Annotated in this window: 57 protein-coding genes (2 of these 57 cut by a window edge); 38 read left to right on the forward strand and 19 right to left on the reverse strand. The window is 58.0% G+C overall.

Annotated elements, in window-relative coordinates:
* Positions 1-737: the start of a two-component sensor histidine kinase BarA gene (gene barA, locus N037_RS10705; protein ID WP_032640769.1), read on the reverse strand. It extends 2,023 nt beyond the left edge of the window; the window shows 737 of its 2,760 coding nt (coding positions 1-737); the start codon lies at positions 735-737; its stop codon lies off the left edge, out of view.
* A 57-nt stretch (positions 738-794) separates the two neighbouring features.
* On the opposite strand from barA, the gene rlmD reads away from it, so the two are divergent.
* The 5 genes from rlmD to eno all read left to right on the forward strand — a co-directional run bounded on the left by rlmD (position 795) and on the right by eno (position 8,477).
* Positions 795-2,093, forward strand: coding sequence for a 23S rRNA (uracil(1939)-C(5))-methyltransferase RlmD (rlmD, locus tag N037_RS10710; protein ID WP_032640771.1), 1,299 nt, complete (start codon positions 795-797; stop codon positions 2,091-2,093).
* A 51-nt stretch (positions 2,094-2,144) separates the two neighbouring features.
* On the forward strand, positions 2,145-4,376 hold the full coding sequence (gene relA, locus N037_RS10715) for a GTP diphosphokinase (protein WP_032640774.1): 2,232 nt from the start codon (positions 2,145-2,147) through the stop codon (positions 4,374-4,376).
* Between the two features lie 67 nt (positions 4,377-4,443).
* Positions 4,444-5,235, forward strand: coding sequence for a nucleoside triphosphate pyrophosphohydrolase (mazG, locus tag N037_RS10720; RefSeq protein ID WP_023333241.1), 792 nt, complete (start codon positions 4,444-4,446; stop codon positions 5,233-5,235).
* Between the two features lie 223 nt (positions 5,236-5,458).
* Positions 5,459-7,096: a glutamine hydrolyzing CTP synthase gene (gene pyrG / locus N037_RS10725; RefSeq protein ID WP_023309013.1), complete on the forward strand. Its 1,638-nt coding sequence runs from the start codon at positions 5,459-5,461 to the stop codon at positions 7,094-7,096.
* A gap of 82 nt (positions 7,097-7,178) precedes the next feature.
* Entirely contained in the window at positions 7,179-8,477 is a 1,299-nt protein-coding gene (gene eno, locus N037_RS10730) for a phosphopyruvate hydratase (protein ID WP_023309012.1), read from the forward strand.
* A gap of 52 nt (positions 8,478-8,529) precedes the next feature.
* Here eno and N037_RS10735 read toward each other — a convergent pair whose 3' ends face one another.
* Entirely contained in the window at positions 8,530-9,639 is a 1,110-nt protein-coding gene (locus N037_RS10735; RefSeq protein WP_023333240.1) for an SDR family oxidoreductase, read from the reverse strand.
* A 348-nt stretch (positions 9,640-9,987) separates the two neighbouring features.
* Positions 9,988-10,812: a MurR/RpiR family transcriptional regulator gene (locus N037_RS10740; protein ID WP_032640776.1), complete on the reverse strand. Its 825-nt coding sequence runs from the start codon at positions 10,810-10,812 to the stop codon at positions 9,988-9,990.
* 165 nt (positions 10,813-10,977) lie between these two features.
* Between N037_RS10740 and N037_RS10745 the strand changes: the two genes are divergently transcribed.
* From N037_RS10745 to queE, 3 genes are read left to right on the forward strand one after another with little or no spacing between them, the layout of a single operon-like run.
* A complete protein-coding gene (locus N037_RS10745) occupies positions 10,978-12,537 on the forward strand; it encodes a PTS transporter subunit EIIC (protein ID WP_032640778.1) in 1,560 nt (519 codons plus the stop codon).
* Positions 12,537-13,244, forward strand: coding sequence for an N-acetylmannosamine-6-phosphate 2-epimerase (locus N037_RS10750; protein WP_032640780.1), 708 nt, complete (start codon positions 12,537-12,539; stop codon positions 13,242-13,244). The genes N037_RS10745 and N037_RS10750 overlap by 1 nt, the downstream gene beginning before the upstream one ends.
* A 54-nt stretch (positions 13,245-13,298) precedes the next feature.
* Entirely contained in the window at positions 13,299-13,970 is a 672-nt protein-coding gene (gene queE, locus N037_RS10755) for a 7-carboxy-7-deazaguanine synthase QueE (RefSeq protein WP_023333236.1), read from the forward strand.
* Positions 13,971-14,058: 88 nt separating this feature from the next.
* Here the strand turns inward: queE and queD are convergent, their stop codons facing one another.
* Positions 14,059-14,421 (reverse strand): 6-carboxytetrahydropterin synthase QueD, encoded by a 363-nt coding sequence (gene queD, locus N037_RS10760; RefSeq protein ID WP_010434567.1) that lies wholly within the window; start codon positions 14,419-14,421, stop codon positions 14,059-14,061.
* 306 nt (positions 14,422-14,727) lie between these two features.
* Between queD and cysJ the strand changes: the two genes are divergently transcribed.
* The 3 genes from cysJ (at position 14,728) to cysH (ending at position 19,079) form a co-directional block, all read left to right on the forward strand.
* Positions 14,728-16,533 (forward strand): NADPH-dependent assimilatory sulfite reductase flavoprotein subunit, encoded by a 1,806-nt coding sequence (gene cysJ / locus N037_RS10765; RefSeq protein ID WP_032640782.1) that lies wholly within the window; start codon positions 14,728-14,730, stop codon positions 16,531-16,533.
* Positions 16,533-18,245: an assimilatory sulfite reductase (NADPH) hemoprotein subunit gene (gene cysI / locus N037_RS10770; RefSeq protein WP_032640784.1), complete on the forward strand. Its 1,713-nt coding sequence runs from the start codon at positions 16,533-16,535 to the stop codon at positions 18,243-18,245. Before cysJ ends, cysI begins: the two co-directional genes overlap by 1 nt.
* A gap of 99 nt (positions 18,246-18,344) precedes the next feature.
* A complete protein-coding gene (cysH, locus tag N037_RS10775) occupies positions 18,345-19,079 on the forward strand; it encodes a phosphoadenosine phosphosulfate reductase (RefSeq protein WP_032640786.1) in 735 nt (244 codons plus the stop codon).
* Positions 19,080-19,176: 97 nt separating this feature from the next.
* Here cysH and N037_RS10780 read toward each other — a convergent pair whose 3' ends face one another.
* Positions 19,177-20,220, reverse strand: coding sequence for an aminopeptidase (locus N037_RS10780; protein WP_023333232.1), 1,044 nt, complete (start codon positions 20,218-20,220; stop codon positions 19,177-19,179).
* 237 nt (positions 20,221-20,457) lie between these two features.
* On the opposite strand from N037_RS10780, the gene cysG reads away from it, so the two are divergent.
* The 11 genes from cysG to N037_RS10835 all read left to right on the forward strand — a co-directional run bounded on the left by cysG (position 20,458) and on the right by N037_RS10835 (position 29,253).
* On the forward strand, positions 20,458-21,816 hold the full coding sequence (gene cysG, locus N037_RS10785; RefSeq protein ID WP_032640788.1) for a siroheme synthase CysG: 1,359 nt from the start codon (positions 20,458-20,460) through the stop codon (positions 21,814-21,816).
* A 9-nt stretch (positions 21,817-21,825) separates the two neighbouring features.
* Positions 21,826-22,734 carry a sulfate adenylyltransferase subunit CysD gene (gene cysD / locus N037_RS10790; RefSeq protein WP_006811770.1) on the forward strand — a complete coding sequence of 303 codons (909 nt, stop codon included), beginning with the start codon at positions 21,826-21,828 and terminating at the stop codon, positions 22,732-22,734.
* Between the two features lie 9 nt (positions 22,735-22,743).
* Positions 22,744-24,168, forward strand: a complete 1,425-nt coding sequence (cysN, locus tag N037_RS10795) for a sulfate adenylyltransferase subunit CysN (RefSeq protein ID WP_023333230.1) — start codon at positions 22,744-22,746, stop codon at positions 24,166-24,168.
* Positions 24,168-24,773, forward strand: coding sequence for an adenylyl-sulfate kinase (gene cysC, locus N037_RS10800; RefSeq protein WP_023333229.1), 606 nt, complete (start codon positions 24,168-24,170; stop codon positions 24,771-24,773). The genes cysN and cysC overlap by 1 nt, the downstream gene beginning before the upstream one ends.
* Positions 24,774-24,831: 58 nt before the next feature.
* On the forward strand, positions 24,832-25,158 hold the full coding sequence (locus N037_RS10805; protein WP_023333228.1) for a DUF3561 family protein: 327 nt from the start codon (positions 24,832-24,834) through the stop codon (positions 25,156-25,158).
* 166 nt (positions 25,159-25,324) lie between these two features.
* On the forward strand, positions 25,325-25,636 hold the full coding sequence (gene ftsB / locus N037_RS10810; protein ID WP_008499609.1) for a cell division protein FtsB: 312 nt from the start codon (positions 25,325-25,327) through the stop codon (positions 25,634-25,636).
* 19 nt (positions 25,637-25,655) lie between these two features.
* Entirely contained in the window at positions 25,656-26,366 is a 711-nt protein-coding gene (gene ispD / locus N037_RS10815) for a 2-C-methyl-D-erythritol 4-phosphate cytidylyltransferase (RefSeq protein WP_032640790.1), read from the forward strand.
* Entirely contained in the window at positions 26,366-26,845 is a 480-nt protein-coding gene (gene ispF, locus N037_RS10820; protein ID WP_029741541.1) for a 2-C-methyl-D-erythritol 2,4-cyclodiphosphate synthase, read from the forward strand. The genes ispD and ispF overlap by 1 nt, the downstream gene beginning before the upstream one ends.
* Positions 26,842-27,891, forward strand: coding sequence for a tRNA pseudouridine(13) synthase TruD (gene truD / locus N037_RS10825; protein WP_032640792.1), 1,050 nt, complete (start codon positions 26,842-26,844; stop codon positions 27,889-27,891). Before ispF ends, truD begins: the two co-directional genes overlap by 4 nt.
* The gene (gene surE, locus N037_RS10830; protein ID WP_032640794.1) at positions 27,872-28,633 is read left to right on the forward strand and encodes a 5'/3'-nucleotidase SurE; all 762 of its coding nucleotides are present in this window, start codon (positions 27,872-27,874) and stop codon (positions 28,631-28,633) included. Before truD ends, surE begins: the two co-directional genes overlap by 20 nt.
* Positions 28,627-29,253, forward strand: a complete 627-nt coding sequence (locus N037_RS10835) for a protein-L-isoaspartate(D-aspartate) O-methyltransferase (protein ID WP_023333224.1) — start codon at positions 28,627-28,629, stop codon at positions 29,251-29,253. Before surE ends, N037_RS10835 begins: the two co-directional genes overlap by 7 nt.
* A gap of 94 nt (positions 29,254-29,347) precedes the next feature.
* Here N037_RS10835 and N037_RS25410 read toward each other — a convergent pair whose 3' ends face one another.
* Positions 29,348-29,479: a peptidase gene (locus tag N037_RS25410; RefSeq protein ID WP_369751013.1), complete on the reverse strand. Its 132-nt coding sequence runs from the start codon at positions 29,477-29,479 to the stop codon at positions 29,348-29,350.
* Here N037_RS25410 and nlpD point away from each other — a divergent pair.
* Entirely contained in the window at positions 29,421-30,494 is a 1,074-nt protein-coding gene (gene nlpD, locus N037_RS10840) for a murein hydrolase activator NlpD (RefSeq protein ID WP_420255177.1), read from the forward strand. The two genes, N037_RS25410 and nlpD, sit on opposite strands and share 59 nt — an antisense overlap.
* Positions 30,495-30,553: 59 nt before the next feature.
* Positions 30,554-31,546: an RNA polymerase sigma factor RpoS gene (gene rpoS, locus N037_RS10845; RefSeq protein WP_008499600.1), complete on the forward strand. Its 993-nt coding sequence runs from the start codon at positions 30,554-30,556 to the stop codon at positions 31,544-31,546.
* A 53-nt stretch (positions 31,547-31,599) separates the two neighbouring features.
* Here the strand turns inward: rpoS and N037_RS10850 are convergent, their stop codons facing one another.
* Both N037_RS10850 and N037_RS10855 read right to left on the reverse strand, forming a co-directional pair.
* Positions 31,600-31,977 (reverse strand): DUF4440 domain-containing protein, encoded by a 378-nt coding sequence (locus N037_RS10850; RefSeq protein WP_032640798.1) that lies wholly within the window; start codon positions 31,975-31,977, stop codon positions 31,600-31,602.
* A complete protein-coding gene (locus N037_RS10855) occupies positions 31,974-33,176 on the reverse strand; it encodes an MFS transporter (RefSeq protein ID WP_032640800.1) in 1,203 nt (400 codons plus the stop codon). The genes N037_RS10850 and N037_RS10855 overlap by 4 nt, the downstream gene beginning before the upstream one ends.
* Before the next feature lie 108 nt (positions 33,177-33,284).
* Here N037_RS10855 and N037_RS10860 point away from each other — a divergent pair, with 108 nt between their 5' ends.
* Complete coding sequence (locus tag N037_RS10860; RefSeq protein ID WP_032640802.1) at positions 33,285-34,172, forward strand: LysR family transcriptional regulator; 888 nt, start codon at positions 33,285-33,287, stop codon at positions 34,170-34,172.
* Here N037_RS10860 and N037_RS10865 read toward each other — a convergent pair.
* Positions 34,169-34,576 carry a MarR family winged helix-turn-helix transcriptional regulator gene (locus N037_RS10865; protein WP_023308984.1) on the reverse strand — a complete coding sequence of 136 codons (408 nt, stop codon included), beginning with the start codon at positions 34,574-34,576 and terminating at the stop codon, positions 34,169-34,171. The genes N037_RS10860 and N037_RS10865 overlap by 4 nt on opposite strands.
* 170 nt (positions 34,577-34,746) lie before the next feature.
* Between N037_RS10865 and N037_RS10870 the strand changes: the two genes are divergently transcribed.
* The 3 genes from N037_RS10870 to N037_RS10880 are packed head-to-tail and all read left to right on the forward strand — an operon-like array spanning position 34,747 to position 36,998.
* Positions 34,747-35,349: a non-oxidative hydroxyarylic acid decarboxylases subunit B gene (locus tag N037_RS10870; protein WP_032640804.1), complete on the forward strand. Its 603-nt coding sequence runs from the start codon at positions 34,747-34,749 to the stop codon at positions 35,347-35,349.
* Positions 35,339-36,766 carry a non-oxidative hydroxyarylic acid decarboxylases subunit C gene (locus N037_RS10875; protein ID WP_032640806.1) on the forward strand — a complete coding sequence of 476 codons (1,428 nt, stop codon included), beginning with the start codon at positions 35,339-35,341 and terminating at the stop codon, positions 36,764-36,766. The genes N037_RS10870 and N037_RS10875 overlap by 11 nt, the downstream gene beginning before the upstream one ends.
* A gap of 10 nt (positions 36,767-36,776) precedes the next feature.
* Positions 36,777-36,998: a non-oxidative hydroxyarylic acid decarboxylases subunit D gene (locus tag N037_RS10880; protein WP_023333219.1), complete on the forward strand. Its 222-nt coding sequence runs from the start codon at positions 36,777-36,779 to the stop codon at positions 36,996-36,998.
* A gap of 141 nt (positions 36,999-37,139) precedes the next feature.
* On the opposite strand, the gene mutS is transcribed toward N037_RS10880, so the two are convergent.
* On the reverse strand, positions 37,140-39,701 hold the full coding sequence (gene mutS, locus N037_RS10885; RefSeq protein ID WP_032640808.1) for a DNA mismatch repair protein MutS: 2,562 nt from the start codon (positions 39,699-39,701) through the stop codon (positions 37,140-37,142).
* Positions 39,702-39,814: 113 nt separating this feature from the next.
* A complete protein-coding gene (locus N037_RS10890; RefSeq protein ID WP_023333217.1) occupies positions 39,815-40,045 on the reverse strand; it encodes a SymE family type I addiction module toxin in 231 nt (76 codons plus the stop codon).
* A gap of 175 nt (positions 40,046-40,220) precedes the next feature.
* Between N037_RS10890 and N037_RS10895 the strand changes: the two genes are divergently transcribed.
* The gene (locus N037_RS10895) at positions 40,221-40,613 is read left to right on the forward strand and encodes a nitrous oxide-stimulated promoter family protein (RefSeq protein ID WP_050511238.1); all 393 of its coding nucleotides are present in this window, start codon (positions 40,221-40,223) and stop codon (positions 40,611-40,613) included.
* Here the strand turns inward: N037_RS10895 and flhA are convergent.
* From flhA to hypA, 6 genes are read right to left on the reverse strand one after another with little or no spacing between them, the layout of a single operon-like run.
* Positions 40,610-42,682, reverse strand: a complete 2,073-nt coding sequence (gene flhA, locus N037_RS10900; protein ID WP_032640812.1) for a formate hydrogenlyase transcriptional activator FlhA — start codon at positions 42,680-42,682, stop codon at positions 40,610-40,612. The genes N037_RS10895 and flhA overlap by 4 nt on opposite strands.
* Before the next feature lie 55 nt (positions 42,683-42,737).
* Positions 42,738-43,748: a hydrogenase expression/formation protein HypE gene (gene hypE / locus N037_RS10905; RefSeq protein WP_032640814.1), complete on the reverse strand. Its 1,011-nt coding sequence runs from the start codon at positions 43,746-43,748 to the stop codon at positions 42,738-42,740.
* Positions 43,745-44,866 (reverse strand): hydrogenase formation protein HypD, encoded by a 1,122-nt coding sequence (gene hypD / locus N037_RS10910; RefSeq protein ID WP_032640817.1) that lies wholly within the window; start codon positions 44,864-44,866, stop codon positions 43,745-43,747. The genes hypE and hypD overlap by 4 nt, the downstream gene beginning before the upstream one ends.
* A gap of 2 nt (positions 44,867-44,868) precedes the next feature.
* Positions 44,869-45,141, reverse strand: a complete 273-nt coding sequence (locus tag N037_RS10915) for a HypC/HybG/HupF family hydrogenase formation chaperone (protein ID WP_023333212.1) — start codon at positions 45,139-45,141, stop codon at positions 44,869-44,871.
* On the reverse strand, positions 45,132-45,995 hold the full coding sequence (gene hypB / locus N037_RS10920) for a hydrogenase nickel incorporation protein HypB (protein WP_032640819.1): 864 nt from the start codon (positions 45,993-45,995) through the stop codon (positions 45,132-45,134). The genes N037_RS10915 and hypB overlap by 10 nt, the downstream gene beginning before the upstream one ends.
* Positions 45,996-45,998: 3 nt before the next feature.
* Positions 45,999-46,349, reverse strand: coding sequence for a hydrogenase maturation nickel metallochaperone HypA (hypA, locus tag N037_RS10925; RefSeq protein ID WP_032640821.1), 351 nt, complete (start codon positions 46,347-46,349; stop codon positions 45,999-46,001).
* Between the two features lie 211 nt (positions 46,350-46,560).
* Here hypA and hycA point away from each other — a divergent pair, with 211 nt between their 5' ends.
* From hycA to hycI, 9 genes are all read left to right on the forward strand, one after another.
* Positions 46,561-47,025: a formate hydrogenlyase regulator HycA gene (gene hycA, locus N037_RS10930; RefSeq protein WP_032640823.1), complete on the forward strand. Its 465-nt coding sequence runs from the start codon at positions 46,561-46,563 to the stop codon at positions 47,023-47,025.
* A 70-nt stretch (positions 47,026-47,095) separates the two neighbouring features.
* Entirely contained in the window at positions 47,096-47,704 is a 609-nt protein-coding gene (locus N037_RS10935) for a 4Fe-4S dicluster domain-containing protein (RefSeq protein WP_023308971.1), read from the forward strand.
* On the forward strand, positions 47,701-49,515 hold the full coding sequence (gene hycC / locus N037_RS10940) for a formate hydrogenlyase subunit 3 (RefSeq protein ID WP_032640827.1): 1,815 nt from the start codon (positions 47,701-47,703) through the stop codon (positions 49,513-49,515). Before N037_RS10935 ends, hycC begins: the two co-directional genes overlap by 4 nt.
* Position 49,516: 1 nt before the next feature.
* On the forward strand, positions 49,517-50,440 hold the full coding sequence (locus N037_RS10945; RefSeq protein ID WP_032640829.1) for a respiratory chain complex I subunit 1 family protein: 924 nt from the start codon (positions 49,517-49,519) through the stop codon (positions 50,438-50,440).
* A 15-nt stretch (positions 50,441-50,455) separates the two neighbouring features.
* Positions 50,456-52,165, forward strand: a complete 1,710-nt coding sequence (gene hycE / locus N037_RS10950; RefSeq protein WP_014885003.1) for a formate hydrogenlyase subunit HycE — start codon at positions 50,456-50,458, stop codon at positions 52,163-52,165.
* Positions 52,166-52,174: 9 nt separating this feature from the next.
* On the forward strand, positions 52,175-52,717 hold the full coding sequence (locus tag N037_RS10955; RefSeq protein ID WP_032640831.1) for a formate hydrogenlyase complex iron-sulfur subunit: 543 nt from the start codon (positions 52,175-52,177) through the stop codon (positions 52,715-52,717).
* Complete coding sequence (locus N037_RS10960; RefSeq protein ID WP_032640833.1) at positions 52,717-53,484, forward strand: NADH-quinone oxidoreductase subunit B family protein; 768 nt, start codon at positions 52,717-52,719, stop codon at positions 53,482-53,484. Before N037_RS10955 ends, N037_RS10960 begins: the two co-directional genes overlap by 1 nt.
* Positions 53,481-53,891 (forward strand): formate hydrogenlyase maturation HycH family protein, encoded by a 411-nt coding sequence (locus tag N037_RS10965; protein ID WP_032640835.1) that lies wholly within the window; start codon positions 53,481-53,483, stop codon positions 53,889-53,891. The genes N037_RS10960 and N037_RS10965 overlap by 4 nt, the downstream gene beginning before the upstream one ends.
* Positions 53,884-54,339: a hydrogenase maturation peptidase HycI gene (gene hycI, locus N037_RS10970; RefSeq protein WP_032640837.1), complete on the forward strand. Its 456-nt coding sequence runs from the start codon at positions 53,884-53,886 to the stop codon at positions 54,337-54,339. The genes N037_RS10965 and hycI overlap by 8 nt, the downstream gene beginning before the upstream one ends.
* 81 nt (positions 54,340-54,420) lie before the next feature.
* Here the strand turns inward: hycI and N037_RS10975 are convergent, their stop codons facing one another.
* Together N037_RS10975 and ascF are read right to left on the reverse strand one after the other, a co-directional pair.
* Positions 54,421-55,845, reverse strand: coding sequence for a 6-phospho-beta-glucosidase (locus N037_RS10975; RefSeq protein ID WP_032640840.1), 1,425 nt, complete (start codon positions 55,843-55,845; stop codon positions 54,421-54,423).
* Positions 55,846-55,863: 18 nt separating this feature from the next.
* Positions 55,864-55,883: the end of a PTS cellobiose/arbutin/salicin transporter subunit IIBC gene (ascF, locus tag N037_RS10980; protein WP_032640842.1), read on the reverse strand. It continues 1,432 nt past the right edge of the window; 20 of the gene's 1,452 nt are visible here — the last part of the coding sequence; its start codon lies off the right edge, out of view; it ends in the stop codon at positions 55,864-55,866.

Raw genomic sequence — 55,883 nt, forward strand, 5'->3', positions numbered from 1 at the left:
GACATGGCCATCGAGTTGATGCCGTTCTTCAGCATGTCCAGCTCGCCCAGCATAAACCCTTCCACCCGGCTGTCGAGCTGCCCCCGGCGGATGCGGTCAACCGTGTTAACCATGTTGCGGATGGGGCCCGTCACGTCGCGCATCAGGCGCCAGCCGAAGATCAGCGCAATGCCAATGCAGAACAGCATCATCACGCCAGAGATGAAGATTTCTTTATACTGCTGTAGCCGGACCGACTTGAGATCCAGCTCCAGCGCCACGTATCCCAGCATATTGTTGCTGGATTTGGCGTCGGATTGCGCAGACTCATCGGGTGAATAGCTTTCCGATACGATCGGCGTGCGCAGGATCATGATATCGCCGCGCCGCAATACGGTGAGGTGGCGCGGGAACGGCGTACCGTCCGGGATCTTCAGGGCCGCCGGATCGAGATGAAAATTCGAGGTGACAAACAGGCGGTTATGTTCGTCGTAAACGGAAATGGCGCGTACGATGTCCGAGTGGCGGCGGTGGAGTACGCTGATTAACTGACCAATGGATTCGCGGTTTTGCAGGTTCATGCCGTACTCGCTGGAAACGGCAAGCGGTTCGATAATGCTGGCACCTGCATCCTCCAGCTGCCGCTGCAAATCGTTATAGCGGTGCACCACAAAGAAGATACTCAGCAGCAAACCGATGAGAACGGTGGGGGCGAGGATCAAAATCATCATGCGCGCGCGCAGGCTGTAGTTGGTCATGGCGTTCCGTTATGGGACAATTAAGATAATTATGTTTATGTGAGAAAAATCTCGGCGATGGCGCAATTCTACTCTGCAAAGCGACGCGTGACGACGCGTGAAATCATAACCGTTGAAGCCACGGACCTCGATCCGTTTGGTCAGGGAGTGGCACGTCACAATGGTAAGGCTCTGTTTATAACAGGTTTACTGCCAACAGAACGAGCAGAAATTACGCTGACGGAAGATAAACGCCAGTTCGCGCGCGGACAGGTTAAGCGTCGCCTCAACGATAGCCCGGAGCGCGTGAAGCCCCGCTGCCCACATTTTGGCGTTTGCGGGGGCTGCCAGCAACAGCATGCGAGCACAGAATTACAGCAAAAAAGCAAAAGCCGCGCGCTGGCGCGTCAGCTTAAGCACGACGTTAACGAAATTCTCGCCGATGAGCCCTGGGGCTACCGCCGGCGCGCCCGGCTGAGCCTCAGCTATCAGCCAAAAACGGCGCAGCTGGAGATGGGGTTTCGCAAGGCCGGTTCCAGCGACATTGTCGATGTGCAGCAGTGCCCCATTTTGGTGCCCCATCTTGAGGCATTGCTTCCGGAAGTGCGCACCTGTCTCTCCGGGCTGGACGGCGTTCGCTATCTCGGGCATGTCGAACTGGTCATGGCAAACAATGGACCGCTGATGGTCCTGCGCCATACCGCGCCGCTGTCGAAAAAAGATCGCGAAAAACTGGAACGCTTTTCGCATTCCCACGACCTGGCGCTTTTTCTTGCACCACAAAGCGAGATACTTGAGCAGGTTACCGGTGAGGCGCCCTGGTATGCGTCAAACGGGCTACGCTTAACGTTCAGCCCGCGGGATTTCATTCAGGTGAATGATGGCGTAAACCAGCAGATGGTTGAGAAAGCGCTGGCGTGGCTGGACGTTCAGAAAAGCGATCGGGTGCTCGATCTGTTCTGCGGAATGGGCAACTTCACGCTGCCGCTGGCGCGAAAAGCGGCCAGCGTCGTCGGCGTGGAAGGCGTTGAGGCGCTGGTGGCGAAAGGGCAGGAGAATGCTCAGCAGAACGGCTTGCAAAATGTGACATTCTTTCATCAAAATCTTGAGGAAGATGTCACCCAACAGCCGTGGGCAAAACAGGGCTTTGATAAAATTTTGCTCGACCCGGCGCGTGCCGGTGCCCCGGGCGTGATGGCACATATTATTAAACTCGCGCCGAAGCGTGTGGTCTATGTTTCCTGTAACCCGGCAACGCTTGCCCGGGACAGTGAGGCATTAATCAGCGCGGGTTACCAGATTCAGCGTCTGGCAATGCTGGACATGTTCCCGCACACTGGTCATCTGGAATCGATGGTGTTGTTCGAGCACATCTAATTTGTTTGGCTTGTCGACTTCGACAGGCCCTGGTCCCTAAAGGAGAGGACAATGGTTGCGGTAAGAAGTGCACATCTCAATAAAGCTGGGGAATTTGACCCACAAAAATGGATCGCAAGTCTGGGAATTTCCAGCCAGCAGTCGTGTGAACGCTTAACCGAAACCTGGGCCTATTGTCTGCGCACCACGCAGGGGCATCCCGACGCCGATCTTCTCCTGTGGCGCGGCGTGGAGATGGTTGAAATCTTATCCATGCTGAACATGGATATTGAAACGCTGCAGGCCGCACTTCTGTTTCCCCTCGCGGATGCGGACGTGGTCAGCGAGGACGTACTGCGCGACAGCGTCGGGACATCCGTCGTCGCGCTGATCCACGGCGTACGCGATATGGCGGCCATCCGCCAGCTCAAAGCCGCGCATACCGATTCCGTCTCCTCTGAACAGGTCGATAACGTTCGCCGGATGCTGCTGGCCATGGTGGATGATTTTCGCTGTGTGGTCATCAAGCTTGCCGAGCGTATTGCCCACCTGCGTGAAGTGAAGGACGCGCCGGAAGACGAGCGCGTACTCGCCGCCAAAGAGTGTACAAATATCTACGCGCCGCTGGCGAACCGCTTAGGGATCGGTCAGCTGAAATGGGAGCTGGAAGATTACTGCTTCCGCTATCTGCACCCGGCGGAATATAAACGTATTGCCAAACTCCTGCATGAGCGTCGTATCGACCGCGAGCACTATATCGAGGAATTTGTCGGCGGCCTGCGCCAGGCGATGAAAGAAGAGAACGTGCGCGCCGAAGTCTACGGTCGGCCTAAGCATATCTACAGCATCTGGCGCAAAATGCAGAAGAAACACCTCGCCTTTGACGAGCTGTTTGACGTGCGCGCCGTGCGTATCGTGGCAGAGCGTCTGCAGGACTGCTACGCCGCGCTGGGGATAGTACACACTCACTTCCGTCACCTGCCCGATGAGTTTGATGACTATGTCGCCAACCCCAAACCGAACGGCTATCAGTCTATCCATACCGTGGTGCTTGGCCCCGGCGGCAAAACGGTCGAGATTCAGATCCGCACCAGGCAGATGCATGAAGACGCCGAGCTGGGCGTGGCCGCGCACTGGAAATACAAAGAAGGCACGTCCGGCGGAGCGCGTTCTGGCCACGAAGACCGCATTGCCTGGCTGCGCAAGCTGATTGCGTGGCAGGAAGAGATGGCCGACTCCGGCGAGATGCTCGACGAAGTGCGCAGCCAGGTCTTTGACGATCGCGTCTATGTCTTTACCCCGAAAGGGGACGTTGTCGACCTGCCTGCGGGCTCCACGCCGCTCGACTTTGCCTACCACATCCACAGCGATGTGGGACACCGCTGCATCGGGGCGAAAATCGGCGGACGTATCGTACCGTTCACCTATCAGCTGCAGATGGGTGACCAGATTGAAATCATTACCCAGAAGCAGCCCAACCCGAGCCGCGACTGGCTTAACCCTAACCTGGGTTACGTCACCACTAGCCGCGGGCGCTCGAAAATTCACGCCTGGTTCCGTAAACAGGACCGTGATAAGAACATCCTTGCCGGTCGCCAGATCCTTGACGACGAGCTGGAGCATATCGGGATAAGCCTGAAAGAGGCGGAGAAATTCCTGCTGCCGCGCTACAACTTCAACGAGCTCGACGAGCTGTTAGCGGCCATTGGCGGCGGTGATATCCGTCTGAATCAGATGGTGAACTTCCTGCAGGCGCAGTTCAATAAGCCAAGCGCGGCAGAGCAGGACGCGGCGGCGCTGAAGCAGCTGCAGCAGAAAACCTACGCCCCACAGCAGCGTAGCAAAGACAACGGCCGCGTGGTGGTCGAGGGCGTGGGTAATCTGATGCACCACATTGCCCGCTGCTGCCAGCCTATTCCAGGCGACGATATCGTCGGCTTTATCACCCAGGGACGCGGGATTTCGATCCACCGTTCCGACTGCGACCAGCTTGCCGAGCTGCAGTCGCATGCGCCGGAGCGCATCGTGGAAGCGGTCTGGGGTGAGAGCTATTCCGCTGGCTACTCGCTGGTGGTGCGCGTCACCGCCAACGACCGCAGCGGCCTGCTGCGCGACATCACGACCATTCTCGCCAATGAGAAGGTCAACGTGCTGGGCGTTGCCAGCCGCAGCGATACCCGCGAGCAGCTTGCCACCATCGATATGACTATCGAAATCTACAACCTGCAGGTGCTGGGCCGCGTGCTCGGCAAGCTGAACCAGGTGCCGGATGTGATTGACGCGCGTCGTCTGCACGGCGGTTAAACACACTCTTCTGTAGGCCGGGTAAGGCATCGCCGCCACCCGGCTTGTTTTTTTAATGGAAAACACTATGACTCAAATCGACCGCCTGCTCGGCATCATGAAACGCCTGCGCGACCCGGAAAACGGCTGTCCGTGGGACAAAGAGCAGACTTTCGCCACCATCGCCCCGTACACCCTTGAAGAGACCTATGAAGTGCTGGACGCCATTTCCCGCGAAGATTTTGACGACCTGCGCGGCGAGCTGGGCGATCTGCTGTTCCAGGTGGTGTTCTACGCGCAAATGGCGCAGGAAGAAGGGCGCTTTAACTTTGACGATATCTGCGCTGCTATAAGCGACAAGCTGGAGCGCCGTCATCCCCATATCTTTGGCGATGCCACCGCAGGGAACAGCGCCGAGGTGTTGGCTCGCTGGGAGCAGATCAAAAGCGCTGAGCGGGCGGAAAAATCCCAGCATTCTGCGCTGGATGATATTCCGCTGAGCCTGCCCGCGCTGATGCGCGCGCATAAAATCCAGAAACGCTGCTCCGCCGTGGGGTTTGACTGGACCTCTCTCGGCCCTGTGCTGGATAAAGTGCACGAAGAGATTGACGAAGTCATGCACGAAGCGCAGCAGGCGGTGGTGGATGAAGCAAAGCTTGAGGAGGAGATGGGCGACCTGCTGTTCGCAACCGTCAACCTTTCTCGCCATCTGGGTGTAAAAGCGGAAACCGCCCTGCAAAAAGCCAACCTAAAATTCGAACGACGCTTTCGCGAAGTTGAGCGGATTGTCGCCTCGCGAGGCCTGGAAATGAGCGGAATTGACCTCGAGGCAATGGAAGAAGTCTGGCAGGAAGTAAAGCGCCAGGAATCTGATCTCTAACGAGATTTTGCGATCAAGCGCAATTTGTGTGATTTTTTAAATGACAAGCGCTTGATTTGCGTCAAAAACATTTACCCAAAAGGGGCTATTTTCTCACTCCTTATGTTTGTCATGGCCTGGAATGGAGACGGAGAATGAAAGTTTGTGGCGCTCGCCGTGTTCGGGTATACTACTTTCCCGTCCTGGTTATTCCATCGTTTCACCCTAACTTCTCAGGTTCAGCATGACAACGAACTATATTTTTGTGACCGGCGGGGTCGTATCCTCTCTGGGTAAAGGCATTGCCGCAGCCTCCCTCGCAGCCATTCTTGAAGCCCGTGGCCTCAATGTGACCATGATGAAACTGGATCCGTACATCAACGTCGATCCGGGCACCATGAGCCCAATCCAACACGGGGAAGTGTTCGTTACTGAAGACGGCGCTGAAACCGATCTGGATCTTGGCCACTACGAGCGTTTCATCCGCACCAAAATGACCCGTCGTAACAACTTCACGACTGGCCGCATCTACTCCGACGTTCTGCGTAAAGAGCGCCGTGGTGACTATCTGGGTGCAACCGTTCAGGTTATCCCGCACATCACTAACGCAATCAAAGAACGCATTGTTGCGGGTGGCGAAGGTCACGACGTGGTGCTGGTTGAAATCGGCGGTACCGTGGGTGATATCGAATCCCTGCCATTCCTGGAAGCGATTCGTCAGCTGGCGGTCGATATTGGCCGTGAACACGCGCTGTTCATGCACCTGACCCTGGTGCCATACATGGCCGCCGCAGGTGAAGTGAAAACCAAGCCGACTCAGCACTCTGTGAAAGAGCTGCTCTCCATTGGTATTCAGCCAGATATCCTGGTTTGCCGCTCCGATCGTGCGGTTCCGGCGAACGAACGTGCGAAAATTGCATTGTTCTGTAACGTGCCTGAAAAAGCCGTTATTTCAATGAAAGATGTCGATTCCATTTATAAAATCCCGGGCCTGTTGAAATCGCAGGGCCTGGACGATTATATTTGTAAACGATTCAGCTTGAACTGTCCGGAAGCTAACCTGTCTGAATGGGAACAGGTTATTTATGAAGAAGCCAACCCGGCAGGCGAAGTGACTATCGGTATGGTCGGCAAGTACATTGAACTGCCGGATGCCTATAAGTCAGTGATCGAAGCGCTGAAACACGGTGGTCTGAAGAACCGTGTCTCCGTGAACATCAAGCTGATTGATTCGCAGGATGTTGAAACGCGTGGCGTTGAAATCCTGAAAGATCTGGATGCTATCCTTATTCCTGGCGGCTTCGGCTACCGTGGTGTAGAAGGCAAGATCGCCACCGCGCGCTATGCGCGTGAAAACAATATTCCATACCTCGGCATCTGTCTGGGTATGCAGGTTGCGCTGATCGAATTTGCGCGCAACGTAGCGGGAATGGAAAACGCGAACTCTACGGAATTTGTGCCAGACTGTAAGTACCCTGTTGTGGCGCTTATCACTGAATGGCGTGACGAAGAAGGTAACGTCGAAGTCCGTACCGAGAAGAGCGATCTGGGTGGCACCATGCGTCTTGGCGCACAGGCCTGCCAGCTGTCTGACGATAGCGTGGTTCGCAAGCTGTATGGCGAGCCGGTCATCACCGAGCGCCATCGTCACCGCTATGAAGTCAACAACATGTTGTTGAAACCTATTGAAGCCGCGGGCCTGCGTGTTGCGGGCCGCTCCGGGGATGATCAGTTAGTCGAGATCATTGAAGTGCCAAACCATCCTTGGTTTGTCGCCTGCCAGTTCCACCCGGAATTTACTTCAACGCCACGTGACGGGCATCCGCTGTTTGCAGGCTTCGTGAAGGCCGCCAGCGACTACCAGAAGCGTCAGGCGAAGTAAAAAAAGTTAGAACGGCAACGCGTACCATTGGTACGCGTTGTTTGTCTGGAGTTTTAGTTTAACTTGTACTGAGGAAAATCTAATGTCCAAAATCGTTAAAGTCATCGGTCGTGAAATCATCGACTCCCGTGGTAACCCGACCGTTGAAGCCGAAGTTCACCTGGAAGGTGGTTTCGTTGGTATGGCTGCTGCTCCATCAGGTGCTTCTACTGGTTCTCGCGAAGCGCTGGAACTGCGCGATGGCGACAAATCCCGCTTCCTGGGCAAAGGCGTACTGAAAGCGGTTGGCGCTGTAAACGGTCCGATTGCTCAGGCAATCCTTGGCAAAGACGCCAAAGACCAGGCTGGCATCGACAAGATCATGATCGATCTGGACGGTACTGAAAACAAATCTAACTTCGGTGCGAACGCAATCCTGGCTGTTTCCCTGGCGAACGCCAAAGCGGCTGCTGCTGCGAAAGGTATGCCACTGTTCGAGCACATCGCTGAACTGAACGGCACCCCAGGCAAATACTCCATGCCTGTACCAATGATGAACATCATCAACGGTGGTGAGCACGCAGACAACAACGTTGATATTCAGGAATTCATGATTCAGCCAGTTGGCGCGAAATCCCTGAAAGAAGCGGTACGTATGGGTTCTGAAGTGTTCCACAACCTGGCTAAAGTTCTGAAAGCTAAAGGTATGAACACGGCTGTTGGTGACGAAGGTGGCTATGCGCCAAACCTGGGTTCTAACGCAGAAGCACTGGCTGTTATCGCAGAAGCAGTAAAAGCGGCTGGCTACGAGCTGGGCAAAGACATCACCCTGGCGATGGACTGTGCAGCATCTGAATTTTACAAAGACGGTAAATACGTTCTGGCTGGCGAAGGCAACAAAGCGTTCACCTCCGAAGAGTTCACTCACTTCCTGGAAGACCTGACCAAACAGTACCCAATCGTGTCTATCGAAGACGGTCTGGACGAGTCTGACTGGGCTGGCTTTGCATACCAGACTAAAGTACTGGGCGACAAAATCCAGCTGGTTGGTGACGACCTGTTCGTAACCAACACCAAGATCCTGAAAGAAGGCATCGAGAAAGGCATCGTTAACTCCATCCTGATCAAATTCAACCAGATCGGTTCTCTGACCGAAACTCTGGCTGCGATCAAAATGGCGAAAGACGCTGGCTACACCGCTGTTATCTCTCACCGTTCTGGCGAAACTGAAGACGCTACCATTGCCGACCTGGCTGTGGGTACCGCTGCAGGCCAGATCAAAACCGGTTCTATGAGCCGTTCTGACCGTGTTGCTAAATACAACCAGCTGATTCGTATCGAAGAAGCGCTGGGCGAAAAAGCACCATACAACGGTCTGAAAGAGATCAAAGGCCAGGCATAATTGCTTAAGCCTTAAATGAAAATGCCAGTCGAATGACTGGCATTTTTTTTGGCTATTTAAAATCGACCGCCATTTGCTCCGGAATGGTCAGCCCCTGGGTGGTCTGCACGCAGCGGGCGATGTAATCCGTAAACCGGGGCGGCTTCGGCATCCCCATACTCAGCAGCTTATCGTTGCTGAAGCGCACGTTAAGCGTGGCAAATGCACCGTATAAACGCATGGCTTTCAGCATCAGACGTTCGTTGCACGGGCCAAAAATATGTTTTAACTCGCGGCGCATTCTGACCAGCGTTTCGTAGCTGACCTGCGCATATTTATCTCCGACGGGGGCTTTCTCGAGCGCCTGCGCCATTGCCCGATCGATATCCGCAAAGCGAACGCTGTTCTCTTCTCCCGCAGAAATGTGTACCACTTCCCCCGAACGAGCGTTGCTGTTGAGCAGCATTAACAGCGCGTCGGCGCAATAATCCACCGGAACAACGTCGATTCGGTCTTCCATTGAGCACATAAACTTCTGCAGCATAAGGCCCATGCTAAAGACCCAGAAAATGCTGCTCGACGGCGTGCAGCCGTGGCGGGTATGGCCGACGACGATGGACGGACGGGCGATGAGCAGCGGCAGGTTCGGACACTCCTGGCGCATCAGCTGTTCGATGGTTGACTTCGAAAACGTGTATTCCACCAGGTGTTCAGCATTCTCTCTGAATTCTGCACTTTCGGCGACCAGTGAATCCTGCTCCGGCGTGCATGACATCGCGGTGCCGACGTGGAGGAAACGCTGTAGTCCTGCGACCTGCTCCATACGGCGCGCCAGCGCGAGCGTACCTTCAACGTTGACCTTCCAGATCAGCGGGTTATTACCAAATGAGGCGACAGCCGCACAGTTAACGACATGCGTGACCCGATCCAGACGGGGATCGTTCAGAAAGGCCTCTGGCTGGCTGAGGTCGCCAGTCAGGATATTATCCACGCTCAGGGAGGCCAGTTTGTCCTCAGGAACATTGAACTTGCGCATGTTCTCCAGCACGCGCTCCAGCCCGCTCTGCGGATCGCCGGCGCGCGCAAGCAAAAGGAGTTCTACGGATTGATCGTTGGTCAGAATTTTTTCAAGAACTGCACCGCCCAGAAATCCGGTCACGCCTGTAATCAATAGCATCTTCATTAATACCGTCTCATTATGATTGATGAGGCGGATTGTAGGCGCGCAAAAGTAAACGGCATTTAAATAATAAAACGCCGAAATCAGTGGCGTCTTAAGCTTATTTTAAGGAAAGGAAATCGGGGGGAGATATTCGACATTACTAGAAGGGTAAAGATTCATTTTATAAAAATATAAATTTCAACTTATTGAATTTTATGGTTTTTTCTGAGTATCTGGCAAATGATGAACTTAATTCAAAATGTAATAAATATAATAATTTGTTACACCAAGTATTTACCAAATAAATAATTTAAACACCACTTAACTAAAATTTTTCGCAGGCCGATTTATTTAGCCTGCGAATGTTTTTCAGAGCAAAAGGGGAAGCGTGGCGCTGGCCGTTTGCTGGCTAACGTCACCGTAACGGCCGTCCAGCGCAATCATGGACGTGGTCAGCAGCTCGACCAGCAGCATCACCCCAACCTTAGCATTGAGCGCGCCTGCGCTAAGGGGTCCCTCTGGTTTGGCGGCCACCAGCTGCATGTCGCTCAGGGACGCCAGCGGGCTGCGGGGCGTATTGCTGAGTGCCAGCACCTTAACGCCGCGCTTGCGGGCAAGCTTCACCACGTGGAGTAAATCCCGCGTTGAACCCGAGCTGGAGATGGCCACAACCAGCGTCTCTTTCGAAAGCGTTGTCGCATTCATGGCCGCGCGGTGCATATCGCTAAACAGCTGTGCGGGTTTGCCCAGCCGCAGCAGCTTGTAATGCAGGTACTCCCCGAGGATCGCGCTGGCCGCGACGCCGTAAATCTGCACGGATTGCGCCTGGTGCAACGCCAGCGCCGCTTTTTCAAGCAGCGCGCGGTCGAGGAGTCGGGCGGTATCCTGCAAAGCCTGCACCGACTCATTCACGACGTTATCAATCTCATCCCCCGCCTGACGCGCGGGCTGGCCCTGCTGAATATCCAGCGCAAGCGCCATTTTAAATTCGTTATAGCCCTTGCAGCCCAGCGTCCGGCAAAGACGCGTGACGCTTGCCTCGCTGGTATGGCTCTCGCGCGCCAGTTCAGTGATCGTCAGGTAGAGCACCCGGCCAGGATCGCTGAGGACAAACTCGCCGAGTTTTTGTTGCGTTGGGCTGTACCCGGAAGCCTCCTGGCGGAGCTTCAGCAGCAGATTTTCATGGTCCGACATGCCACGTCCTTAATGTGTTTCGCTGCGACTAGTGTGGCGGAAAGGAGGGGAAAGATGCCAGTCATTTTGAAAAAGTATGATCGGCTTCCTGGTTTTTGATGATAATTTTCACTTAAAAATATTTATATGGTAAAAATTTTCATCACTTAATGGGGAGATGAAAAAATGATGCAAATGTTCAGTGGCGCTTCTTCGGGGGGATGGTTTGAAAAAGCGCAGCGCTTTGGTAAATCCTTTATGTTGCCCATTGCCGTGTTGCCCGCGGCGGGTCTGCTGCTGGGGATAGGCGGCGCGTTATCGAATCCCAATACGCTGACGGCTTATCCGTTTTTAGACGTGGGCTGGCTGCAGGCCATTTTCACCATCATGAGCAGCGCCGGTTCAATTGTGTTTGCGAACCTCTCGGTGCTGTTTGCGGTTGGGGTGGCCGTCGGGTTGGCAAAAAGCGATAAGGGCACGGCCGGACTGGCGGCGCTGCTCGCGTTTCTGGTGATGAATGCCACCATCAACGCGCTGCTGATCCTCACCGGCAAACTGGCGCACGAGAACCCGGGCGCTGTCGGGCAGGGCATGACGCTGGGGATTCAGACGCTGGAAACCGGGGTGTTTGGCGGCGTGGTGATTGGGCTGGTGACCTGCACGCTCCATCATCGGTTTAATAAAATTGCGCTTCCGCAGTTCCTCGGGTTCTTTGGCGGCTCGCGCTTTGTCCCCATTATCAGCTCGCTGGCGGCGATACTCGTCGGCGCGCTCATGACCGTGATCTGGCCGCATTTCCAGAAGCTGATTTTTGGTCTCGGCGGGCTGGTGGATGCCACCGGTTATCTGGGCACCCTGCTGTACGGCTTCATCTTACGCATGCTGGGCCCGTTTGGTTTGCACCACATCTTCTACCTGCCGTTCTGGACCACCGCGCTCGGCGGCAGTGAGATTGTTAACGGTCACCTCGTTGAGGGCACACAGCGGATCTTCTTCGCCCAGCTGGCCGACCCGAACACGCAGCATTTCTATGAGGGCACGTCGCGCTTCATGTCCGGGCGCTTTATTACGATGATGTTTGGCCTGCTCGGCGCGTGTCTGGCGATGTACCACACGGCAAAACCGGAGAACAAAAAGCGCGTTGCCGGGCTGCTGCTCTCTGCGGCGTTAACCTCGTTCCTGACCGGGATTACAGAGCCCATCGAGTTCTCGTTCCTGTTTATTGCGCCGGTACTTTACGTCATTCATGCGCTGTTTGACGGGCTGGCGTTCATGCTCGCACACATGCTGCATATCACCATCGGGCAAACCTTCTCCGGCGGGTTTATCGACTTCGTGCTGTTCGGCATTTTGCAGGGCGAGGCCAAAACCCACTGGATGTTCGTTCCGCTGGTCGGCGTGCCGTGGTTCTTCCTTTACTACTTCACCTTTCGCTACCTGATTAACCGCTTTGATTTTGCCACGCCGGGTCGGGAAAAGGAGGCGATGGCCAATGAAGTGGCCTTCTCACAGAGCGAGCGCGCCGTTGCGGTGATCGCCGGATTAGGCGGAAAAGAGAATCTGGAAGAGGTGGACTGCTGCGCCACGCGTCTTCGCGTCACGGTGAAGGACGGCAGCAAAGTGAATGACGCGGCGCTGAAAGCCACCGGCGCGCGCGGCGTTATCGTGCGCGGTAACGGTGTTCAGGTCATTTATGGCCCGCACGTCACGATTATCAAAAACGAAGTGGAAGAGATCTTATCGTAATGAAAACTGTACTGGATAACCTGAAGGGAAAACTGGTCGTCTCCTGTCAGGCGCTGGAAAACGAACCGCTGCATAGCCCGTTTATTATGTCGCGAATGGCGCTGGCGGCGGCACAGGGCGGGGCTACCGCCATTCGTGCCAACAGCGTGGTGGATATCGAGGCCATTAAGCAGCAGGTCTCTTTGCCGGTCATCGGCATCATCAAACGGGATTACCCGGAAAGCGAGGTGTTTATCACCGCCACGATGAAAGAGGTAGATGAGCTCATGGCCGTCTCGCCGGAAATCATTGCGCTTGATGCGACGGCGCGGGAGCGTCCTGGTGGGGAGTCTCTGGAAACGCTGGTCACGCGCATCCGCTCGCGCTATCCCTCGGTCCTGCTGATGGCGGATATCTCCACCGTGGATGAAGCCGTGACGGCGCAGGCGCTTGGCTTTGACTGTGTCGGCACGACGCTTTACGGCTATACGGCGGAAACGGCGGGCCATTCGCTTCCGGAGAATGACTGCGCGTTCCTGAAGGCCGTGCTGGCTGCCGTGACGATTCCCGTGGTTGCCGAAGGCAACGTGGATACGCCTGAACGCGCGGCCAGATGCCTGGCGCTGGGTGCGCATACGGTCGTTGTCGGCGGCGCGATCACCCGTCCACAGCAAATTACCGAGCGTTTTATGGCGGCGATTGGCGCGCAAAGCACCGATGGAGCATGACCATCCGGCGGGGATCTGCGATACTTATCGTTTATCCCCTTTACTGAGATGACTATGCAGTACCCGATTAACGAGATGTTCCAGACCCTGCAAGGCGAGGGTTACTTTACCGGCGTTCCCGCTATTTTCATTCGTTTACAGGGATGCCCGGTTGGCTGTGCCTGGTGTGATACCAAACATACGTGGGATAAGCTCGCAGATCGGGAAGTGTCGCTGTTTAGCATTCTGGCGAAAACCAAAGAGAGCGATAAGTGGGGCGCGGGCAGTTCTGAAGATCTGCTGGCCATTATTGGTCGTCAGGGCTGGACGGCGCGCCACGTGGTGATCACCGGCGGTGAACCCTGCATCCACGATCTGACGCCGCTGACCGAGCTGCTCGAAAAGAACGGCTACAGCTGCCAGATTGAAACCAGCGGCACCCATGAAGTGCGCTGCTCACACACCACCTGGGTGACGGTATCGCCAAAAGTGAATATGCGCGGCGGATATGACGTGCTGTCTCAGGCGCTGGAACGCGCGGACGAGATCAAGCACCCGGTAGGGCGCGTGCGTGATATCGAAGCGCTGGATGAACTGCTGGCCACGCTGACGGATGAAAAGCAGCGCGTCATTGCGCTACAGCCGATCAGCCAGAAAGACGACGCGACGCGCCTGTGCATTGAAACCTGTATTGCGCGCAACTGGCGCCTGTCGATGCAGACGCACAAGTACCTGAATATTGCCTAAAAATAAGCCCGGTGGCGCTAGCGCTTACCGGGCCTACGGTTCGAGGCTTTTGAAGGCCGGGTAAGGCGAAGCCGCCACCCGGCAAGCATCACTCTCCGCGATACACGCAGCCTGCCGTGCAGGTCTCTTTGATCATCACCGCGCTCAGCAGCGGCACCAGCGGCTTCATCTGATCCCAAATCCATTTCGCCAGCACTTCGCTGGTCGGGTTTTCAAGGCCCGGGATATCATTCAGGTAGTAGTGATCCAGACGATCGTAGGTCGGCTTAAACGCCGCCTTCAGCTCGGCAAAATCCATGATCCAACCGGTATGCGGATCAACTTCACCGGTGATCTCAAGACGCACCATGAACGAATGCCCGTGCAGACGGCCGCATTTATGCCCTTCAGGGACATGCGGAAGGTGGTGGGCGGCTTCGAAGGTGAAATCTTTAAACAGTGTGGTGGACATGATCGCTCTCAGTAATGCGGAAAAAACCGCCGCATAGTACCGGAAAGCACAATTTTTAGCATTAACTAAAACGGCTCTGAAGCCTGGCGTCTCGTTAACAGGCGTTTTTTGGGGTTTTTATCTATAATTTTCAGGTGGTTAATTAATCGGTTTTATCGCTAAGTATGACAACTAAAACAGGTTAGTCCATTTGGTTATTTATTATTTCCATCCCTTCTTTAATTGTTATTATCCTCGCCGTTAACCTTATCTTCAGTTTGGATTTATTCGCTTAAAGTCCGCTTGGCTACTGGAACATAACGACGCATGACAACACAGGCCCCACCTTCAAATTTGCTTCCCCTGAACCCGGAGCAACTGGCGCGCCTTCAGGCTGCCACCTCTGATTTTTCTCCCACTCAGCTTGCCTGGGTCTCCGGTTATTTCTGGGGAATGCTCAATCAGCAGCCTGGCGCTGTGGCGGGGGCACCGGCAACGGCCGTTGAAATCCCGGCCATTACCCTGATTTCCGCCTCGCAGACGGGCAATGCCCGCCGCGTGGCTGAGGCGCTGCGTGACGACCTGCTGGCCGCCAAACTGAACGTGAACCTGGTCAACGCCGGGGATTATAAATTTAAGCAAATTGCGTCAGAAAAGCTGCTGGTGGTTGTCGCCTCTACGCAGGGTGAAGGTGAACCTGCTGAAGAAGCGGTGGCGCTGCATAAGTTCCTGTTCTCGAAAAAAGCGCCGAAGCTGGATGGCACGGCGTTTGCGGTCTTTGGCCTGGGCGATACCTCCTACGAATTTTTCTGCCAGTCCGGTAAAGACTTCGACGGCAGGCTGGCGGAGCTGGGCGCGGAGCGCCTGCTGGACCGCGTTGACGCAGATGTCGAGTACCAGCCCGCTGCCGCGGAATGGCGTGCCCGCATTGTTGAGGTGCTGAAAGCCCGCGTGCCGAAAGAGACCTCGGCGCAGGCTGCCTTCACCGCAACCGGTGCCGTCAACGACATTCACACCAGCCCTTACACCAAAGAGGCACCGCTGACCGCGAGCCTGGCGGTGAACCAGAAAATTACCGGCCGCGACTCGGAAAAAGACGTGCGCCATATCGAGATCGATCTCGGCGACTCTGGCCTGCGCTATCAGCCGGGCGATGCGCTGGGCGTCTGGTATCAGAACGATCCTACTCTGGTAAAAGAGCTGGTTGAGCTGCTGTGGCTGAAGGGTGACGAGCCTGTCACCGTTGACGGCAAAACCCAGCCGCTTTCTGAGGCGCTCCAGTGGCATTTCGAACTGACGGTGAATACCCCGAATATCGTCGAAAATTATGCCACCTTAACGCGCAGCGAATCCTTGCTGCCGCTGGTGGGCGACAAAGCGAAACTGCAGCATTACGCCGCGACGACGCCAATTGTCGATATGGTGCGTTTCTCTCCGGCTCAGCTGGATGCCGATGCGCTAATCGGCCTGCTGCGTCCGCTGACGCCGCGCCTGTACTCCATCGCCTCTTCGCAGGCCGAAGTGGAGAGTGAAGTGCATGTTACCGTCGGGGTGGTGCGCTACGACATCGAAGGCCGCGCCCGCGCGGGTGGGGCATCAAGCTTCCTGGCGGATCGCGTGGAAGAAGAGGGCGAAGTGCGCGTCTTTATCGAGCACAACGACAATTTCCGCCTGCCTGCGAACCCGGAAACCCCGGTCATCATGATTGGTCCTGGCACCGGCATTGCGCCGTTCCGCGCCTTTATGCAGCAGCGCGCGGCAGATGAAGCGCCGGGTAAAAACTGGCTTTTCTTCGGCAACCCGCACTTTACCGAAGATTTCCTCTACCAGGTTGAGTGGCAGCGCTATGTTAAAGAAGGCGTACTGACCCGCATCGATCTGGCCTGGTCCCGCGACCAGAAAGAAAAAGTCTACGTACAAGACAAACTGCGCGAACAGGGCGCAGAGCTGTGGCGCTGGATCAATGACGGTGCGCACATTTATGTCTGCGGCGACGCCAATCGCATGGCGAAAGACGTTGAGCAGGCACTGCTGGAAGTGATTGCCGAATTCGGCGGTATGGATGCCGAAACGGCGGATGAATTTTTAAGTGAGCTGCGCGTTGAGCGCCGTTATCAGCGAGATGTCTACTAATGAGCGAAAAACATCCAGGGCCACTGGTGGTCGAAGGTAAACTGACAGACGCCGAGCGCATGAAGCTGGAAAGCAACTATCTGCGCGGCACCATTGCTGAAGATCTGAATGACGGTCTCACCGGCGGTTTCAAAGGCGACAACTTCCTGCTGATCCGCTTCCACGGTATGTACCAGCAGGACGATCGCGACATCCGCGCCGAGCGTGCAGAACAGAAGCTGGAGCCGCGTCATGCGATGCTGCTGCGCTGCCGTCTGCCGGGCGGGGTGATCACCACCAAACAGTGGCAGGCGATCGACAAGTTTGCCGGTGAAAACACCATTTATGGCAGCATCCGTCTGACCAACCGCCAGACCTTCCAGTTCCACGGTATTCTGAAGAAGAACGTGAAGCCGGTGCATCAGATGCTGCACTCGGTCGGGCTGGACGCGCTGGCGACCGCCAACGACATGAACCGTAACGTGCTTTGCACCTCGAACCCGTATGAGTCCGAGCTGCACGCTGAAGCCTATGAGTGGGCGAAGAAGATCTCCGAGCACCTGCTGCCGCGCACGCGCGCCTATGCGGAGATCTGGCTCGATCAGGAAAAAGTCGCGACCACGGATGAAGAACCGATTCTCGGCCAGACCTATCTGCCGCGTAAGTTCAAAACCACGGTCGTGATCCCGCCGCAGAACGATATCGACCTGCACGCCAACGACATGAACTTCGTGGCGATAGCCGAAAACGGCAAGCTGATTGGCTTTAACCTGCTGGTGGGCGGCGGCCTGTCCATTGAGCACGGTAACAAGAAAACCTACGCCCGCACCGCGAGCGAGTTCGGCTTCCTGCCGCTGGAGCACACGCTGGCCGTGGCGGAAGCGGTAGTGACCACCCAGCGCGACTGGGGCAACCGTACCGACCGTAAAAACGCGAAAACCAAGTACACCCTGGAGCGCGTAGGCGTTGAGACGTTCAAAGAGGAAGTGGAGCGTCGTGCGGGCATCAAGTTTGAGCCGATCCGCCCTTACGAATTCACCGGTCGCGGCGATCGCATTGGCTGGGTGAAGGGTATCGATAATAAATGGCACCTGACGCTGTTTATTGAAAACGGCCGTATTCTGGATTATCCGGGCCGTCCGCTGAAAACCGGTCTGCTGGAAATTGCTAAGATCCATAAAGGCGAGTTCCGCATTACCGCTAACCAGAATCTCATTATTGCCGGCGTGCCGGAGAGCCAGAAGGCGAAGATCGAGAAGCTGGCGCGCGATCACGGGTTGATGAATGCGGTGAAGCCGCAGCGTGAAAACTCGATGGCCTGCGTGTCGTTCCCGACCTGCCCGCTGGCGATGGCTGAAGCGGAACGTTTCCTGCCGTCATTCACTGACAAGGTAGAAGCGATTCTGGAAAAACACGGTATTCCGGACGAGCATATTGTTATGCGCGTCACCGGCTGCCCGAACGGCTGCGGTCGCGCGATGCTGGCCGAGCTGGGTCTGGTGGGGAAAGCGCCGGGTCGTTACAACGTGCACCTTGGCGGCAACCGTATGGGGACGCGCATTCCGCGTATGTACCGTGAAAATATTACGGAACCGGAAATTCTTGATTCCATCGACGAGCTTGTCGGGCGCTGGGCGAAAGAGCGCGAAGCGGGTGAAGGCTTCGGCGACTTTACGGTGCGTGCGGGCATCATTCGCCCGGTGCTCGATCCCGCAAGGGATTTCTGGGAGTAACCCATCCTTTGCCCGGTGGCGCTTCGCTTACCGGGCCTACGGGTTTTGTAGGCCGGGCAAACGCAGTGCCGCCCGGCGAAACAGGCAAACGAGGTTCTTATGTCCGTACTCGATCTAAACGCGCTTAACGCATTGCCAAAAGTCGAACGCATTCTGGCGCTGGCAGAAACTAACGCCCAACTGGAAAAGCTGGACGCCGAAGGGCGCGTGGCGTGGGCGCTGGAAAACCTGCCGGGAGACTATGTGCTGTCGTCGAGCTTTGGTATTCAGGCGGCGGTCAGCCTGCATCTGGTGAATCAGATCCGTCCGGACATTCCGGTGATCCTCACCGATACCGGCTACCTGTTCCCGGAGACCTACCAGTTTATTGACGAGCTGACGGACAAGCTCAAGCTGAACCTCAAGGTTTACCGCGCGACGGTAAGCGCGGCCTGGCAGGAGGCGCGCTACGGCAAGCTGTGGGAACAGGGCGTTGAGGGCATTGAGAAATACAATGAGATCAACAAAGTTGAGCCAATGAACCGGGCGCTGAAAGAGCTTAATGCGCAGACGTGGTTTGCGGGGCTACGCCGCGAGCAGTCCGGCAGCCGTGCAACCTTGCCGGTGCTGGCGGTCCAGCGCGGGGTGTTTAAAGTGCTGCCGATTATCGACTGGGATAACCGGACGGTGTATCAGTATCTGCAAAAGCACGGGCTGAAATACCATCCGCTGTGGGACCAGGGCTATCTGTCGGTGGGCGATACCCACACCACGCGCAAATGGGAACCGGGAATGGCGGAAGAAGAGACGCGATTCTTTGGACTGAAGCGCGAGTGCGGGCTGCACGAAGGATAATGTCATTTCGCCCGGTGGCGCTGCGCTTACCGGGCCTACAAAGGTTCGATCGATACGTAGGCCCGGTAAGGCGTAGCCGCCACCGGGCTTAACAACCTCAGGCTTTCCCCGCTTTCGCCAGCTCCTTCACCAGCGGCAGCATCACCTTCACGACATCACGACTGCGGTGCTCAATCCGCTGCGGCAGCGCGCTATCAATATGCTGCTGATTATCCAGCATTACGTTGTGCCAGCTCGTCCCGTCCGGGAAAGCTTTCGATTTGGCCCGCTGCTGATAGCCATCTTTCTTGCCCAGTGCCCAGTTTGTCGCTTCCACGTACAGCACCGGAATGCCCGCCTTATCAAATACTTCCCCGTCGTTGCAGCAGCCCGTTCCTCGCGGGTAATCCGGGTTACCGCCGGGGTTGCTGGTGGCATACACCCCATGGCTGCGGGCAATCGCCAGCGCCCGGTCGCGCGTCAGTTTCCGCACGGTACCCGGCGTACTCTGCCCGCTGTTGAAATAAAGCTTATCGCCGACGATTAGATTATCAAGGTTGATCACCAGCAGCGTATTTTTCTTCTCCTCAGCGCTCATGCGTTTAAGGAGATTCTCAGCGCCGAGTTTGCCCTCTTCCTCACCGCTGGTGGCCACGAAACGAATACCATACTGGGTTGGAATATCTTTCATCCGCTCGGCCAGTTCGAGCATCACGCCCAGACCCGCCGCGTTGTCGTCCATACCCTGCAGCGTCAGCCCGCCGAGGTTGTTATCCGTGTCGGCATCACTCATCGGGGCGTAGGTATCGAGGTGCGCCATAATAATAATCTGTTCAGCCGCGCTACCTTCATGCGCCGCGATAACCGTACTGCCGGTCACGTTATGCCAGTTTTTCGTTTTATTTCGTGAGGTATAGACGTAGCGGCTGTGAAATGACCGAATATCGCTCTGGTAGCCCATGTCGGCAAACTGCTGGCGAAGATAGTCCGCGGAGAGCATTTCTGCAGGCGAACCGGTCATACGGCCAGGGAAGACGGTGGCAATATGCCGCGCCTGCATAGTGGCGATTTCACCATAAGGTTGGTTTTTTGCCTGGGCAGGAAGAACAAAGCAAACGCCGAGCGCCAGGGCAGCAATACGGTGGCGCGTTGCGGAAAACATAGTGAGTCCTTAAAAACTGAGCAAAATAATAACCCGCTTAGTATGAAACTGTGATCGTCCATACACAATTTGAATTGCTCTTAAATGCCCGAAATTTCGCGTGTTAAGCACTTTTTGGTATTAGCTTTTTCATGGCGTTATTCCATTGAGTAACTACTCATTCCAATTCGTAATTTCATTCGGTCTAAGCCGCCCCCTATAGTCCCTTTATTCCTCGTTGTTAGTGAGTTGTTGCTTGTGGACTATCTGCCCTTATTTGCCGCGATAAAAGAGAAGCCGGTGCTGGTTGTAGGCACGGGTGAAATTGCCGATCGCAAAATCGCGTTTCTGAAGCGCGCAGGGGCGCAGGTGCGGGTAGTGGCAGAAGCGGATTTTGACGAATCACACATCGACAGCGTCGTGCTGGTGATTGCGGCGACCGAAGATCGCGACCTGAACCGGCGGATTTCCGACGCCGCTCAGGCCCGTTACCGCCTGGTGAACGTGGTGGACGACCAGCCATTATGCTCGTTTATCTTCCCGTCGATCGTTGACCGCTCGCCGCTGCTGGTGGCGATCTCCTCCGGCGGTACCGCGCCGGTGCTGGCGCGCGTGCTGCGTGAAAAAATCGAAGCGCTGCTGCCGACCAGCCTCGGACGCATGGCGGAAAAAGCCAGCTTCTGGCGTAACCACCTGAAAACGCGGCTGACCAGCGTGACGGAACGCCGTCGCTTCTGGGAACGCGTGTTTCGCGGCCGCTTTGCCAGCCTGATGCATGCCGGTAATGAGACGGCGGCGCAGAAAATCCTCGAGGACGAACTGGATAACCCAGGCAGCACGGGCGGGGAGATCATTCTGGTGGGGGCAGGGCCGGGCGATGCCGGGCTTCTGACGCTACGCGGCCTGCAGGTGCTGCAGGACGCGGACGTGGTGTTTTACGACCATCTGGTCACCGACGGCGTGCGCGAGCTGATCCGTCGCGACGCGGAGCAAATCTGCGTCGGCAAACGGGCTGGCGAGCATTCGGTGCCCCAGCATGATACCAACCAGATGCTGGTTGACGCCGCCAAAGCGGGTAAAACCGTGGTGCGCCTGAAGGGGGGAGACCCGTTTATCTTTGGTCGCGGCGGTGAAGAGCTGCAGGCGGCAGCCGAAGCGGGCGTACCGTTCCAGGTGGTGCCCGGCATCACGGCGGCCTCTGCGGTGACGGCCTACGCCGGTATCCCGCTCACCCACCGCGATTACGCCCAGAGCGTGACCTTTGTGACCGGCCACTACAAGGCCGACAGCACGCCGTTCGACTGGTCGCATCTCGCCCAGAGCCGCCAGACGCTGGCGATTTACATGGGCACGATGAAGGCGGCGGACATCAGCGAACAGCTTATTCAGCACGGTCGCGAGGCGACGACGCCCGTTGCCGTCATTTCTCGCGGCACGCGCGTCGATCAGCACGTTGCGACGGGCACGCTGGAACATCTTGCAACCCTGGCGAAAGACGCCCCGATGCCCGCCCTGATCGTGGTGGGAGAAGTGGTGCAGCTGCACAGCACGCTCGCCTGGTTCCAACACACAACCGATACAGAAGGCTTTGGTTCTTCTGTCGTAAATTTGGCTTAAGGAACGGTTATGGACCAAAAACGTCTTACACACCTGCGGCAGCTCGAAGCGGAGAGTATCCATATCATCCGCGAAGTGGCCGCCGAGTTTTCTAACCCGGTGATGATGTACTCCATCGGTAAAGATTCCAGCGTCATGCTGCATCTGGCGCGTAAAGCGTTTTATCCGGGCACGCTGCCGTTCCCGCTGCTGCACGTGGATACCGGCTGGAAATTCCGCGAAATGTACGAGTTCCGCGACCGTACCGCGAAAGCCTACGGCTGCGAGCTGCTGGTGCACAAAAACCCGGAAGGGGTGGCGATGGGCATTAACCCGTTCGTGCACGGTAGCGCCAAGCACACCGATATCATGAAAACCGAAGGGCTGAAGCAGGCGCTGAATAAATACGGTTTTGACGCGGCCTTCGGCGGCGCGCGCCGTGACGAAGAGAAATCCCGCGCCAAAGAGCGTATCTACTCCTTCCGCGACCGCTTCCACCGCTGGGACCCCAAAAACCAGCGCCCGGAGCTGTGGCACAACTACAACGGTCAGATTAATAAAGGCGAAAGCATTCGCGTCTTCCCGCTCTCCAACTGGACCGAGCTGGATATCTGGCAGTACATCTATCTCGAAAACATCGAAATCGTTCCGCTTTATCTGGCCGCCGAGCGCCCGGTGCTGGAGCGCGACGGCATGCTGATGATGATCGACGACGATCGCATCGACCTGCAGCCGGGCGAAGTGATCAAAAAACAGATGGTGCGTTTCCGTACCCTCGGCTGCTGGCCGCTGACCGGCGCGGTGGAATCCAGCGCGCAGACGCTGCCGGAGATCATCGAAGAGATGCTGGTGTCCACCACCAGCGAGCGACAGGGGCGCGTGATTGACCGCGACCAGGCAGGCTCCATGGAGCTGAAGAAACGTCAGGGTTATTTCTAAGGAGCCGCCATGAATACCACTATTGCTCAACAAATTGCCAACGAAGGCGGCGTGGAAGCGTATCTGCACGCGCAACAACATAAAAGCCTGCTGCGTTTTCTGACCTGCGGCAGCGTGGATGACGGGAAAAGTACCCTGATTGGCCGTCTGCTGCACGATACGCGCCAGATTTATGAAGATCAGCTCTCTTCCCTGCATAACGACAGTAAACGTCACGGCACCCAGGGCGAAAAACTCGACCTGGCCCTGCTGGTGGACGGCCTGCAGGCGGAGCGCGAGCAGGGCATCACCATCGACGTGGCCTACCGCTACTTCTCTACCGAGAAGCGCAAATTTATTATTGCCGACACCCCGGGGCACGAGCAGTACACCCGTAACATGGCGACCGGCGCCTCCACCTGCGACCTGGCGATCCTGCTGATGGACGCGCGTAAAGGCGTGCTGGATCAGACCCGTCGCCACAGCTTTATCTCGACGCTGCTGGGGATCAAACACCTGGTGGTGGCGGTTAACAAGATGGATCTGGTGAGCTTCAGCGAAGAGACGTTCGAGGAGATCCGCCAGAGCTACCTGACCTTTGCCGAACAGCTGCCCGGCAACCTGGATATTCGCTTTGTACCGCTCTCGGCGCTGGAAGGGGATAACGTCGCCTCCCAGAGCGCGAACATGCCGTGGTACAGCGGCCCGACGCTGCTGGAGGTGCTGGAAACGGTTGAAATCCAGCGCGTGGTCGACACCCAGCCGATGCGCTTCCCGGTGCAGTACGTGAACCGTCCAAACCTCGATTTCCGCGGCTTCTCTGGCACCCTCGCTTCAGGCTCCGTCAAGGTCGGACAGCGCGTCAAGGTGCTGCCATCCGGCGTGGAATCGACTATCGCCCGTATCGTCACCTTCGACGGTGACCTGCAGGACGCGGGCGCCGGTGAAGCGGTAACGCTGGTGCTGAAAGACGAAATTGATATCAGCCGGGGCGATCTGCTGGTCGACGCGCAGGAAACGCTGGCGGCAGTGCAGGGCGCGTCCGTGGACGTGGTATGGATGGCGGAACAGCCCCTGACCGCTGGCCAGAGCTATGACATCAAAATTGCCGGTAAGAAAACCCGCGCCCGCGTGGACGGTATTCAGTACCAGGTGGATATCAACAACCTCACCCAGCGTGACGTCACCGAGCTGCCGCTGAACGGCATTGGTCTGGTCGATCTGACCTTCGACGAACCGCTGGTGCTGGATCCGTATCAGCAAAACCCGGTCACGGGAGGGCTGATTTTTATCGACAGGCTGACCAACGTGACCGTCGGAGCCGGTATGGTACGCGAACCGATTAAACAGGCTGCCGCGACGTCTGAATTCAGTGCCTTCGAGCTGGAACTGAACGCGCTGGTGCGTAAACACTTCCCGCACTGGGGCGCACGCGATCTGCTGGGAGGCAAGTAATGGCTGCCCATGATGAGAACGTCGTCTGGCATCCTCATCCGGTCACCGTCGCCCAGCGCGAACGGCTCCACGGTCACCGTGGGGTTGTGCTGTGGTTTACCGGGCTGTCCGGCTCGGGGAAATCAACGGTGGCGGGCGCGCTGGAAGAGGCGCTGTATCAGCAGGGCGTAAGCACATACCTGCTGGATGGCGACAACGTGCGTCACGGCCTGTGCAGCGATTTAGGGTTTAGCGACGATGACCGCAAAGAGAACATCCGCCGGGTGGGCGAGGTCGCCAGCCTGATGGCTGACGCCGGGCTGGTGGTGCTGACCGCGTTTATCTCTCCGCACCGCGCCGAGCGCCAGATGGTGCGCGAACGCGTGGGTCAGGATCGCTTTATCGAGGTGTTTGTCGATACGCCGCTGGAGATTTGCGAAGCGCGCGACCCGAAAGGGCTGTACAAGAAAGCCCGGGCCGGAGAACTGCGCAACTTCACCGGAATTGACGCGGTATACGAAGCGCCTGAATCGCCTGAGATTCACCTGGAAGGTCAACAATTGGTAACAAATTTAGTAAGCCAATTATTAGACCTGCTCAGACGGGACGATATTATCAGATCCTGAGACGGTATCGTTCGGGAGCTGTCTTCCCGAACGATGAGTCACGGTCACAGGATTAGCTATGCGCAACAGTGAACATTACATCACCACCACCGGGTCGGAGCCGCTCGCGACCGACGACGAAACGACCTGGTCATTTCCTGGGGCCATCATTGGCTTCGTCTCATGGCTGCTGGCGCTTGGCATTCCGTTTCTCCTCTACGGCGGCAACACGCTGTTCTTCTTTCTCTACACCTGGCCTTTCTTCCTGGCGTTGATGCCCGTTGCGGTTGTCGTCGGCATTGCGCTGCACTCGCTGCTCAATGGTAAGCTCCTCTACAGCACCGTGGTCACGATTGTGACGGTGGTTCTGATGTTTGGTCTGTTATTTTTGTGGCTCATGGGCTAACTTCAGCCATAATTCAAACCGTAACCAACTGTGTAACGATATTGTGCAGGACGATTCTGCGGAAAAAATGTGGTACATTTGCCCGCGATGTTGCGGCATCTCTGTTACCCCGGCGTAGTGCTCTGGGGAAGTCTTGGGATGATGATGCCGTTTTTCAGGGGGCAGGATGGGTAAACTAACGCTGCTGTTGCTGGCTTTGCTAATCTGGCTGCAATATTCGCTGTGGTTCGGTAAGAACGGACTGCACGACTATAGCCGGGTGAGCGATGACGTCGCGGCTCAGCAGGCAACAAACGCCAAACTTAAGGCGCGAAACGATCAACTCTTTGCTGAAATTGATGACCTCAATGGCGGGCAAGAGGCGATTGAGGAACGCGCACGCAATGAACTCAGTATGACAAAGCCGGGCGAAACCTTTTATCGTCTGGTTCCGGATGCGTCTAAACGCAATCAGGGCTCAGCACAAAACAATCGATAATCAGGCCCAGGATTACGACATGGCAGCAACTTTTTCGGACGTATGTGCCGTGGTGCCGGCCGCAGGTTTTGGCCGGCGCATGCAGACAGAATGTCCCAAGCAGTACCTCTCTATTGGCGATAAAACGATCCTCGAGCACGCTGTGGCAGCGCTTCTGGCGCACCCGCGGGTGACGCGAGCGATCATCGCTATCAGCCCTGGCGATGCGCGCTTCGCGCAGCTGCCGCTGGCAAATCATCCACAGATTACCGTCGTAGACGGTGGCGCCGAGCGCGCCGATTCCGTGCTGGCGGGCATTCAGGCCGCCGGAAACGCGCCGTGGGTACTGGTGCATGACGCGGCGCGTCCGTGTCTGCATCAGGACGATCTTGCGCGCCTGCTGGCCCTGAGCGAAACAAGCAAGGTTGGCGGGATTCTGGCCGCGCCCGTGCGCGACACCATGAAGCGCGCCGAGCCGGGCAAACAGGCTATCGCCCACACCGTCGATCGCGTCGATTTATGGCACGCGCTGACGCCACAATTTTTCCCCTGCGAATTACTCCACGACTGCTTAACGCGTGCGCTTAAAGAAGGTGCGACCATCACGGACGAAGCCTCCGCGCTGGAGTATTGCGGTTTCCACCCTGAGCTTGTTGAAGGACGCGCTGATAATATTAAAGTGACGCGCCCTGAAGATTTACAGCTCGCGGAATTCTATCTTACCCGTTCGACCCATCAGGAGAAGGCATAATGCGAATTGGACACGGTTTTGATGTACACGCCTTTGGCGGAGAAGGCCCAATTATCATTGGCGGCGTGCGCATTCCTTATGAAAAAGGACTGCTGGCGCATTCTGATGGCGACGTGGCGCTGCATGCGCTGACCGACGCGCTGCTCGGCGCTGCCGCGCTGGGTGATATCGGCAAGCTGTTTCCGGACACCGACCCGGCGTTTAAAGGGGCGGACAGCCGCGAGCTGCTGCGCGAAGCGTGGCGCCGCATTCAGGCGAAAGGCTATACCCTTGGCAACGTCGACGTGACGATTATTGCCCAGGCCCCGAAAATGCTGCCGCACATTCCGCAGATGCGCGTCTTTATTGCAGAAGATCTGGGCTGCCATATGGACGACGTGAACGTCAAAGCGACGACGACCGAGAAGCTGGGCTTTACCGGGCGCGGCGAAGGGATTGCCTGTGAAGCCGTGGCGCTGCTGCTGAAGGCGAGCAAATGACAGACTTCGACAACCTGACATACCTGCACGGTAAACCGCAGGGGAACGGAGTGCTGAAAGCCAGCCCGGAAGATTTCCTCGTGGTGGAGGATCTGGGCTTTGAGCCGGATGGCGAAGGCGAACATATCCTGGTGCGTATTCTGAAAAATGGCTGCAATACCCGCTTTGTGGCCGACGCGCTGGCAAAATTCCTCAAAATTCACGCCCGCGAAGTGAGCTTTGCCGGGCAGAAAGATAAACACGCCGTCACCGAGCAGTGGCTCTGTGCGCGCGTTCCAGGCAATACGATGCCTGATTTAAGCAAATTTGAGCTTGAAGGCTGTAAGGTACTGGAGTTCGCCCGCCACAAGCGCAAGCTGCGTCTGGGCGCGTTGAAGGGGAACGACTTTACGCTGGTGCTGCGTGAAGTGTCGCACCGCGGAGACGTTGAAAAACGTCTGAACGCGATTAATGAACGCGGTGTACCGAACTACTTTGGCGCACAGCGCTTTGGCATTGGCGGCAGCAACCTGCAGGGTGCGCTGCGCTGGGCACAAAGCGATGCCCCGGTGCGTGACAGGAATAAACGCAGTTTTTGGTTGTCGGCGGCCCGCAGCGCGTTGTTTAATCAGATTGTGAGCGAAAGGCTGAAAAAACCGGACGCGAATCAAGTTGTTGTTGGCGATGCGCTACAATTAGCGGGACGCGGAAGCTGGTTTGTGGCAACGGCCGAAGAAATGGCCGATGTGCAATCGCGCGTGGACGCAAAATCGCTGATGATTACCGCCGCGCTGCCCGGTACGGGCGACTGGGGAACGCAGGGCGACGCGCTGGCCGCCGAGCAGTCAGCCGTAGCGGATGCGCCAGAATTGCAAACCTTGCTGGTGCGGGAAAAAGTCGAGGCGGCACGCCGCGCGATGCTGCTCTATCCGCAGCAGTTAAGCTGGAACTGGTGGGATGACGTGACCGTCGAGTTACGCTTCTGGCTACCGGCAGGTAGCTTTGCCACCAGTGTTGTCAGGGAACTTATCAACACCTCGGGTGATTATGCGAATATTGCTGAGTAACGATGATGGTATCCACGCGCCAGGCATTCAGACCCTGGCGAAACACCTCCGCGAATTTGCGGATGTGCAGGTCGTGGCACCCGATCGTAACCGCAGTGGAGCGTCTAACTCTCTGACGCTGGAGTCGTCGCTTCGCAATTTTACCTTTGAAAATGGCGATATTGCCGTGCAGATGGGTACGCCAACCGACTGCGTTTTTCTGGGCGTTAACGCGCTGATGCGACCGCGTCCGGATATCGTCGTCTCCGGCATTAACGCCGGTCCTAATCTCGGCGATGACGTGATTTACTCCGGTACCGTGGCGGCCGCAATGGAAGGGCGCCATCTGGGGTTCCCGGCGCTGGCGGTCTCGCTAAATGGCCACACGCACTACGACACCGCCGCCGCGGTAACCTGTTCGATCCTGCGGGCGCTCGGCCGCGAGCCGCTGCGTACCGGGCGCATCCTCAACATCAACGTGCCGGATCTTCCTCTTGATGAAATTAAAGGCATTCGCGTCACCCGTTGCGGAAGCCGACACCCTGCCGATCAGGTGATCCCGCAGCAGGATCCTCGCGGCAACACGCTTTACTGGATTGGCCCTCCCGGCGATAAGTGCGATGCGGGTCCGGATACCGACTTTGCCGCCGTGGAGGAAGGCTATGTTTCGGTTACCCCGCTGCACGTAGATTTAACCGCGTATAGCGCGCATGATGTGGTGTCGGGCTGGCTGGATCGCGCAGGAGTGAACGCGCAATGGTAAACAAACGTGTACAAACTCTTCTGGAACAACTCCGCGCGCAGGGGATCCGCGACGAGCACGTGCTTGAAGCGCTTGCTCAGGTTCCGCGTGAGAAATTTGTAGACGAGGCGTTTGAACACAAAGCGTGGGAAAACGTAGCGCTGCCTATCGGGCAGGGTCAGACGATTTCGCAGCCTTACATGGTGGCGCGCATGACGGAGCTGCTGGAGCTGACGCCCGACTCCCGCGTGCTGGAGATTGGCACCGGGTCGGGGTATCAGACCGCGATCCTGGCCCATCTGGTTCACCATGTCTGCTCCGTTGAGCGGATTAAAGGTTTACAGTGGCAGGCGCGTCGTCGCCTGAAACAACTTGATTTACATAATGTTTCGACACGACACGGTGATGGATGGCAGGGTTGGAAGGCGCGCGCCCCGTTTGACGCAATCATCGTGACGGCGGCCCCGCCTGAAATTCCTGCAGCCCTGCTGTCGCAGCTGGATGAGGGGGGCATTCTTGTTCTGCCTGTCGGGGACGAGCAGCAGCTTTTGAAGCGCGTTCGTCGGCGCGGCGGCGAGTTTATTATCGACACCGTGGAAGCCGTGCGCTTTGTGCCTCTGGTGAAGGGGGAGTTGGCCTGAGACTCGGAATTATCCAGGGTTATTAGGGCAAATTCAGCGTATGGTGTGGCGCGAAAGATTCGTGTCATCACGGTAAATTTTAAGTCACTGGTAGTTAACACATTCCTGGGGGATAAATGAGCGCGGGAAGCCCTAAATTCACCATCAGCCGTGTTGCGGCATTATCACTGGTTTCGCTCTGGCTGGCAGGCTGTACAAGTTCTAACAATGCGCCTGCGCCCGTCAGTTCCGTCGGCGGAAACAGCGGCTCCGGTAACACGTCCAGCGGAATGTTAATCACGCCGCCGCCTAAAATGGGAACTGCTGCGCAGCAGCAAACACCACAAATTCAGCCTGTGCAACATCCTGTTACACAGCCAATGCAGGTTCAGCCAGTCGAACAGCCTGTTCAGACTCAAAATGGCCGCATAGTCTATAACCGCCAGTATGGGAACATTCCGAAAGGCAGCTATACCGGCGGCAGCACCTATACCGTGAAGCGTGGCGATACGCTGTTCTATATTGCGTGGATCACCGGGAACGATTTCCGTGACCTCGCGCAGCGCAATAACGTCCAGGCCCCGTATGGTCTGGAAGTCGGGCAAACGCTCCAGGTGGGCAACGCGACGGGTACGCCGCTTACGCCTGGCAACACGGTTTCAGCGGCCGATGTGACGGCTCAAAATAACAGCGTGAAGCCTGCACAAAAATCCACCACGGTGGTTGCTTCACAACCTGTAATTACGTATTCTGAGGATTCAGGTGATCAGACTGCTAACAAAATGTTGCCGAATAATAAAGGGACTGCGACTGCTGTCACAGCACCGGTTACGGCACCTGTGGTTAGCTCTACTGAACCGACTGCCAGCAGTATGACCTCCAGTTCGCCAATTTCTGCATGGCGCTGGCCAACTGACGGCAAGGTTATCGAAAACTTCTCTTCCTCCGAAGGCGGAAATAAAGGGATCGATATCGCAGGGAGTAAAGGACAGGCTATCACCGCGACCGCAGATGGGCGCGTTGTGTATGCCGGTAACGCTCTGCGCGGTTACGGTAATCTTATTATCATCAAGCATAACGATGATTACCTGAGTGCCTACGCCCATAACGACACAATGCTGGTCCGGGAACAACAAGAAGTTAAGGCGGGGCAAAAAATCGCTACCATGGGTAGCACCGGAACCAGTTCTACACGCTTGCATTTTGAAATTCGTTACAAGGGGAAATCCGTAAACCCGCTGCAGTATTTGCCGCAGCGATAATTTGACGGGGCATGCCAGCCAGGGTGTCTCGTTCAGGGATCACGGGTAGGAGCCACCTTATGAGTCAGAATACGCTGAAAGTTCATGATTTAAATGAAGACGCGGAATTTGATGAGAACGGAGTAGAGGCTTTTGACGAAAAAGCCTTAGTAGAAGAGGAACCCAGTGATAACGATTTGGCTGAAGAAGAGCTGTTATCGCAGGGCGCCACACAGCGTGTACTGGACGCGACTCAGCTTTACCTTGGGGAGATTGGTTACTCCCCACTGCTAACGGCCGAAGAAGAAGTCTATTTCGCACGTCGTGCTTTGCGTGGTGATGTTGCCTCGCGTCGTCGCATGATTGAAAGTAACCTGCGACTGGTCGTGAAAATTGCCCGCCGTTACGGCAATCGTGGTCTGGCTCTGCTGGATCTGATTGAAGAGGGCAACTTAGGTCTCATCCGCGCAGTTGAGAAGTTTGACCCGGAACGCGGGTTCCGTTTCTCAACCTACGCGACCTGGTGGATTCGTCAGACCATCGAACGGGCTATTATGAACCAAACCCGTACGATCCGCCTGCCGATTCACATCGTCAAAGAGTTGAACGTTTATCTGCGCACCGCGCGCGAGTTGTCCCATAAACTGGACCACGAGCCAAGCGCAGAAGAGATTGCCGAACAACTCGATAAACCGGTTGATGACGTAAGCCGTATGCTGCGTCTCAACGAGCGCATTACCTCCGTTGACACCCCGCTGGGTGGCGACTCCGAAAAAGCGCTGCTGGACATCCTGGCCGATGAAAAAGACAACGGTCCGGAAGACACCACGCAGGACGATGACATGAAACAGAGCATCGTCAAATGGCTGTTCGAACTGAACGCCAAACAGCGTGAAGTGCTGGCACGTCGTTTCGGTTTACTGGGGTATGAAGCTGCGACACTGGAAGACGTCGGCCGTGAAATTGGCCTGACCCGTGAACGTGTTCGTCAGATTCAGGTTGAAGGTCTGCGCCGCCTGCGTGAAATCCTGCAGGGGCAAGGTCTGAATATCGAAGCGCTGTTCCGCGAATAAGCAACCTTTCGTCAAAAAAAGGCCCGTCGTGAGACGGGCCTTTTTCTTTTGTGCTACGGCTGCGCCGTTTCGTGCAGCAGGCGCCACACTATCCGATCGCCTTCCTGATTGAGCACCGCGGTTGACCAGCGCACGTTGACGGGCAGGTCTGGCCGGGTTTGCGTCTCCCGGTAGTGGAGCACCGCGCCACGATCCCATTGCTGGATCGTGGATAATTCGTCAACGACGATCTTCAGTCCAGGACGGCTTCCGCGCTGTTTTTCCAGAAAACTGACCAGACCGGCATAGTCGATATGAGCACCACCCGGCGGGATCATCAGAAAATCCGGATGGAAACGGGCGTGCAGGGCGTCGGAATCACCTTCACCTTTGCCTAACCACTCTTCAAGCGCAATATGGAGGTCGATAATGTCGTGTTCGAAAGGCGTCATGAATTCTCCTGTCGCAGCTGGGTGAGCACCTGCGTGTTGTTAAGACGAAAAACGTACAGTGCAGGCAGCAAGGTCATGCCTGCGGCAAAAATAAACATCCCGTGCCAGGCGGCGAGCGGTGGCAGCCAGGCCTGCGTCAGGTTTAGCGTCTGTGCCAGCAGCAGGGCACCGGCAAAAAAGCTCAGCTGACGATTAAGATTCCACAGCGCGCTGGCATCCGGCATCTCTTCCCGGCGCGTCGTGAGAAAAGCGCTGCTCTGAGCCGTACTGCTGCACAGGCTTCCCCCCGCGCCCATCAGGGTAAACGCAACGGCAGGTAGCAGCGTAGCCGAACTGACGTTAATCAAAAGCAGAATACCCGTCGCCTGCAGCAGGCAGCCGATGACGATCAGCGGTCGGGGACCGATACGGTTAAAATAGCGTCCCGTTGCCGTGATGGCGATAAACGATGCCACTGACCACGGCAGCATGAGCATCCCCGTTTCGGCCGGGCTCATGTTCGCCTCGTGCTGAAGATAAAACATGCCCGTGACGTTCACCCCAATAAATACGCCAGGAACGCATAAATAAACAAGCATCGAAAAACGCAAAAGCGGGTCCGCAAGCAGCGACAGGTTTAACAGTCTGGCCGCGTTCATCGCAGGCATTTCGTGTTTAAGCCACAGGCAGGCTAAAACAATGGTCACGATAGCGACCGGTAGCGTGGCGAAAAATATCCATCGCCAGCTTAGCGTCTGCACCAGCAGTCCCCCGATAGCCGGGGAGCATGCCGGAGCAAGCAGCGCGACCAGCATCACCGCCGAGGAGAGTCTGGCGCGCTCGTGAGGCTGAAACTGTTGCCAGGTCAGCGCCTGTCCTACGGGGATCAGTAAGCCTCCTCCCACGCCCTGGAGTACTCGCCAGGCGATCAGACCTTCAAGCGTTACAGACAGGCCCGCCGCTGCGGAGGCTGCGCTGAACAGAAAAAGCGAGAGCAGGATGACGCGCTTTGGCCCGATGCGGCGCGTCAGCACGCTGCTGAACGGGATCACCAGCGTCAGGCCGGCAATGTACCCGTTACTGACCCAGGCAAGGGCTGAAGGCGTGGTGTTAAACGCGTGGGCCATTGCCGGGAAGGCGACGCTGGCAATAAACATGTTGATCAAATCAAGAAAAAAGCCCAGCAGATAAACAACGGCAACTTTGCTGCGATACGTCATGGTGGATCCTCCGGTGAGGTGGCGTATCGTATCTATCCAGGAAGCACGGATAAACCTGACAAAGCGCGATATACTGTCAAAAAAATTTTGACAGTAAAAGGCGTGGTAATGATCAACTTACAGCGAGCGCAGATGTTTGTCGCGGTGGCCGATACCGGCAGTTTCACTGCCGCAGCCGAGGCAATGGGGCTGACAAAAGCCGTGGTCAGCTTCAATATTCGCCAGCTTGAGGATGAACTGGGCGTTACGCTGCTGCTGCGCTCCACCCGCCGCCTGACGTTAACCGAGGCGGGCGCGCTTTTCCATCAACGCAGCGTGGCGCTTCTGAAGGATGCGGAACGGCTGCAGGATGATGTCCGCGCGAATCATGCGGGGCTCACTGGTGAACTGCGGATCACGACGACGCCCGAGTATGGCTCACAGGTGGTGGTACCGTTGCTGGCCAGGTTTAGCCAGCAGCACCCGGATCTTCGCGTGCGGCATGTTTCGTCGTCCCTGCATGCCGACCTTATCTCGGAGCGCTTTGACGTGGCCATCCGACTGGGAACGCTTGCCGATTCGCGCAACCACGCCGCGCTGATTTCGCACTTCTCTATTCTCCCCGTCGCGACGCCCGGGTGGCTCGTTAACCATCCGATCGAAACGCTTGCGCAGCTGGCCCACGCGGACTGGATCATTCACGAGCGTCTGGCCTCGCCGCTGCGCTGGCAGGTGAAGGATGCCCGCGGTGCGCCCGAAACGCTGGAGATAAAAAAAGCGCCGCGCCTGTTTGCCGACAGCGCTCAGGCCCTTATGGCTTTTGCGCTCGCAGGCGGAGGCGTGGCGTTACTGCCGGAATGGCTGGCGCGCGATGCGCTTGATGCGGGAAGACTGGTCCCGGTTTTACCGGAATATACCTTTGCGCAGCAGGGCATCTATGCGGTTTATCCCGATGCCCGGCATGTGTCAGCGAAAGTGCGCACCTTTATTGATTTTATGCGCACCTGCGTGAATTAATCGTGCATCATCTTTTTGATGAGCGCCGAGAACTGCTCCCGCTCGGCCTTGTTAAGACGTCCTAAAAACGCCTCATCCACCTCGTTGCCAACCGGTTTACAGCCTGCAAGCAGGGCTTCACCTTCTGGCGTCAGGAAGACAAACCGGCGGCGCTTATCGGCAGGATCGTGCTCGCGTTTGACCAGCCCGCGCGCCTCCATGCGGCTGAGCATCTCCGCCAGGGTCGCTTTCGTGCTGACCGCCACTTCGGTCAATGCCACCTGTTCAATACCCGGATGCTCGGCAATGGAGCGCATCACCGCATACTGTGGCTTGGTCAGTTCCGGTAAGGCATGCTGCCACTGCGCAGTATGCTGTTGAAAAAGCTGACGTAACAGATGGAACGCCTCTTGTCTTAGTTCCATGAACACTCCGACGGAAAAATCTCCCTCTATGATAGCCGCTATTGCTCTCAATTTTAACGCGGCATTTTTTAGCCATTCGTGTGATCGTATGCGAACAATCTTGTCAGAAAAATAATCCTGGAGTAGTTTATTCATAATGTTCGTGTACGAACAAATGATTGAGGTGATGAATGAGATTGATAGTAGGAATGACGGGAGCAACGGGCGCGCCGCTGGGCGTGGCGTTACTGCAGGCGCTGCGGGAAATGCCGGAGGTGGAGACGCATCTGGTGATGTCGAAGTGGGCAAAAACCACCATTGAGCTGGAAACGCCTTATACCGTGCAGGACGTTGCCGCTTTGGCTGACGTTGTTCACAGTCCGGCTGACCAGGCCGCCACCATCTCCTCCGGCTCGTTTCGCACCGACGGCATGATCGTCATTCCCTGCAGCATGAAAACGCTCGCCGGGATCCGCGCAGGTTACGCCGAAGGGCTGGTGGGACGTGCGGCGGACGTGGTGCTGAAAGAGGGGCGCAAGCTGGTGTTGGTTCCCCGTGAAACGCCGCTCAGCACCATTCATCTTGAGAACATGCTCGCACTTTCCCGCATGGGCGTAGCGATGGTGCCGCCCATGCCTGCCTATTACAACCACCCGCAAACCGCCGATGACATTACCCAGCATATTGTGACCCGCGTGCTCGACCAGTTCGGTCTGGAGCATAAAAAGGCGCGCCGCTGGAACGGGCTGCGGGAGGCGAAACATTTTTCACAGGAGAATAAAGATGGCATTTGATGATTTGAGAAGCTTCCTGCAGGCGCTCGATGAGCAAGGGCAACTGCTGAAAATTGAGGAAGAGGTAAACGCCGAGCCCGATCTGGCGGCGGCAGCCAACGCGACCGGCCGCATTGGCGACGGCGCGCCCGCGCTGTGGTTCGACAATATTCGTGGCTTTACCGATGCCCGCGTGGTGATGAACACCATCGGCTCCTGGCAAAACCACGCTATTTCGATGGGGCTGCCTGCGAACACCCCGGTAAAAAAACAGATCGACGAGTTTATCCGCCGCTGGGATAAATTCCCCGTCACCCCGGAGCGCCGCGCTAACCCGGCCTGGGCGCAGAATACGGTGGACGGTGAAGACATTAACCTGTTCGATATCCTGCCGCTGTTTCGCCTGAACGACGGTGACGGCGGCTTTTATCTTGATAAAGCATGCGTTGTCTCGCGCGATCCGCTCGACCCGGACCACTTCGGCAAGCAGAATGTCGGGATCTACCGCATGGAAGTGAAGGGCAAGCGCAAGCTCGGCCTCCAGCCTGTTCCGATGCACGATATCGCCCTGCATCTGCACAAAGCGGAAGAGCGCGGTGAAGACCTGCCGATTGCGATTACCCTCGGCAACGACCCGATCATCACCCTGATGGGCGCCACGCCGCTGAAATACGATCAATCCGAGTATGAAATGGCCGGTGCGCTGCGTGAAAGCCCGTACCCGATTGCCACCGCGCCGCTGACCGGATTCGATGTACCCTGGGGGGCTGAAGTGATCCTGGAAGGGGTGATTGAAGGCCGCAAGCGTGAAATCGAGGGGCCGTTCGGCGAGTTTACCGGACACTATTCCGGCGGCCGCAACATGACGGTGGTCCGTATCGACAAAGTCTCTTACCGCACCAAGCCGATTTTCGAATCCCTCTACCTTGGCATGCCGTGGACCGAGATTGACTATTTGATGGGACCGGCCACCTGCGTACCGCTCTATCAGCAGCTGAAAGCGGAGTTCCCGGAAGTGCAGGCGGTGAACGCGATGTACACCCACGGTCTGCTGGCGATTATCTCCACCAAAAAACGCTACGGCGGTTTTGCCCGCGCGGTCGGCTTACGTGCCATGACCACGCCACACGGTCTGGGTTACGTGAAGATGGTGATCATGGTGGATGAGGATGTCGATCCGTTCAACCTCCCGCAGGTGATGTGGGCGCTGTCGTCGAAAGTGAACCCGGCGGGGGATCTGGTGCAGCTGCCGAACATGTCGGTCCTCGAGCTTGACCCTGGCTCCAGCCCGGCGGGCATTACCGACAAGCTGATTATCGATGCCACCACGCCCGTCGCGCCGGACACCCGTGGCCACTACAGCCAGCCGGTACAGGATCTCCCTGAAACCAAAGCCTGGGCTGAAAAATTGACCGCGATGCTGGCAGCACGCCAATAAGGAGGAAAAGATGATTTGTCCACGTTGTGCCGATGAGCATATTGAAGTGATGGCGACATCACCGGTGAAAGGTGTCTGGACCGTTTTCCAGTGCCAGCATTGCTTGTATACCTGGCGCGATACTGAGCCGCTGCGTCGTACCAGCCGTGAACATTACCCGGAAGCGTTTCGCATGACGCAGAAGGATATTGACGAGGCACCGCAGGTGCCGACGATCCCGCCGCTGTTGTAAAAAAAAGCCCGGAGGCGTCTTCGCCTTACCGGGCGATAATATTGTGCGGTCTTTTGCCCGGTGGCGCTGAGCTTACCTAGCCTACGGTTTTGTAGGTCGGGTAAGGCGAAGCCGCCACCCGACAAAACAGACCGCAGAAAACTAAACCAGACTCTTCAACCGATAAATCCACTCCAGCGCCTGACGCGGCGTCAGTGAATCCGGGTCGAGATTCTCCAGCGCTTCCACCGCAGGCGACGTCTCTTCCGCAGGCACCAGCAGTGACATCTGCGTGCCATCGATCTGCGTCGCCGCCGCATTCGGTGACAGGCTTTCCAGTTCACGCAGTTTCTGCCGCGCGCGCTTGATCACCTCTTTCGGTACCCCTGCCAGCGCCGCGACGGCCAGACCATAGCTCTTGCTCGCCGCGCCATCCTGCACTGTGTGCATGAAGGCAATGGTATCGCCGTGCTCCAGCGCATCCAGATGAACGTTCGCAACCCCTTCCATTTTCTCCGGCAGCTGCGTCAGTTCGAAATAATGGGTGGCAAAAAGCGTCATGGCCTTGATTTTATTCGCGAGGCTTTCCGCACAGGCCCATGCCAGCGACAGACCATCATAGGTTGAGGTTCCGCGTCCGACCTCGTCCATCAGCACCAGGCTGTGCTCCGTCGCGTTATGCAGAATGTTTGCCGTTTCGGTCATCTCGACCATGAAGGTTGAGCGACCGCTCGCCAGATCGTCCGCTGCCCCGACGCGGGTAAAGATGCGGTCGATGGGGCCAATCTCCACGTTTTGCGCCGGGACGTAGCTGCCGATATACGCGAGCAGCGCAATCAGCGCCGTCTGACGCATATAGGTACTCTTACCGCCCATGTTCGGACCGGTAATGATCAGCATTCTTCTCTGCGGTGACAGGCTCAGCGGGTTGGCGATGAACGGTTCGTTCAGCACCTGCTCTACCACCGGGTGACGGCCTTCAGTGATACGAATGCCGGGTTTGTCGATAAAGGTCGGGCAGGTGTAGTTCAGCGTTTCAGCGCGTTCTGCCAGATTCACCAGCACGTCCAGCTCCGCCAGCGCGCTGGCGCTCTGCTGCAGGTCGCCCAGGTGCGGCATCAGCATGTCAAACAGCTCGTCATACAGCTGTTTTTCCAGCGCCAGCGCCTTGCCTTTCGAGGTGAGGACTTTGTCTTCGTACTCTTTCAGTTCAGGAATGATGTAGCGTTCGGCGTTTTTCAACGTCTGGCGACGCACGTAGTGAATCGGTGCCAGGTGGCTCTGTCCGCGGCTAATCTGAATGTAGTAACCGTGTACCGCGTTATATCCCACTTTCAGGGTGTCGAGCCCAAGACGCTCGCGCTCGCGGATTTCCAGCTTATCGAGGTAGTCCGTCGCACCGTCGGCCAGCGCGCGCCATTCGTCCAGCTCCTCGTTGTAGCCTGGGGCAATCACGCCGCCATCACGCACCAGAACCGGAGGCGCATCAATAATGGCGCGCTCAAGCAGTTCGCGAAGCTCGGTAAATTCGCCCATGGTTTCGCGGAGTTTCTGTACCGGCGCGCTGTCAACGTCACTCAGCTGCGCGCGCAGTTCCGGCAGCTGCTGGAAAGCATGACGCATCCGCGCGAGGTCGCGCGGTCGTGCTGTTCGCAGTGCCAGACGCGCAAGGATTCGCTCCAGATCGCCCACCTGGCGCAGAACCGGCTGCAGCTCGGTATAGCGATCCTGCAGCGCGGCAATCGTCTGCTGTCGGCAAACCAGCGTATCAGTATCGCGGATCGGCATATGCAGCCAGCGTTTCAGCATGCGGCTGCCCATTGGCGTCACCGTACTGTCGAGGACCGACGCGAGCGTATTTTCTACGCCACCCGCCAGGTTCTGCGTGATCTCCAGATTACGGCGCGTGGCGGCATCCATGATGATGCTGTCCTGCTGGCGCTCCATGGTGATAGAGCGGATATGCGGCAGGGAGGTGCGCTGTGTATCTTTCACGTACTGCAGGAGACACCCTGCCGCACACAGCCCGCGCGGGGCATTTTCAACGCCAAAGCCAATCAGATCGCGGGTGCCAAACTGCAGATTCAGCTGCTGGCGCGCGGTATCAATTTCGAATTCCCACAGCGGACGACGGCGCAGCCCGCGACGGCCTTCAATCAGCGCCATTTCGGCGAAATCTTCGGCATACAGCAATTCTGCCGGGTTGGTGCGCTGCAGCTCGGCTGCCATCGTTTCACGGTCAGCCGGTTCACTCAGGCGAAAACGTCCGGAGCTGATATCCAGCGTCGCGTAGCCAAACCCTTTACCGTCCTGCCACAGCGCTGCCAGCAGGTTATCCTGGCGCTCCTGTAACAGGGCTTCATCACTGATGGTGCCAGGCGTGACGATGCGCACGACTTTGCGTTCCACCGGGCCTTTTGAGGTCGCCGGATCGCCGATCTGTTCGCAGATGGCAACGGACTCGCCCTGATTCACCAGCTTCGCCAGGTAGTTTTCTACCGCGTGGTGCGGGATACCTGCCATAGGAATGGGCTCGCCTGCCGATGCGCCACGTTTGGTCAGCGAGATGTCGAGCAGCTGCGATGCACGCTTAGCATCGTCATAAAACAGCTCGTAAAAATCGCCCATACGGTAAAACAGCAGGATTTCCGGATGCTGTGCTTTCAGCTTCAGATACTGCTGCATCATCGGCGTATGTGCGTCGAAATTGTCGATTGTGCTCATGGAGTTATGATGTCCATTTCTTTGAAAATAAACCGTTTTGATGGGCTTAATGGCCGTTTGTTCCTTCTATTGTCGCATGAAAAAAAGGTCCGGCGCAGAAAAATGTCGTGGCTTTACGAGGCATCTTCCGCCATTAATTCGATGACAATTTTTCCATGCTCCACGCCCACCCTGACTCGGGAATGGGTCGTAAACCCGGCCTTTTCAAGCCAGTCACCTTTTAAGCTCAGCGCCGCATGCACGCTGTAGCGCTTCGGTATCTTGGTATTGCGGTCTTCATGGCGCTTTCTAAAATATCCCACTTTCAAATGGCGATAGGGTTTACCGATCGTGAGCTCTTGCATAGGGTCTCCAGACAACACGGACAAAGGTCATTTCTGATGCCTGTATAAAATACCAGTGATTGTTAGCCGGTGCAGGGCTAAAACTGGAATCAGCCTTCAGGAAACGAAATGCAACCGCTGAAATCCAGCGTCGAAAGATGTATTATTGATGCACTTTATTATTCGGTAATCCGCTATGTCCGGTAAACGCATCTCACGAGAAAAAGAGACCATCGCGAAAATGATCGCGTTGTATGAAAAGCAGTGTCCGCAGGCATCTCAGGAGGAAGGGCACTATCAGGCGCTCAACGCGTATGCCAATAAGCGCCTGGATAAGTGCGTTTTCGGTGAGGAAAAGCCTGCCTGCAAGCAGTGCCCCGTACACTGTTACCAGCCTGCCAGACGTGAAGAGATGAAGCAGGTTATGCGCTGGGCCGGTCCGCGTATGTTATGGCGTCACCCCATCCTGACCGTTCGTCATCTGATGGATGACCGTCGTCCCGTGCCGGAACTGCCGGAGAAATACCGTCCGAAAAAAGAGGTTCCCACCAAAGGCGGTATAGAGCTACCGCCAGGCGAAACCGATTAAACCAGGCTCTCTTTATCAATCCCGAGTCGCTTCATGCGCGACAGCAGGGTGGTGCGTTTTAACCCCAGGCGCTGGGCGGCACCCTTCGGCCCGGCAACGACGCCGTTGGTCTCTTTCAGCACGCGCATAATGAGCTGATACTCATCTTCTCCCTCTTTAGCCATCTCGGTCGCGGTCACGATCACCTCAGGAAGCGTAACCTCAGGCAGAGAGAGTTGCAGCACGTTACCGCGCGTCAGCAGCACCGCGCGTTCAATGACGTTTTCCAGCTCGCGCACGTTGCCGGGCCATTCCATCGATGAAAGGGTGCGCAACGTCTCGGCGGGAATACTGTCGATGTTGCGCCCCATCCGGCGCGCGATCTTCGCGGTAAAGGCTTTGACCAGCAGGGGGATATCTTCCGGGCGTTCGCGCAGCGGCGGCAGGAAGATCGGAAAGACGTTCAGGCGATAGTAAAGGTCGCTGCGAAACTCGCGGTCGGCGACCATTTTTTTCAGGTCGCGGTTGGTCGCGGCAATCAGCCGCACGTCGGTCTGGATAAGCTTGTTGCTGCCCAGGCGCTCAAACTCCTGCTCCTGCAGGACGCGCAGCAGTTTCGGCTGTAGCTCCAGCGGCATATCGCCCACTTCGTCGAGGAACAGCGAGCTTTTGTCCGCCAGCTCAAAACGGCCCAGCCGCTGGCTGCTGGCCCCGGTGAATGCGCCGCGCTCGTGGCCGAACAGATCGCTTTCCAGCAGTCCCGCAGGCATCGCGGCGCAGTTCATCTTCACCATCCGTCGGCTGTTGCGGTTGCTCAGGTTGTGGATTGCGCGGGCGATCAGCTCTTTGCCCGTGCCGGTTTCGCCCAGAATCAGCACCGTGCTGTCGCTTTGCGCCACCATCTCAACCTGCTTAAGCACGCTGTACATGGCGTCGCTGCGCCCGATGATTTCACCAAACTCGCTGTCCACGTTGTTGAGCTGTTCGGTCAGGGCCAGGTTCTCATCCACCAGCCGCTCTTTCAGACGATGAATTTCCTGATAGGCGAGGGCGTTATCCAGGGCAATAGAGATACGCTCGGCAATCTGGCGCAACAGCTTCAGGTTGGCGGTGGTGAACACGCCCTCCTCGCACTGCGCAAGCTTCAGCACGCCCAGCATGGTGTTGCCGGACATCAGCGGCAGCAGGCACAGGGTCTGAATTTTATTGCCCCAGGTGTTAAACAGCATCCGCTCATACGGTGCGACCGGGTCCTGCTCGTTCAGGTTGAGCAGCAGGATCTCTTTGCTTTTGAAGACCCGCTCAGAAAGGGTGCCCGCTTCATCCACTTCACTCTGCTCATGGGCCGGGTTGGCCTCATCAAGATAGTGGGTGGAGTAGATATTCAGCTTGCCCTTGCGATGGCCGCGCAGCGCAATGCTGATGGCGTCGATTTTGAAATAGTGGTGGATCTCTTTCGAGACTTCGCTGACCAGCTCGTCCATGTCCAGGCGGGAGAGCACGGCGTTGGTGATGGCGACCAGAATGCGGAAGTTGTCGCGCTCGCGGCTCAGCAGGTCGTAATCGACGTTATTGGTGACACGGCTTTGGATCTGCTCCGCGACGACGGCCACAATCTGGGTAAAGGTGTGCAGGCGCTCGTATTCCGCCTCGCGCCAGGGCTGGTCGTTCGTGCGGATAAACTCGCAGCCGCCAAAAATCTGGCCCTCTGCCGCCAGCGGCAGCATGCAGTAATGACCGAAAGGCTGATAGAGGTCACTCTCCGCCAGCTTCGGCCACGCCTGGCGAAACTCCGCAAAGCTGCAGTGCAGCACTTCAGGCCGGGAGAGTATGCGGCGCACCGGACCATGCGCCAGATACGTTTCGTCTTCGTATTCAAACGTTTTGCCATTATCACGCGTCGAGTAGTAGCTCGCGCGCTGCGTTCCGCTATGCCAGAGCACAATCGCGGCGCTGTCCGCCAGCGCCGATTGCCTGACCAGCCGCGTCAGGGCATCGCTCAGCGCGCCGAGGTCGGGCTGCTGTAAAAGTGTGCGCGTGATGTCAAACAGGCCCTGCTGTCCAAGATCGCTCATCGGTGTATACGGCATAGTGCTTTCCAGTAGAAACGAGCAAAAAATCCATGCTGGCCGCTTGTGGCGCGGCCTAGCAAATACGGGGTAAGGGTTCCGCGTGCGGCAGATCCAGCGTGCGCTTCACGCCATACAGCCCGGTCAGGCGCACCCCTTTGCGCTCAACCACTTCACCAATCATTGCAGCCTCTTTTCCTGACGGATGAGCCCGCAGCTGTTCAAGAACGGCTTCCGCGGCCGCGCGTTCAACGCCAATCACCAGCTTGCCTTCGTTGGCGAAGTTGAGCGGGTCAAGGCCCAGCAGTTCGCAAAGCCCGCGAACGGCGGGCTTAACGGGCAGGCTGCGCTCGGTGAGTTCAATCCCGTACCCGCAGCTTGCTGCAAATTCATGAACCACGGCGTTCACGCCGCCTCGCGTGGCGTCCCGCAGAGCTTTGACGCCGGGAATACCCCGCAGCCTCTGAATCAGCGGGGTGAGCACCGCGCAGTCGCTGCGCAGTTCGCCGTCCAGCCCCAGGCCTTCGCGCAGGTTAAGGATGGTCGCCCCGTGGCAGCCCAGCGTTCCGGTCACGATCAGTACGTCGCCCACGCTAAGCTGCTGCGCGCCCCAGTGAATATCGGCGGGGATCGCCCCCATGCCGGCGGTGTTGATAAACAGCTTGTCGGCCGCGCCGCGCTGCACCACTTTGGTGTCGCCGGTGACGATCGCTATCCCCGCCTCGCGCGCGGTCTGCGCCATGCTGTTGACCACTGCCGTGAGCGTCTCCATTGGTAATCCCTCTTCGAGGATAAACCCGCAGGAGAGGTAGCGCGGAATAGCGCCGCTGACCGCCACGTCGTTGGCCGTGCCGCAGACGGCGAGCTTGCCGATATCGCCGCCGGGGAAGAACAGCGGATCGATCACGTAGCTGTCGGTGGAGAAGGCCAGCCTGTCGCCCTGGGCGGTGAGGGTCGCGAGGTCAATGCGCGCCTGGTCTTCCTGTTCGGCGAGCCAGGGGTTGTTGAAGGCTTCCATAAACAGCCGGTTAATCAGCTGCTGCATCGCCTGTCCGCCGCTGCCGTGCGCCATTTCAACCGTATTCATGCGTCACTCTCCTGGTTGCGATACTGATACCACGCGGCACACGCCCCTTCGGAGGAGACCATCAGCGCGCCAAACGCCGTTTGCGGGTTACAGGTATTGCCAAATAACGGACACTGATGCGGTTTGCATTTGCCGGTGAGCACCTCGCCACAGCGTGCCCGGGGATCGTCGCAAACCTGCTGCGGCTGCGGGCGGAAATGCGCTTCTGCGTCGAACGCGCGATAGGCTGGCGCCAGGCGCACGCCGGATTCAGCAATCAGCCCCAGGCCGCGCCATTCGCTGTCGCCCTCAACGCTAAACACGTCGGCTATCGCCTGCTGCGCTCGTTCATTTCCCGCATCCGGCACCACGCGGCGGTACTGATTTTCCACGGTACTCAGGGCCGCTATTTTCTGCTCAACCAGCATGGTGACACCTTGCAGTAGATCAAGTGGTTCGAAACCAGCCACCACTAACGGACGATTGTACTGTTCAGCGATAAAACCGTAGGCGTCTGTGCCAATCACCATGCTGACGTGGCCCGGTGCCAGAAAGGCGTCAATGCCGTTGCCTGGCTCTTCCAGCAGGCTGCGCAGGGTGGGGATGAGCGTAATGTGCTGGCAGAAGAAGAAAAAATTCTCGACGCCGCGCGCTTTCGCCTGCTGCAGCGTGATGGCGGTGGCGGGCATGGTGGTTTCAAACCCCAGGCCAAAAAACACCACCTTGCGCGCGGGGTTATCCGCTGCCAGCGTCAGGGCATCCATCGGCGAATAGACGATCCGGACGTCTGCGCCGCGCGCTTTCGCCTGCAGCAGCGAACCATTTTTCCCCGGCACGCGCATCGCGTCGCCAAAGGTGCAGAAAATGACGTCGGGCTGGCTGGCAATCTCAATACAGCTGTCGATGCGCCCCATCGGCAGAACGCAGACCGGGCAGCCGGGGCCGTGGATAAACTCGATGTTCTCCGGGAGCAGCTGGTCGAGGCCAAATTTGAAGATGGCGTGCGTGTGCCCGCCGCACACCTCCATGATCCGCAGCGGTCTTTCTGTCGTGTAGTCCAGCAGGGCCGCGCGCGTTCTCAGGTGTCCGATAAGCTGCAGCACCTGCTCCGGGGCGCGGTATTCATCAACGTAACGCATGATTACCGCTCCTCGCCGTACAGCAGCGCGCCCACGTCAGGCTCCACGTCGAACATGTTTTGCAACGCATCCAGCGTGTCGCGGGCTTCCGCTTCGTTAATCACGCTCATGGCGAACCCCACGTGGACCAGCACCCACTGGCCGAGACGCGAGGCGCCCGTTTCATCGCTGCTGCCCACCAGCGTCAGGTCCACGTCGCGCAGGATGCCGCAGACCTCCACTTTGGCCTGATTACCGTCGATGGCGTGAATTTGTCCAGGTACGCCTATGCACATCGTTCGTTCTCCAGCCACTCTAGCCAGCCGTCCATGCCGTCGCCGCGCGTGGCGGAGACCAGCAGGATCTCAATCTCCGGGTTCACTTCACGGGCATATGCCAGGCACTTATCCACGTCGAAGTTCAGGTATGGCAGCAGGTCGACTTTGTTCAGCAGCATGAGGGAGGCGGCGGCAAACATATGCGGATACTTCAGCGGCTTGTCTTCGCCTTCGGTCACCGAAAGCACCGCGACTTTATGCCGTTCACCCAGGTCAAAGCTTGCCGGGCAGACCAGGTTGCCGACGTTTTCAATAAACAGAATGCCGTTATCCGCCAGCGGCAGGCGCGGGGCGGCGTCGGCAATCATCTGCGCATCCAGGTGGCAGCCTTTGCCGGTATTAACCTGAATCGCCGGGGTGCCGGTTTCGCGAATGCGCGCCGCGTCGTTAACGGTCTGCTGGTCGCCTTCTATCACCGCGCAGGGGACGCGCCCGTTCAGGCGCTTGAGCGTTTCGGTCAGCAGCGTGGTTTTGCCGGAGCCGGGGCTGGAGACCAGGTTCAGCACCAGCTGTTTGCGGGCGGCAAAGCGGGCGCGGTTGCGGGCGGCGAGCTGGTTATTTTTGTCCAGCACGTTGATTTCCACCTCCAGCATCTGGCGCTGGCTGATGCCCGGCGCGTGGGTCCCCGCTTCGCCGTGGCCGTAGTGCAGGTCGCCAGCGTCGGAGCGCTGCGGGGCGAAGGTAATGCCGGTCAGCGCCGCCACAGGACGCGGGACAGGGGAAAAGGGCGCGGAGCGAAACGCGGAATGGGGACGGTGTTCATCCCCTTCTATATACAGGTTGCCTTCGGCGCAACCGCAGGTGCTACACATACTTTACTCCTTCTCGATTTCGAGGCGTTGGATCTGCATGCCGTCGTCCGCCACGATGCGAAGACCGGTGCTCTGGCACTGCGGACAGCGCTGAACCTTCGATGACAGCAGGGTGACGTACTGCTGACACTGCCCGCACCAGCACTCCGCCTGCTGCTCTTCGATATGGAGTTCGCAGCCTTCCGCCAGCGTGCCGCGACACACCAGCTCAAAACAGAAATGCAGGGCGCTGGTCTCGACGCAGGAAAACGCCCCGACCTTCAGCCAGACGCCGGTGACGCGCTTCGCGTGGTTTTGCACTGCCTGCTGTTCGATAAGCTCCAGAGCCCGCTGGCAGAGGGTGATTTCGTGCATGACGCCTCCTCAATGAATTGCGCCATTGAATGCAATAACGGTGCCAGCTTGATTTTTGTTAGGGCGTGACGATGTCAACGCTGTCGAAATGACACGTCGACACCGCGGCGTTGACAGCAGCTTTGCGATTAAATCTATTTAAAATCATAAAGATAAAAACTGGCATGGAATCTGCTTAACAGCCGCTATCTCCATTACACGGATACCTTCTATGACTATTTGGGAAATCAGCGAAAAAGCGGATTACATCGCGCAGCGTCATCAGCAGCTGCAGGACCAGTGGCACCTCTACTGCAACTCTCTGGTTCAGGGCATCACACTCTCGAAAGCGCGTCTTCACCACGCGATGAGCTGCGCGGCGCAGGGCGACATGCGCTTCGTTCTGTTCGGCCATTTCACGATCAACGTTACCCTGGCGGATAACTTCAACAGCCACACCATTGAGTACCACCTCGAGACAAAAGACGGGGAAAAACAGTGTATTGCGAAGGCGCAGCTGATGGCCGACGGCATGGTGGACGGCCACGTCAGCAATCGCGATCGCCAGCAGGTGCTGGAGCACTATCTGGAAAAAATCGCGCCGGTCTATAACGGCCTGTACGCCGCCGTTGAGAACGATCTCCCGGTCAACCTGAAGCAGCTGATGGATGGAAACGCCTCAGCGAACGTGGCCTGACCGATGCGTGTCGAGAAGTGTCGACAAGACAGTTTTTCGTCAAAAATGACTATCACCAGAGGATAACCCGGTGAACCGTTTTGTAATTGCTGACTCGACGGTCTGTATTGGCTGTCGAACCTGTGAGGCGGCGTGTTCGGAAACGCATCGCCTGCATGGGCTGCAGTCCATGCCGCGCCTGCACGTCATGCGTAATGAAAAAGAGTCTGCCCCGCAGCTCTGCCATCACTGTGAAGACGCTCCCTGCGCGGGCGTCTGCCCTGTGAATGCCATCACCCGCGTTGATGGCGCTGTCCAGCTGAACGAAAGCCTGTGCGTAAGCTGCAAGCTGTGCGGCATTGCCTGCCCGTTCGGCGCGATTGAATTTTCCGGCAGCCGTCCGCTGCACATTCCGGCAAACGCCAACTCGCCAAAAGCCCCGCCGGCGCCGCCGGCTCCGGCGCGCGTAAGCACGCTGCTGGACTGGGTGCCCGGCATCCGCGCCGTTGCGGTGAAGTGCGACCTGTGCAGCTTTGATGAACAGGGACCGGCCTGCGTGCGCACCTGCCCGACTAAGGCATTGATTCTGGTTAACATTCGCGACATTGCCCGTACCAGCAAGCGTAAACGCGAGCTGACCATCAACAGTGATTTTGGCGACCTGTCTCTGCTACAGGCGCTTAACGAGGGGGCGAAATGAACGCGGCGATAATGATTACCAGCGCGGTAGCCTGTTTTACTGCCGCCGCTGTTCTGGCGCTGATCTTCTCATTCCACAAAACCCTCAGCGGCGCTATCGGCGGGATCGGCGGGGCGGTCGCTAGCCTGATGACGCTGGCAGCAGGCGGCGTTGTCCTGCTCGGCGGACAGTCCGCAGAGACCGTGATGCCGCTGATTCGCCACGCCGTTGAAATCACGCCGCTGAATGCCATCTGGCTGGTGACGTTTGGCCTGTGCGGGGTGTTTATCAGCCTGTTCAATATCGACTGGCACCGCCATCCGCACGCAAGCGCTAACGGCCTGCTGGTTAACCTGCTGATGGCGACGGCGGTCTGCACCGTTATCGCCAGCAACCTCGGCGCGCTGGTGGTGATGGCGGAAATTATGGCGCTCTGCGGCGTGTTCCTGACGGGCTGCAGCGCCTCCGGCAAGCTGTGGTTTGCGCTGGGGCGCTTCGGAACGCTGCTGCTGGCGCTGGCCTGCTGGCTGGTGTGGCAACGCTTTGGCACGCTGGATTTCTCTGCGCTCAACGGTCATCCGCTGGGGAATGACGTCTGGCTATTGGGCGTCGTCGGCTTTGGCCTGCTCGCCGGGATTATCCCGCTGCACGGCTGGGTGCCGCAGGCGCATGCGAATGCCTCCGCGCCCGCCGCCGCGCTTTTTTCTGTGGTGGTGATGAAAGTGGGGCTGTTCGGGATTCTGGCGATTACGCTGACCGGCGGACAACCGCCGCTGTGGTGGGGCGTCGTGCTGCTGATTGCGGGCATGATCACCGCGTTCGTCGGCGGCCTGTACGCGCTGATGGAGCACAATATCCAGCGTCTTCTGGCGTACCACACGCTGGAAAATATCGGCATCATCCTGCTTGGTATTGGCGCAGGGGTGACCGGGCTGGCGCTCAATCATCCGGCGCTAATCGCCGCCGGGTTTATCGGTGGCCTGTATCACCTCGTCAACCACAGCCTGTTTAAAAGCACCCTGTTCCTCGGCGCGGGAAGCGTCTGGTTCCGCACCGGCCATCGGGATATCGAAAAGCTGGGCGGGATTGGCAAAAAGATGCCCGTCATTTCACTCGCCATGCTGGTGGGGCTGATGGCGATGGCCGCGCTGCCGCCTCTGAACGGCTTTGCCGGGGAGTGGGTGATTTATCAGTCCTTCTTCGCGCTCGGCCAGAGCGACGCGTTTATCGCCCGTCTGCTGGGGCCGCTGCTGGCGGTCGGACTGGCGATTACCGGGGCGCTGGCGGTGATGTGCATGGCGAAAGTCTACGGCGTGACCTTCCTCGGCGCGCCGCGCACCCGCGAAGCGGAAAACGCCTGCTGCGCACCGGTGTTGATGGGTGTGAGCGTGGTTGCGCTGGCGCTTTGCTGCATCGCGGGCGGCGTCGCCGCGCCGTGGCTGCTGCCGCTGCTGGGCAACGCCATTCCGCTGCCGCTGACCGTGGCGAATACCACCGTCTCTCAGCCCATGATCGCGCTGCTGCTGATTGGCGCACCGCTGCTGCCGCTCGTCCTGATGCTGTTCTTCAAACGCGACCGACTCTCTTCCCGCTCGCGCGGTGCGGCGTGGGCCTGCGGCTACGAACACGAACAGTCGATGGTCATCACCGCCCACGGCTTCGCCATGCCGGTGAAGGAGAACTTCGCCGCCGTGCTGAAGCTGCGCCACTGGTTGAACCCGGTGGGCTGGGTACCCGGCTGGCAGAGTGCCGCCGCGCCCGCGCTGTTCCGCCGTCTGGCGGTCATCGAGCTGGCGGTGCTGGTGGTCATTGTGATTTCACGAGGAGCCTGACATGAGTCTGTTACTGGCAATTCTTCAGGCGCTGGTGCTGTTCGCCGCTGCGCCGCTGCTGTCGGGCATCACGCGCGTGGCGCGCGCCCGAATGCACAACCGTCGCGGGCCTGGCGTGCTTCAGGAGTATCGCGATCTTTTCAAGCTGCTTTCTCGTCAAAGCGTCGCCCCGGATGCCGCCGGCTGGGTCTTCCGCCTGACGCCGTTTGTGATGGTGGGCGTCATGCTGACCATCGCCACCGCGCTGCCGGTGGTCACGGTGGGATCGCCGCTGCCGGCGCTCGGCGATCTGATTACGCTGATTTACCTCTTCGCCATCGCCCGCTTCTTCTTTGCGATTGCGGGCCTGGACACCGGAAGCCCGTTTACCGGCATCGGCGCAAGCCGCGAGGCGATGCTCGGCGTGCTGGTGGAGCCGATCCTGCTGCTGGGGCTGTGGGTCGCCGCGCAGGTCGCGGGCTCCACCCACATCAGCTTTATCACCCACACCGTTTACCACTGGCCGGTTTCACGTTCTCTCCCGCTGGTGCTGGCGCTGTGCGCCTGCGCGTTCGCTACCTTTATCGAGATGGGCAAGTTGCCGTTCGATCTCGCGGAAGCGGAGCAGGAATTACAGGAGGGGCCGCTCACCGAATACAGCGGCTACGGCTTTGCGGTGCTGAAGTGGGGCATCAGCCTCAAGCAGCTGGTGGTGCTGCAGATGTTCGTCGGCGTTTTCTTCCCGTGGGGGCAGATGACGCACTTCTCTGCGGGCGGCCTGCTACTGGCCGTGGTGGTGGCTGTGCTCAAGCTGCTTATCGGCGTGCTGGTGATTGCCCTGTTTGAAAACAGCATGGCGCGCCTGCGTTTTGTCGAAACGTCACGCATCACCTGGGCCGGTTTTGGTTTTGCATTTTTAGCGTTCGTCTCCTTGCTGGTGGCGTGATTAAAGAGAGTATTTATGTCTGAAGAAAAGAAAGGTCAGCAGTATCTCGCCGCGTTGCATCAAGCTTTCCCCGGCGTGGTGCTGGAGGAGTCCTGGCAAACCAAAGACCAGATCACCGTCACCATTAAGGTGAACTATCTGCCGGAAGTGGTGGAGTTTCTCTACTACCAGCAGGGCGGCTGGCTGTCGGTGCTGTTCGGCAACGACGAGCGCCAGCTGTGCGGCAATTACGCCGTGTACTACGTGATGTCGATGGAGCAGGGCGAGAAGTGCTGGCTCACCGTGCGCGTCGAAGTCGACCCGAATAAGCCGGAATACCCGTCCGTCACGCCGCGCGTGCCCGCCGCCGTCTGGGGCGAACGCGAGGTGCGCGACATGTACGGCCTGGTGCCGGTCGGCCTGCCGGACGAGCGCCGCCTGGTGCTGCCGGACGACTGGCCGGACGAACTCTATCCGCTGCGCAAAGACAGCATGGACTACCGCCAGCGCCCGGCGCCGACCACCGACAGCGAAACCTACGAGTTCATCAACGAGCTGGGCAGCAAGAAGAACAACGTGGTGCCGATCGGCCCGCTGCACGTCACCTCCGACGAGCCGGGCCACTTCCGCCTGTTCGTCGATGGCGAAAACATTATCGACGCCGACTACCGCCTGTTCTACGTCCACCGCGGTATGGAAAAGCTGGCGGAAACCCGCATGGGCTACAACGAAGTGACGTTCCTCTCTGACCGCGTGTGCGGCATCTGCGGCTTCGCCCACAGTACCGCCTACACCACCTCGGTGGAGAACGGCATGGGCATCGTGGTGCCGGAGCGCGCGCAGATGATCCGCGCCATTCTGCTGGAGGTGGAACGCCTGCACTCTCACCTGCTGAACCTCGGCCTGGCCTGCCACTTTGTCGGCTTTGACTCCGGGTTTATGCAGTTCTTCCGCGTGCGCGAGGCGTCGATGAAGATGGCGGAGATCCTTACCGGGGCGCGTAAAACCTACGGCCTGAACCTGATCGGCGGGATCCGCCGCGACCTGCTGAAGGACGACATGATCCAGACCCGTCAGCTGGCGCAGCAGATGCGCCGCGACGTGCAGGAGCTGGTGGATATGCTGCTCAGCACGCCCAATATCGAGCAGCGCACCGTCGGCATCGGCCGCCTTGACCCGGAAATCGCCCGCGACTTCAGCAACGTCGGCCCGATGGTGCGCGCCAGCGGCCACGCCCGCGACACCCGCGCCGATCACCCGTTCGTCGGCTACGGCCTGCTGCCGATGACCGTACACAGCGAGCAGGGCTGCGACGTCATCTCGCGCCTCAAGGTGCGCATCAACGAGGTGTTTACCGCCCTCAACATGATCGACTTCGGCCTCGATAACCTGCCGGGCGGCCCGCTGATGGTCGAAGGCTTCACCTACATCCCGAACCGCTTTGCCCTCGGCTTTGCCGAAGCGCCGCGCGGGGACGACATCCACTGGAGCATGACCGGCGACAACCAGAAGCTCTACCGCTGGCGCTGCCGTGCGGCCACCTACGCCAACTGGCCAACCCTGCGCTATATGCTGCGCGGCAACACGGTTTCCGATGCGCCGCTGATCATCGGCAGCCTCGACCCGTGCTACTCCTGCACCGACCGCATGACCGTGGTGGACGTGCGCAAGAAGAAAAGCCAGGTGGTGCCGTACAAAGAGCTTGAGCGCTACAGCATCGAGCGTAAAAACTCGCCGCTGAAATAAGGACTCGCCATGTTTACCTTTATCAAAAAAGTGATCAAAACCGGCATCCAGACCAGCAGCTATCCGCTGGAGCCGATGCCGGTCGACAAAAACTTTCGCGGCAAGCCGGAGCACAATCCGCAGCAGTGCATCGGCTGCGCGGCCTGCGTCAACGCCTGCCCGTCGAACGCCTTAACGGTCGAAACGGATCTCAAAACCGGCGAGCTGGCCTGGCAGTTTAACCTCGGGCGCTGCATCTTCTGCGGCCGCTGCGAGGAGGTCTGCCCGACGGTCGCCATTCGCCTGTCGCAGGAATTCGAGCTGGCGGTGTGGAAGAAAGAAGACTTTCTGCAGCAGTCGCGCTTTGATCTGTGCAACTGCCGCGTCTGCAGGCGCCCGTTCGCCGTACAGAAAGAGATCGACTACGCCATCGCGCTGCTGCAGCACAACGGCGACGCCCGCGCGGAGCATCACCGCGAAGGCTTTGAAACCTGCCCGGAGTGCAAGCGTCAGAAGTGCCTGCTGCCGTCCGACCGCATTGATATCACCCGCCATATGAGAGAGGCCAGCTGATGGACAATTTACTCGGCCCGCGCGACGCAAACGGCATTCCGGTGCCGATGACGGTGGACGAATCCATCGCCAGCATGAAGGCGTCGCTGCTGAAAAAAATCAAACGCTCGGCCTACGTCTACCGCGTGGACTGCGGCGGCTGCAACGGCTGCGAGATCGAGATCTTCGCCACCCTGTCACCGCTGTTTGACGCCGAGCGCTTCGGCATCAAGGTGGTGCCGTCCCCGCGTCATGCGGACATCCTGCTGTTTACCGGGGCCGTCACCCGCGCCATGCGCTCGCCCGCGCTGCGCGCCTGGCAGTCCGCGCCGGACCCGAAAATCTGTATCTCGTACGGCGCCTGCGGCAACAGCGGCGGCATCTTCCACGACCTTTACTGCGTCTGGGGCGGCACCGACAAAATCGTGCCGGTGGACGTCTACATTCCGGGCTGCCCGCCGACGCCTGCCGCCACGCTGTACGGCTTTGCCATGGCGCTTGGCCTGCTGGAGCAAAAAATCCACGCCCGCGAGCCGGGCGAGCTGGACAACCAGCCTGCGGCCATTCTGCATCCGGATATGGTGCAGCCGCTGCGGGTGAAGGTGGATCGCACGGCGCGGAAACTGGCGGGCTATCGCTACGGGCGTCAGATTGCCGACGATTATCTGCGCCTGCTGAGCCAGGGCGAACATCAGGTGGCGCGCTGGCTGGAGGCGGAAAACGATCCGCGTCTCAATGAGATTGTGGCGAACCTGAACAGCATCGTCGATGAGGCGCGTATCCGATGAGTGAAACGGTGGTGTTCAGCCAGCTGAGCCGTAAGTTTATTGATGAGAACGATGCCACGCCGGATGCGGCGCAGCAGGTGGTCTATTACAGCCTGGCGATTGGGCATCACCTCGGGGTGATTGACTGCCTGGAGGCGGCGCTGAGCTGCCCGTGGCCCGAGTACCTGGCGTGGATCGCCACGCTGGAGGAGGGCAGCACGGCGCGGCGCAAGATGGAGGGCGTGCCGAAGTACGGCGAGATCGTTATCGACGCCAACCACATTGCGATGCTTGCCAACGCCTTTGACGCGGCGCTCGGCAGGCAAACCCCCGAGCAGCAGGCGTGGAGCAAAACGCTGCTCAGCATGCTGCATGATATTCATCAGGAGAGCGCCATCTACCTGATGGTGAGGAGATTACGTGACTGACGTTTTACTGTGTGTCGGCAACAGCATGATGGGCGACGACGGCGCGGGTCCGCTGCTGGCGGAGATGTGCGCCGCGAACCCGCAGGGCAGCTGGGTGGTTATCGACGGCGGCAGCGCGCCGGAAAATGACGTAGTCGCCATTCGCGAGATGCGCCCGGACAGGCTGTTAATCGTCGATGCCACCGATATGGGGCTTAATCCCGGTGAGATCCGCCTGATTGATCCGGACGACATCGCCGAGATGTTTATGATGACCACCCACAATATGCCGCTGAACTACCTGGTCGATCAGATTAAAGACGACGTGGGCGAGGTGCTGTTTTTGGGCATTCAGCCGGACATCGTCGGGTTCTATTACCCGATGACGCCGCCGGTGAAAGAGGCGGTGGACGTGGTCTATTCACGGCTTGCCGGATGGATTGGGGACGGGGGATTTTCCCGGCTCTGAACAGCGCCCGGTGGCGCTACGCTTACCGGGCCTACGGTTTTGTAGGCCGGGTAAGGCGAAGCCGCCACCCGGCAAAACAGGCTACTCGAGATCCGCCCCGTTACTCGCAATCACCTTCTTGTACCACCAGAACGATTTCTTGCGCTTGCGGTCCAGCGTGCCGTTTCCGGCGTCATCGCGGTCAACGTACACAAACCCGTAGCGTTTGCTCATTTCACCCGTTGAGGCCGACACCAGGTCGATACAGCCCCAGGTGGTGTAGCCCATCAGCGGCACGCCGTCCTCAATCGCGTCGCCCATCGCGCGGATGTGCTCCCGCAGGTAGCTGATGCGGTAGTCGTCGTTGATCTCGCCGTTTTCATCAATCACGTCTTTCGCCCCGAGTCCGTTCTCCACCAGGAACAGCGGCTTTTGGTAGCGGTCGTACATCATGTTCATGGTGATGCGCAGGCCGAGCGGGTCAATGCCCCAGCCCCATTCGCTCACCTGAATATGTGGATTACGCAGGGACTTCACGATGTTCGCCGCGCTGGTGTTGCCCGCGTTCATGTCCGCCGACGCGCAGCGCGAGGCGTAGTAGCTGAACGAAACGAAGTCGACGGTGTTTTTTAACAGTTCGTCGTCGCCGGGATCTTTCACAATCACCACGCCTTTTTCGCGGAACACGCGGGCGGAGTAGGCCGGGTAGCTGCCGCGCGCCTGCACATCGATAAAGAACAGGTTCTCGCGGTCTTTCTCCAGCGCCATCCACACGTCTTCAGGCTTGCAGGAGTACGGGTAGAAATTGCCGCCCGCCAGCATGCAGCCGACCTGGTTTTCCGGGTTCACCTCGTGGGCAATTTTGGTTGCCAGCGCGCTCGCCACCAGCTCGTGGTGCGCGGCCTGGTATTTCACCTGATCCTCGTTTTCACCTTCCTCAAACACCAGCCCCGCGCCGGAGAACGGGCTGTGCAGCATGATGTTGATTTCGTTGAAGGTCAGCCAGTATTTCACCAGCCCGTTAAACTCTTCGAAGCAGGTGCGGGCGTAGCGGGCGAAGAAATCGACCATCTTACGGTTGCGCCAGGAGCCGTACTCCGTCACCAGGTGCATCGGCACGTCGAAGTGGCAGAGCGTCACCAGCGGCTCGATATTGTATTTTTTGCACTCTTCAAACACCGCGCGGTAGAAGGCAATACCCTCTTTGTTCGGCAGCGGCTCGTCGCCGTTGGGGTAGAGGCGGCTCCAGGCAATCGAGGTGCGGAACACCGTAAAGCCCATCTCCGCCATCAGGGCGATGTCCTCTTTATAGCGATGGTAAAAATCAATCGCCTCGTGGCTCGGGTAGAACTCGTCGTCACGCAGCGAAAAACGCTTTTCCTTACCGAGCTTCACCGCCAGGCGATGTGCGCCGTGGGGGATCATATCGACCGTCGTCAGTCCCTTGCCGCCTTCACGGTACGCACCTTCGCTCTGGTTGGCGGCAAGCGCGCCGCCCCATAAAAATCCTTGTGGAAAAACAGACATTCTTACCTCGCTTTCAATTTATGCTTTTGCTGCGTTGT

This window comes from Enterobacter sp. EGD-HP1 (genome assembly GCF_000733275.2).
GTDB lineage: Bacteria > Pseudomonadota > Gammaproteobacteria > Enterobacterales > Enterobacteriaceae > Enterobacter.

What these genes read in the sequence shown, in the direction of transcription:
- rlmD (WP_032640771.1), top strand. Translation starts at nt 795, where the DNA reads ATGGCGCAATTCTACTCTGCAAAGCGACGCGTGACGACGCGTGAAATC.
- relA (WP_032640774.1), top strand. Translation starts at nt 2,145, where the DNA reads ATGGTTGCGGTAAGAAGTGCACATCTCAATAAAGCTGGGGAATTTGAC.
- mazG (WP_023333241.1), top strand. Translation starts at nt 4,444, where the DNA reads ATGACTCAAATCGACCGCCTGCTCGGCATCATGAAACGCCTGCGCGAC.
- pyrG (WP_023309013.1), top strand. Translation starts at nt 5,459, where the DNA reads ATGACAACGAACTATATTTTTGTGACCGGCGGGGTCGTATCCTCTCTG.
- eno (WP_023309012.1), top strand. Translation starts at nt 7,179, where the DNA reads ATGTCCAAAATCGTTAAAGTCATCGGTCGTGAAATCATCGACTCCCGT.
- N037_RS10735 (WP_023333240.1), bottom strand. Translation starts at nt 9,639, where the DNA reads ATGAAGATGCTATTGATTACAGGCGTGACCGGATTTCTGGGCGGTGCA.
- N037_RS10740 (WP_032640776.1), bottom strand. Translation starts at nt 10,812, where the DNA reads ATGTCGGACCATGAAAATCTGCTGCTGAAGCTCCGCCAGGAGGCTTCC.
- N037_RS10745 (WP_032640778.1), top strand. Translation starts at nt 10,978, where the DNA reads ATGATGCAAATGTTCAGTGGCGCTTCTTCGGGGGGATGGTTTGAAAAA.
- N037_RS10750 (WP_032640780.1), top strand. Translation starts at nt 12,537, where the DNA reads ATGAAAACTGTACTGGATAACCTGAAGGGAAAACTGGTCGTCTCCTGT.
- queE (WP_023333236.1), top strand. Translation starts at nt 13,299, where the DNA reads ATGCAGTACCCGATTAACGAGATGTTCCAGACCCTGCAAGGCGAGGGT.
- queD (WP_010434567.1), bottom strand. Translation starts at nt 14,421, where the DNA reads ATGTCCACCACACTGTTTAAAGATTTCACCTTCGAAGCCGCCCACCAC.
- cysJ (WP_032640782.1), top strand. Translation starts at nt 14,728, where the DNA reads ATGACAACACAGGCCCCACCTTCAAATTTGCTTCCCCTGAACCCGGAG.
- cysI (WP_032640784.1), top strand. Translation starts at nt 16,533, where the DNA reads ATGAGCGAAAAACATCCAGGGCCACTGGTGGTCGAAGGTAAACTGACA.
- cysH (WP_032640786.1), top strand. Translation starts at nt 18,345, where the DNA reads ATGTCCGTACTCGATCTAAACGCGCTTAACGCATTGCCAAAAGTCGAA.
- N037_RS10780 (WP_023333232.1), bottom strand. Translation starts at nt 20,220, where the DNA reads ATGTTTTCCGCAACGCGCCACCGTATTGCTGCCCTGGCGCTCGGCGTT.
- cysD (WP_006811770.1), top strand. Translation starts at nt 21,826, where the DNA reads ATGGACCAAAAACGTCTTACACACCTGCGGCAGCTCGAAGCGGAGAGT.
- cysN (WP_023333230.1), top strand. Translation starts at nt 22,744, where the DNA reads ATGAATACCACTATTGCTCAACAAATTGCCAACGAAGGCGGCGTGGAA.
- cysC (WP_023333229.1), top strand. Translation starts at nt 24,168, where the DNA reads ATGGCTGCCCATGATGAGAACGTCGTCTGGCATCCTCATCCGGTCACC.
- N037_RS10805 (WP_023333228.1), top strand. Translation starts at nt 24,832, where the DNA reads ATGCGCAACAGTGAACATTACATCACCACCACCGGGTCGGAGCCGCTC.
- ftsB (WP_008499609.1), top strand. Translation starts at nt 25,325, where the DNA reads ATGGGTAAACTAACGCTGCTGTTGCTGGCTTTGCTAATCTGGCTGCAA.
- ispD (WP_032640790.1), top strand. Translation starts at nt 25,656, where the DNA reads ATGGCAGCAACTTTTTCGGACGTATGTGCCGTGGTGCCGGCCGCAGGT.
- ispF (WP_029741541.1), top strand. Translation starts at nt 26,366, where the DNA reads ATGCGAATTGGACACGGTTTTGATGTACACGCCTTTGGCGGAGAAGGC.
- truD (WP_032640792.1), top strand. Translation starts at nt 26,842, where the DNA reads ATGACAGACTTCGACAACCTGACATACCTGCACGGTAAACCGCAGGGG.
- surE (WP_032640794.1), top strand. Translation starts at nt 27,872, where the DNA reads ATGCGAATATTGCTGAGTAACGATGATGGTATCCACGCGCCAGGCATT.
- N037_RS10835 (WP_023333224.1), top strand. Translation starts at nt 28,627, where the DNA reads ATGGTAAACAAACGTGTACAAACTCTTCTGGAACAACTCCGCGCGCAG.
- rpoS (WP_008499600.1), top strand. Translation starts at nt 30,554, where the DNA reads ATGAGTCAGAATACGCTGAAAGTTCATGATTTAAATGAAGACGCGGAA.
- N037_RS10850 (WP_032640798.1), bottom strand. Translation starts at nt 31,977, where the DNA reads ATGACGCCTTTCGAACACGACATTATCGACCTCCATATTGCGCTTGAA.
- N037_RS10855 (WP_032640800.1), bottom strand. Translation starts at nt 33,176, where the DNA reads ATGACGTATCGCAGCAAAGTTGCCGTTGTTTATCTGCTGGGCTTTTTT.
- N037_RS10860 (WP_032640802.1), top strand. Translation starts at nt 33,285, where the DNA reads ATGATCAACTTACAGCGAGCGCAGATGTTTGTCGCGGTGGCCGATACC.
- N037_RS10865 (WP_023308984.1), bottom strand. Translation starts at nt 34,576, where the DNA reads ATGGAACTAAGACAAGAGGCGTTCCATCTGTTACGTCAGCTTTTTCAA.
- N037_RS10870 (WP_032640804.1), top strand. Translation starts at nt 34,747, where the DNA reads ATGAGATTGATAGTAGGAATGACGGGAGCAACGGGCGCGCCGCTGGGC.
- N037_RS10875 (WP_032640806.1), top strand. Translation starts at nt 35,339, where the DNA reads ATGGCATTTGATGATTTGAGAAGCTTCCTGCAGGCGCTCGATGAGCAA.
- N037_RS10880 (WP_023333219.1), top strand. Translation starts at nt 36,777, where the DNA reads ATGATTTGTCCACGTTGTGCCGATGAGCATATTGAAGTGATGGCGACA.
- mutS (WP_032640808.1), bottom strand. Translation starts at nt 39,701, where the DNA reads ATGAGCACAATCGACAATTTCGACGCACATACGCCGATGATGCAGCAG.
- N037_RS10890 (WP_023333217.1), bottom strand. Translation starts at nt 40,045, where the DNA reads ATGCAAGAGCTCACGATCGGTAAACCCTATCGCCATTTGAAAGTGGGA.
- N037_RS10895 (WP_050511238.1), top strand. Translation starts at nt 40,221, where the DNA reads ATGTCCGGTAAACGCATCTCACGAGAAAAAGAGACCATCGCGAAAATG.
- flhA (WP_032640812.1), bottom strand. Translation starts at nt 42,682, where the DNA reads ATGCCGTATACACCGATGAGCGATCTTGGACAGCAGGGCCTGTTTGAC.
- hypE (WP_032640814.1), bottom strand. Translation starts at nt 43,748, where the DNA reads ATGAATACGGTTGAAATGGCGCACGGCAGCGGCGGACAGGCGATGCAG.
- hypD (WP_032640817.1), bottom strand. Translation starts at nt 44,866, where the DNA reads ATGCGTTACGTTGATGAATACCGCGCCCCGGAGCAGGTGCTGCAGCTT.
- N037_RS10915 (WP_023333212.1), bottom strand. Translation starts at nt 45,141, where the DNA reads ATGTGCATAGGCGTACCTGGACAAATTCACGCCATCGACGGTAATCAG.
- hypB (WP_032640819.1), bottom strand. Translation starts at nt 45,995, where the DNA reads ATGTGTAGCACCTGCGGTTGCGCCGAAGGCAACCTGTATATAGAAGGG.
- hypA (WP_032640821.1), bottom strand. Translation starts at nt 46,349, where the DNA reads ATGCACGAAATCACCCTCTGCCAGCGGGCTCTGGAGCTTATCGAACAG.
- hycA (WP_032640823.1), top strand. Translation starts at nt 46,561, where the DNA reads ATGACTATTTGGGAAATCAGCGAAAAAGCGGATTACATCGCGCAGCGT.
- hycC (WP_032640827.1), top strand. Translation starts at nt 47,701, where the DNA reads ATGAACGCGGCGATAATGATTACCAGCGCGGTAGCCTGTTTTACTGCC.
- N037_RS10945 (WP_032640829.1), top strand. Translation starts at nt 49,517, where the DNA reads ATGAGTCTGTTACTGGCAATTCTTCAGGCGCTGGTGCTGTTCGCCGCT.
- hycE (WP_014885003.1), top strand. Translation starts at nt 50,456, where the DNA reads ATGTCTGAAGAAAAGAAAGGTCAGCAGTATCTCGCCGCGTTGCATCAA.
- N037_RS10955 (WP_032640831.1), top strand. Translation starts at nt 52,175, where the DNA reads ATGTTTACCTTTATCAAAAAAGTGATCAAAACCGGCATCCAGACCAGC.
- N037_RS10960 (WP_032640833.1), top strand. Translation starts at nt 52,717, where the DNA reads ATGGACAATTTACTCGGCCCGCGCGACGCAAACGGCATTCCGGTGCCG.
- N037_RS10965 (WP_032640835.1), top strand. Translation starts at nt 53,481, where the DNA reads ATGAGTGAAACGGTGGTGTTCAGCCAGCTGAGCCGTAAGTTTATTGAT.
- N037_RS10975 (WP_032640840.1), bottom strand. Translation starts at nt 55,845, where the DNA reads ATGTCTGTTTTTCCACAAGGATTTTTATGGGGCGGCGCGCTTGCCGCC.